The organism is Solwaraspora sp. WMMD791 (assembly GCF_029581195.1).
Lineage (GTDB): Bacteria > Actinomycetota > Actinomycetes > Mycobacteriales > Micromonosporaceae > Micromonospora_E.
Window position 1 is genome coordinate 3107436 of record NZ_CP120737.1, and the last position, 57671, is coordinate 3165106.

The 57671-nt window shown below is 72.5% G+C and carries 44 protein-coding genes and 1 pseudogene (2 of these 45 cut by a window edge); 20 read left to right on the forward strand and 25 right to left on the reverse strand.

Features of this window, described 5'->3' with window-relative positions; genetic code table 11:
* A protein-coding gene (locus tag O7623_RS13620) for a TrkA family potassium uptake protein (protein ID WP_282228989.1) crosses the window boundary here: on the reverse strand, positions 1-280 show its 5' end (the start). Its footprint begins 395 nt before the window's first position; only the first 280 of its 675 coding nucleotides appear in the window; the start codon lies at positions 278-280; its stop codon lies off the left edge, out of view.
* Positions 273-1724 carry a potassium transporter TrkG gene (locus O7623_RS13625; RefSeq protein ID WP_282228990.1) on the reverse strand — a complete coding sequence of 484 codons (1452 nt, stop codon included), beginning with the start codon at positions 1722-1724 and terminating at the stop codon, positions 273-275. The genes O7623_RS13620 and O7623_RS13625 overlap by 8 nt, the downstream gene beginning before the upstream one ends.
* Between O7623_RS13625 and O7623_RS13630 the strand changes: the two are divergent.
* A pseudogene (locus O7623_RS13630) lies at positions 1723-2588 on the forward strand (ion channel). The gene O7623_RS13625 and the pseudogene O7623_RS13630 overlap by 2 nt on opposite strands.
* Before the next feature lie 148 nt (positions 2589-2736).
* Positions 2737-4299, forward strand: coding sequence for a trypsin-like serine protease (locus tag O7623_RS13635; RefSeq protein WP_282228991.1), 1563 nt, complete (start codon positions 2737-2739; stop codon positions 4297-4299).
* Between the two features lie 34 nt (positions 4300-4333).
* Here the strand turns inward: O7623_RS13635 and O7623_RS13640 are convergent, their stop codons facing one another.
* From O7623_RS13640 to O7623_RS13660, 5 genes are all read right to left on the reverse strand, one after another.
* On the reverse strand, positions 4334-5182 hold the full coding sequence (locus O7623_RS13640; RefSeq protein WP_282229404.1) for an LLM class flavin-dependent oxidoreductase: 849 nt from the start codon (positions 5180-5182) through the stop codon (positions 4334-4336).
* 189 nt (positions 5183-5371) lie between these two features.
* A complete protein-coding gene (locus O7623_RS13645; RefSeq protein ID WP_282228992.1) occupies positions 5372-7444 on the reverse strand; it encodes a glycogen debranching N-terminal domain-containing protein in 2073 nt (690 codons plus the stop codon).
* Positions 7441-7869, reverse strand: a complete 429-nt coding sequence (locus tag O7623_RS13650; RefSeq protein ID WP_282228993.1) for an SCP2 sterol-binding domain-containing protein — start codon at positions 7867-7869, stop codon at positions 7441-7443. The genes O7623_RS13645 and O7623_RS13650 overlap by 4 nt, the downstream gene beginning before the upstream one ends.
* A 156-nt stretch (positions 7870-8025) precedes the next feature.
* Positions 8026-8688 (reverse strand): GNAT family N-acetyltransferase, encoded by a 663-nt coding sequence (locus O7623_RS13655; RefSeq protein WP_282228994.1) that lies wholly within the window; start codon positions 8686-8688, stop codon positions 8026-8028.
* Between the two features lie 93 nt (positions 8689-8781).
* Complete coding sequence (locus O7623_RS13660; protein ID WP_282228995.1) at positions 8782-13767, reverse strand: NAD-glutamate dehydrogenase; 4986 nt, start codon at positions 13765-13767, stop codon at positions 8782-8784.
* A gap of 249 nt (positions 13768-14016) precedes the next feature.
* On the opposite strand from O7623_RS13660, the gene O7623_RS13665 reads away from it, so the two are divergent.
* A complete protein-coding gene (locus O7623_RS13665) occupies positions 14017-15987 on the forward strand; it encodes a penicillin-binding transpeptidase domain-containing protein (RefSeq protein ID WP_282228996.1) in 1971 nt (656 codons plus the stop codon).
* 202 nt (positions 15988-16189) lie between these two features.
* Entirely contained in the window at positions 16190-16537 is a 348-nt protein-coding gene (locus O7623_RS13670) for an NUDIX domain-containing protein (RefSeq protein ID WP_282228997.1), read from the forward strand.
* Positions 16538-16919: 382 nt separating this feature from the next.
* Here the strand turns inward: O7623_RS13670 and O7623_RS13675 are convergent, their stop codons facing one another.
* The 7 genes from O7623_RS13675 to O7623_RS13705 all read right to left on the reverse strand — a co-directional run bounded on the left by O7623_RS13675 (position 16920) and on the right by O7623_RS13705 (position 29910).
* Entirely contained in the window at positions 16920-18179 is a 1260-nt protein-coding gene (locus O7623_RS13675; protein ID WP_348775145.1) for an arginase family protein, read from the reverse strand.
* Positions 18180-18187: 8 nt separating this feature from the next.
* Positions 18188-19129 carry a tetratricopeptide repeat protein gene (locus O7623_RS13680; protein ID WP_282228998.1) on the reverse strand — a complete coding sequence of 314 codons (942 nt, stop codon included), beginning with the start codon at positions 19127-19129 and terminating at the stop codon, positions 18188-18190.
* A gap of 6 nt (positions 19130-19135) precedes the next feature.
* Positions 19136-22207: an FtsX-like permease family protein gene (locus O7623_RS13685; RefSeq protein ID WP_282228999.1), complete on the reverse strand. Its 3072-nt coding sequence runs from the start codon at positions 22205-22207 to the stop codon at positions 19136-19138.
* Positions 22204-25326: an FtsX-like permease family protein gene (locus O7623_RS13690; protein WP_282229000.1), complete on the reverse strand. Its 3123-nt coding sequence runs from the start codon at positions 25324-25326 to the stop codon at positions 22204-22206. The genes O7623_RS13685 and O7623_RS13690 overlap by 4 nt, the downstream gene beginning before the upstream one ends.
* 5 nt (positions 25327-25331) lie before the next feature.
* Complete coding sequence (locus O7623_RS13695; RefSeq protein ID WP_282229001.1) at positions 25332-26243, reverse strand: ATP-binding cassette domain-containing protein; 912 nt, start codon at positions 26241-26243, stop codon at positions 25332-25334.
* 97 nt (positions 26244-26340) lie between these two features.
* A complete protein-coding gene (locus tag O7623_RS13700) occupies positions 26341-28029 on the reverse strand; it encodes a methylmalonyl-CoA mutase family protein (protein ID WP_282229002.1) in 1689 nt (562 codons plus the stop codon).
* A 54-nt stretch (positions 28030-28083) separates the two neighbouring features.
* Positions 28084-29910 carry a proline--tRNA ligase gene (locus tag O7623_RS13705; protein ID WP_282229003.1) on the reverse strand — a complete coding sequence of 609 codons (1827 nt, stop codon included), beginning with the start codon at positions 29908-29910 and terminating at the stop codon, positions 28084-28086.
* A 54-nt stretch (positions 29911-29964) separates the two neighbouring features.
* Here O7623_RS13705 and O7623_RS13710 point away from each other — a divergent pair, with 54 nt between their 5' ends.
* Entirely contained in the window at positions 29965-31509 is a 1545-nt protein-coding gene (locus tag O7623_RS13710) for an arylsulfotransferase family protein (protein WP_282229004.1), read from the forward strand.
* 20 nt (positions 31510-31529) lie between these two features.
* Entirely contained in the window at positions 31530-32459 is a 930-nt protein-coding gene (locus O7623_RS13715; RefSeq protein WP_282229005.1) for an LLM class F420-dependent oxidoreductase, read from the forward strand.
* 12 nt (positions 32460-32471) lie between these two features.
* On the opposite strand, the gene O7623_RS13720 is transcribed toward O7623_RS13715, so the two are convergent.
* The 3 genes from O7623_RS13720 to O7623_RS13730 form a co-directional block, all read right to left on the reverse strand.
* Positions 32472-32624, reverse strand: coding sequence for a hypothetical protein (locus O7623_RS13720; protein ID WP_282229006.1), 153 nt, complete (start codon positions 32622-32624; stop codon positions 32472-32474).
* Between the two features lie 351 nt (positions 32625-32975).
* Positions 32976-33293 carry a hypothetical protein gene (locus tag O7623_RS13725; RefSeq protein WP_282229007.1) on the reverse strand — a complete coding sequence of 106 codons (318 nt, stop codon included), beginning with the start codon at positions 33291-33293 and terminating at the stop codon, positions 32976-32978.
* A gap of 245 nt (positions 33294-33538) precedes the next feature.
* Positions 33539-33748, reverse strand: coding sequence for a hypothetical protein (locus O7623_RS13730; RefSeq protein WP_282229008.1), 210 nt, complete (start codon positions 33746-33748; stop codon positions 33539-33541).
* 218 nt (positions 33749-33966) lie between these two features.
* Here O7623_RS13730 and O7623_RS13735 point away from each other — a divergent pair, with 218 nt between their 5' ends.
* Together O7623_RS13735 and O7623_RS13740 are read left to right on the forward strand one after the other, a co-directional pair.
* Positions 33967-34620, forward strand: a complete 654-nt coding sequence (locus O7623_RS13735) for a GntR family transcriptional regulator (RefSeq protein WP_282229009.1) — start codon at positions 33967-33969, stop codon at positions 34618-34620.
* 30 nt (positions 34621-34650) lie between these two features.
* Complete coding sequence (locus tag O7623_RS13740; RefSeq protein WP_282229010.1) at positions 34651-35670, forward strand: 1-aminocyclopropane-1-carboxylate deaminase; 1020 nt, start codon at positions 34651-34653, stop codon at positions 35668-35670.
* Here O7623_RS13740 and O7623_RS13745 read toward each other — a convergent pair.
* Genes O7623_RS13745 through O7623_RS13755 form a run of 3 tightly spaced genes read right to left on the reverse strand, consistent with a single transcriptional unit; the run spans position 35649 to position 38618 of the window.
* Positions 35649-36416 carry an ATP-binding cassette domain-containing protein gene (locus O7623_RS13745; RefSeq protein ID WP_282229011.1) on the reverse strand — a complete coding sequence of 256 codons (768 nt, stop codon included), beginning with the start codon at positions 36414-36416 and terminating at the stop codon, positions 35649-35651. The genes O7623_RS13740 and O7623_RS13745 overlap by 22 nt on opposite strands.
* A 28-nt stretch (positions 36417-36444) precedes the next feature.
* Positions 36445-37434, reverse strand: coding sequence for a methylmalonyl Co-A mutase-associated GTPase MeaB (gene meaB, locus O7623_RS13750; protein ID WP_282229012.1), 990 nt, complete (start codon positions 37432-37434; stop codon positions 36445-36447).
* Positions 37431-38618 carry an acetyl-CoA C-acetyltransferase gene (locus O7623_RS13755; RefSeq protein WP_282229013.1) on the reverse strand — a complete coding sequence of 396 codons (1188 nt, stop codon included), beginning with the start codon at positions 38616-38618 and terminating at the stop codon, positions 37431-37433. The genes meaB and O7623_RS13755 overlap by 4 nt, the downstream gene beginning before the upstream one ends.
* Before the next feature lie 100 nt (positions 38619-38718).
* Here O7623_RS13755 and mce point away from each other — a divergent pair, with 100 nt between their 5' ends.
* The 4 genes from mce to O7623_RS13775 all read left to right on the forward strand — a co-directional run bounded on the left by mce (position 38719) and on the right by O7623_RS13775 (position 43718).
* A complete protein-coding gene (gene mce, locus O7623_RS13760) occupies positions 38719-39198 on the forward strand; it encodes a methylmalonyl-CoA epimerase (RefSeq protein ID WP_282229014.1) in 480 nt (159 codons plus the stop codon).
* Positions 39199-39555: 357 nt separating this feature from the next.
* The gene (locus O7623_RS13765; RefSeq protein WP_282229015.1) at positions 39556-40803 is read left to right on the forward strand and encodes a DivIVA domain-containing protein; all 1248 of its coding nucleotides are present in this window, start codon (positions 39556-39558) and stop codon (positions 40801-40803) included.
* Positions 40804-41083: 280 nt separating this feature from the next.
* The gene (locus tag O7623_RS13770) at positions 41084-42937 is read left to right on the forward strand and encodes a hypothetical protein (RefSeq protein WP_282229016.1); all 1854 of its coding nucleotides are present in this window, start codon (positions 41084-41086) and stop codon (positions 42935-42937) included.
* A 34-nt stretch (positions 42938-42971) separates the two neighbouring features.
* Entirely contained in the window at positions 42972-43718 is a 747-nt protein-coding gene (locus tag O7623_RS13775) for a hypothetical protein (RefSeq protein WP_282229017.1), read from the forward strand.
* Here O7623_RS13775 and O7623_RS13780 read toward each other — a convergent pair.
* Positions 43705-44349 (reverse strand): acyltransferase, encoded by a 645-nt coding sequence (locus tag O7623_RS13780; protein WP_282229018.1) that lies wholly within the window; start codon positions 44347-44349, stop codon positions 43705-43707. The genes O7623_RS13775 and O7623_RS13780 overlap by 14 nt on opposite strands.
* Before the next feature lie 379 nt (positions 44350-44728).
* Between O7623_RS13780 and O7623_RS13785 the strand changes: the two genes are divergently transcribed.
* The 8 genes from O7623_RS13785 to O7623_RS13820 are packed head-to-tail and all read left to right on the forward strand — an operon-like array spanning position 44729 to position 53046.
* The gene (locus tag O7623_RS13785) at positions 44729-45802 is read left to right on the forward strand and encodes a Gfo/Idh/MocA family oxidoreductase (protein WP_282229019.1); all 1074 of its coding nucleotides are present in this window, start codon (positions 44729-44731) and stop codon (positions 45800-45802) included.
* Positions 45799-46842 carry an NAD-dependent epimerase/dehydratase family protein gene (locus O7623_RS13790; protein ID WP_282229020.1) on the forward strand — a complete coding sequence of 348 codons (1044 nt, stop codon included), beginning with the start codon at positions 45799-45801 and terminating at the stop codon, positions 46840-46842. Before O7623_RS13785 ends, O7623_RS13790 begins: the two co-directional genes overlap by 4 nt.
* The gene (locus tag O7623_RS13795) at positions 46839-47987 is read left to right on the forward strand and encodes a DegT/DnrJ/EryC1/StrS family aminotransferase (protein WP_282229021.1); all 1149 of its coding nucleotides are present in this window, start codon (positions 46839-46841) and stop codon (positions 47985-47987) included. The genes O7623_RS13790 and O7623_RS13795 overlap by 4 nt, the downstream gene beginning before the upstream one ends.
* Positions 47984-48715, forward strand: a complete 732-nt coding sequence (locus tag O7623_RS13800; protein ID WP_282229022.1) for an acetyltransferase — start codon at positions 47984-47986, stop codon at positions 48713-48715. Before O7623_RS13795 ends, O7623_RS13800 begins: the two co-directional genes overlap by 4 nt.
* Positions 48712-49842, forward strand: coding sequence for an aminotransferase class I/II-fold pyridoxal phosphate-dependent enzyme (locus O7623_RS13805; RefSeq protein WP_282229023.1), 1131 nt, complete (start codon positions 48712-48714; stop codon positions 49840-49842). The genes O7623_RS13800 and O7623_RS13805 overlap by 4 nt, the downstream gene beginning before the upstream one ends.
* 14 nt (positions 49843-49856) lie before the next feature.
* The gene (locus O7623_RS13810) at positions 49857-51128 is read left to right on the forward strand and encodes an MFS transporter (RefSeq protein ID WP_282229024.1); all 1272 of its coding nucleotides are present in this window, start codon (positions 49857-49859) and stop codon (positions 51126-51128) included.
* Positions 51128-52147 (forward strand): hypothetical protein, encoded by a 1020-nt coding sequence (locus tag O7623_RS13815; RefSeq protein WP_282229025.1) that lies wholly within the window; start codon positions 51128-51130, stop codon positions 52145-52147. The genes O7623_RS13810 and O7623_RS13815 overlap by 1 nt, the downstream gene beginning before the upstream one ends.
* Positions 52144-53046, forward strand: a complete 903-nt coding sequence (locus tag O7623_RS13820; protein ID WP_282229026.1) for a DUF6492 family protein — start codon at positions 52144-52146, stop codon at positions 53044-53046. Before O7623_RS13815 ends, O7623_RS13820 begins: the two co-directional genes overlap by 4 nt.
* Positions 53047-53082: 36 nt before the next feature.
* Here O7623_RS13820 and O7623_RS13825 read toward each other — a convergent pair whose 3' ends face one another.
* The 4 genes from O7623_RS13825 to O7623_RS13840 all read right to left on the reverse strand — a co-directional run.
* Complete coding sequence (locus O7623_RS13825; RefSeq protein ID WP_282229027.1) at positions 53083-54504, reverse strand: hypothetical protein; 1422 nt, start codon at positions 54502-54504, stop codon at positions 53083-53085.
* A gap of 153 nt (positions 54505-54657) precedes the next feature.
* A complete protein-coding gene (locus O7623_RS13830; protein WP_282229028.1) occupies positions 54658-55800 on the reverse strand; it encodes a glycosyltransferase in 1143 nt (380 codons plus the stop codon).
* Entirely contained in the window at positions 55797-56918 is a 1122-nt protein-coding gene (locus O7623_RS13835) for a glycosyltransferase family 2 protein (RefSeq protein WP_282229029.1), read from the reverse strand. The genes O7623_RS13830 and O7623_RS13835 overlap by 4 nt, the downstream gene beginning before the upstream one ends.
* Before the next feature lie 103 nt (positions 56919-57021).
* Positions 57022-57671, reverse strand: the 3' end of a protein-coding gene (locus O7623_RS13840) for an oligosaccharide flippase family protein (protein ID WP_282229030.1). Its footprint extends 886 nt past the window's final position; the window shows 650 of its 1536 coding nt (coding positions 887-1536); its start codon lies beyond the right edge, outside the window — the gene reads right to left on this strand; its stop codon occupies positions 57022-57024.

The window sequence follows — 57671 nt, forward strand, 5'->3', positions numbered from 1 at the left end:
CGGACAGCAGCGAGGTGGCCAGGATGCTGGCCTGGATGTCGGTGCCGATGCCGACCACCGCCCGGTGGAACTCACCCACCCCCAGCTGCCGGAGCGCCTCCAGGTCGGTGGCGTCGGCGGTGGCCAGATGCGGCAGTTGCCCGCTGAAGCTCTGGGTGGTCTTCGGGTCGCCGTCGATGCCGAGCACCTCGGTGCCCCGGGAGGCCAGCTCCACCGCGAGCGCGCCGCCGAAGCGGCCCAGCCCGATCACCACGACCGGTTCGTTGCGTGTCTCAGCCAACGATGATCCTCTCCTCCGGCAGTTCGTAACGTCGGCTCCGCTCCCGCAACGCGAGCGCCGACGCAACGGTCAACGGGCCGATGCGGCCCATGAACATCAACCCGATCAGCAGCAGGTCCGCCGCCGGTGGCAGCCCGGCGGTGATGCCGGTGGAGAGCCCGACCGTGGCGAACGCCGACACCACCTCGAACAGCACCTGGTCCAGCGTGTAACGGGTCATCGCGAGCAGGGCGAACGTCGCCACCGCCACCGCGCCGAGCGCCAGCAGCAGCACCGCGAGGGCCTGCCGCTGGTTGCCCGCCGGCACCCGTCGCGCACCGACGTTGACCTGGGTCTCGCCGCGCATCTCGGCCCACAGCACGAACGCCAGCAGTCCCACGGTGGTCACCTTCACGCCGCCGGCGGTGCCGGCGCTGCCGCCGCCGATGAACATCAGGATGTCGCTGAGCAGCAGACTTTCCGGACGCATCCCGGCGATGTCGACGCTGTTGAACCCGGCCGTACGGGTCATCACCGAGGCGAAGAAGCCGGCCAGCAGCTTCTCCGGGGCCGACAACGGGCCGAACGTCGCCGGGTTGCGCAGCTCCACCAGGGTGAACACCACCGTACCGAGCACCAGCAGACTCACCGTCAGCACCACGGTGATCCGGGTCAGCACCGACCAGCAGCGCGGTTCGCGCCAGGACCGCAGCAGCTCGAACACCACCGGGAAGCCGAGGCCGCCGACGATCACCGCGACCGCGATCGTGATCATGATCCAGGGGTCGGCGACGAACCCGATCAGGCTGTCGGCGTACAGGGCGAAGCCGGCGTTGTTGAACGCGGAGACCGCGTGGAAGATCCCGTGGTACGCGGCCCGGCCCCACGCGTAGTCGTAGCCGAGCGCGAACCGGGCGGTCAGCACCACCGCCACCGCCGCCTCCACCACCAGGCTGAACAGCACGATGTTGCGCACCACCCGGCGGACGTCGCGCACGCTCAGCGCCTTGGTCTCGGCCTGGGCCAGGAAGCGTGCCCGCAGGCCGAGCCGCCGGGACAGCAGCACCGTCAACAGGGTGGCCAGGGTCATGATCCCCAGTCCGCCGACCTGGATCAGGCCCAGGATGACCAGCTGACCGAAGGTGGACCAGTAACCGGCGGTGTCCACCACGACCAGGCCGGTCACGCAGACCGCCGAGGTCGCGGTGAACGCCGCGTCGACCAACGGCGGCGACGTCCCGTCCCGGGTCGCCACCGGCAGCATCAGCAGGGCCGTGCCGATCAGTACGGCGGCGGCGAACCCGCCGGCGATCACCTGCGCCGGGTGGTGCAGCCGGTCGGCACCCCGGCGCCACATCGGCCGCCGCCACCGGTCGTGGCCGGCGGTCCGCCGCGCCCCGGCCGGCTGGCCGGGCCGACGGCCACTGGTCGGCCGGTTGCCGCCGTCAGGCAGCCTGTTCGGCATGTCTCTCCATGATCCGGGGACCGGCCTCCGTAGCGAGGACCGGGTCGCCAGCTGGGAACGTCGCAGCGCGGCCGGGTTGACCGTGCTCGCCGTGGCGTCCTCGTCGTCTACGCCGCGCCCATTCTCTACCCGCAACTGCCGGCGCGCTGGCGTGCCGTGTGTGTCGCTGCCAACATCGCGATCTGGCTGCTGTTCTGGGTCGACTACGCCGTCCGGCTGTGGCTGGCCGACGACCGGTGGCGGTTCGTCCGGGGCAACGTGTTCGACCTGGTCGTGCTGCTGCTGCCGGTGCTGCGACCGCTGCGGATGCTGCGGCTGGTCACCGCCGTGCTCACCCTGACGCGGCGTACCGAGATCTGGGCACGCGGCCGGTTGGCGCTCTATGTCGGCTCGACCACGGTCCTGCTGGTGATCGTCGCCGGGCTGGCGGTGCTCGACGCCGAGCGGGCCGATCCGGACGGGGCGATCAACACCTATCCGGATGCGTTGTGGTGGGCGGTGGTGACCATCACGACCGTCGGCTACGGCGACTACTTCCCGGTCACCACCACCGGCCGGTTCGTCGCCCTGGCCCTCATGATCGGCGGGATCGGCCTGATCGGTTTCGTCACCGGTTCCCTGGCCAGCTGGATCGTGGAGCGAATCTCCGCCGCCTCGACCGAGGCCGCCGGTGACGGCGCGGCTGCGGACGCAGCGACGGCGCCGGCCACCCGGGCGGACGTCGCCGCGCTGACCGCGCAACTGGTCGCGCTGCGGGACGAGGTCGCCGCGCTACGGGCCGACGTCGGCGGGCCCGTCCCGGTGCCGCAACAGCAGCGTCGCGCGGCGGACGCGACGCCGGCGAGGCCACCCACCTCAGATTGACCATCACACTGTCTACCTAATTCGTGCCACCCCACCGTCGGTGATCGTTCGGACGCGCCCGGAGACTCCACTCTGGTCGACAACAGCCCACGGGCCCACCCCTCCCGGGTGGCACCACCCGTCGGCCCGTCGATTCTGGAGAATCGCCATGCGACAGCACCACCGACCGACCCGGCGCCCGGCCCGACACCGGCTCGCCACCCCGCTGGCCGCCGTCCTGCTCGCCGGACTCACCCCCCTGCTCACCCCCAGCCCGGCCCAGGCCATCGTCGGCGGCCAACCGGTCGCCACCGGCGACTTCACCTACGTCGCCGAAGTCCGCAACACCGCCGTCGGCGCACTCTGCACCGGCACGCTCGTCCACCCCGGCTGGGTGCTCACCGCCGCCCACTGCGCGGTGCCGTCCTCCGTCGGCGACGTGACCGTACGGGTCGGCAACAACGTCGCCGGCACCGGCGGTGAACTGCGCCGGATCCACCGGATCGTGGCGCACCCGCAGTACATCGGCGGACACAACGACCTGGCGCTGCTGGAACTCAGCTCGCCGATCACCAGCGTCACGCCGGTACGGCTGACCACACCGGCCGAGGCGCACCTGTCCGACGGCGTACAGGGCGGCCCGTTCACCCCGTACGACCAGGGCATCGCCGTCGGCTGGGGACGCGACGGCGCCGGGAACCTGCCGTCGCGGTTGCCGTTCGTCGGCGTCTTCATCACCCCGTCGCAGCCGGACAGCCTGGGCATCAAACGGCTGATGGTCGACCGGGGGCCCTGCCAGGGCGACAGCGGCGGCCCGCTGCTGGTCTCCTCCGGCGGCACCTACGTGCAGGCCGGCGTGTTGAAGGCGGCCAGCTGCACCGGGGCCGCCTCCTACAGCGAGGTCGGTGCCGGCGGCAACCGGACCTGGCTGCTCGACCAGCTCACCGCCGTGCCGTACACGCCGTTCGGGACGGTCGACTGGGACCGCGACGGCCACGCCGACATCATCACCCGCCACGACGCCAGCGGCGACCTCTGGCTCTACCCCGGACAGAGCGTACGCGGGCTGTCCACCGCGCCCCGGGTCCGCATCGGCAACGGCTGGCGCGGCTACACCGCCTTCGGCGCGGTCGACTGGGACCGCGACGGCCACGCCGACATCCTCACCCGCAACGACACCACCGGCGACCTCTGGCTCTACCCCGGACAGAGCAAGCGCGGCTACTCCACCGCGACCCCGGTACGGCTGAGCACCGGCTGGGCCGGATTCACCCCGTACGGAGCCGGCGACTGGGACGGCGACGGCAACGCCGACGTCGTGGCCCGTCAGGACGGCACCGGGCAGCTGTGGCTGTACCCCGGAACGGGCACCCGTGGGCCGGCCGGCACCCCCCGGGTGCTGATCAGCTCCAGCACCAACGCCCACAGCCCGTTCGGGCTCGTCGACTGGGACGACGACGACCACGTCGACCTGATCAGCCGGGACAACGACACCGCCAACCTGTGGCTGCAGCCCGGCCAGAGCGTCCGCGCCGGATCCACCGTGCCCCGGGTCCGCATCGGCAACGGCTGGCGCGGCTACACCGCCTTCGGCGCGGTCGACTGGGACCGCGACGGCCACGCCGACATCCTCACCCGCAACGACACCACCGGCGACCTCTGGCTCTACCCCGGGCAGAGCGTCCGGGGCTACTCCACCGCGACCCCGGTCCGCATCGGCTGGGGCTGGTGACCAGCTGAGCGACGACTGAGCGCCCCGGGCCGGGTCAACCGGCCCGGGGTCGTGCGCGCAGCGTCGGCAACACGTCGGTGGCGACCTCGGCGAGGACCCGTTCGTCGCCGGCGTACCAGCTGCTGCGGCGCGGCCAGTGGGTGATCACGTCGGTGAAGCCGAGCCCGGCGGCCCGCTCGACGGCGTCGGCGAAGAACCCGGCACTGCTCAGCGAGAAGACCGGCGCGGAGTCCAGCGACAGGTAACGGCGCAGATCCGCCGGATCCCGACCGGTCCGGTCCAGGGTCGCCGTACACCGCTCGGCCAGTCGGGCCACCGACGCCCACCACGATTCCAGGTCGTCGAAGTCGGTGCCGGTGGTCACCCAGCCGGCACCGAACCGGGCCGCCAGGGCCAGCGACCGGGGGCCGTTGGCGGCCAGCACGAACGGCACCCGTGGCCGCTGCCGGCAGCCGGGGGCGCTCCGGGCATCCACCGCCTGGTAGTACCGGCCCTGCCAGGTGACCCGGTCGGTCCGCAGCAACAGGTCGAGCAGCTCGACGAACTCGGCGTACCGGTCGGCACGGGCACGCGGCGTCAACGGCGGCGTACCGAGCACTGCGGCGTCGAAGCCGAGCCCGCCGGCTCCCACCCCGAGCAGCACCCGACCGTCGGAGATGTCGTCCAGAGCGGTGATCTCGCGGGCGAAGTGCACCGGGTGCCGGAAGTTCGGCGACGAGACCAGGGTGCCCAGCGGAATCCGCTGGGTGACGGTCGCGGCGGCGGTCAGCAGCGGCACCGCGTCGAACCATGGCCCGTCGACCAGGTCCCGCCAGCCCAGATGGTCGTACGTCCAGGCATGGTCGAAACCCCACTGCTCGACCTGCCGCCACCGGTGCGCCATCACCGACCACGGCTCGTCCGGCAGAATGACGATCCCTACTCGCACAGCCACGACACCGACCCTAAGCCCGACCTGATCCGTCCGGCCAGACCGGACTTGAGGATCCGGCCGGGCAGACCGGACCTGAGGATCCGGCCGGGCCAGGCCCGGCCGGGCCGGGGGCTCAGGTCAGGCCGGGACACCGGGTGCTCAGGCGGTCTGCCGACGCGAGGTGCGGTTCAGGTCGATGCGGCCCCGACCGAACGCGTCGATGTGCCCCCACCGGCCGGGAATGTCGAGCAGTTCGATGCGGCCCAGGCTGATCGGCAACGCCGGGTCGACCACCAGATGCTCGCCCTGCGGCTCCAACCCGAGCAGGGTCCGCAGCAGCAGCAGCGTCGCGCCGGTCGACCAGGCCTGCGGACTGCAGGAGGTCGGGTACTCCACCGGATACTTGGTCAACGCCCGGTCGTAGCCACCGAACGCCTCCGGCAGCCGGCCGTTGAAGTACTGCGCGGCGTTGATGATCCCGTCCGCGATCCGGGCCGACTCCTCCAGGAACCCGTACCGGCGCAGCCCCCAGGCGATGAACGAGTTGTCGAACGGCCAGACCGTGCCGACGTGGTAACCGATCGGGTTGAACCGGCCCTCCCCCTCGGCCAGGGTCCGCACTCCCCAGCCGGAGAACATCCGGGGACTGACCAGGTGCTTGGCGAGCTTCTTCGCCTTGCCGACGTCGACGATGCCGCTCCACAGCAGATGGCCGACGTTCGACGACAACGCGTCGACCTGGCCGCCCTCCGGGTCCAGCGCGAGCGCGAAGTACTCGCCGTCGGCGACCCAGAAGTCCCGGTTGAACCGGCGCTTGAGGTCGGCGGCCTCCCGCTCCAACTGGTCGGCGTAGGCCGGGTCCTTCCAGATGTGCCGGGCCAGCCGGGCACCGCGCACCTTGGCGTCGTAGGCGTACCCCTGCAGTTCACAGGTGGCCCTGGGGAACCCGGGCAGTCGCCCGTCGCGGTAGCAGATGGAGTCCCAGGAGTCCTTCCAGCACTGGTTCTCCAGACCGGTGTCGGTGTTGCGCCGCTCGTACCAGATGTAGCCGTTTCCGAGCAGGTCGCCGTAGGTGTCGATCCAGTGCAGCGCCCGCCGGGCCTCGGACTCCAGCGCTCGGACCAGTTTGACGTCGCCGGTCCACCGTTCGTACTCGTCGAGCAGCACCACGAACAGCGGCGTCGAGTCGGCCGCACCGAAGTACGGGGTGTGCGGCTGCTCCTCGAACGCCGACGACTCGCCGTACCGGATCTCGTGCAGGATCTTGCCCGGCTCCTCGTCCCGGAAGTCGTCGAGTTTGCTGCCCTGCAACGCGGCGAGCAGCTTCAGGGTGGCCGAGGCCAGCTCCGGAGCGAACGGCAGGGTCTGCAGGCTGGTGAAGATGCTGTCCCGGCCGAACATGGTGGCGAACCACGGTACACCGGCCGCCGGCACCGACTGCCCGCCGAGCGACAGCGGGGTGTAGCGCAGCGCGGCCAGGTCGACCAGGCTGCGCTTGTACGTCGAGGCCAGCGGCTCGCAGTCGCAGGCCAGCCGGGGTGCCCGGGCGATCCACTCGTCCAGGTCGCGGCGCATCTCCGGCTTGGGCCGGTCGAAGTGCTGCCCGAGCAGTCCTTCGCGCAGGTCCCGCCCGTCCGGCCCGATCGCGGTCGTCTTCACCTTGATGTGGGTCACCCACTGGCCGTGCGGCTCGACGACGATCTGGAACGCCAGGCCGTGCTCGTCGATGCGGGCCGGCTCGCTGCTGGAGATGATCGTCTCCCGGTGGAAGCTCTCCCGCTGGTAACCCAGCCGCAGGCAGTCCCGGTCGACGTGCGCGTAGTGCTTGCCGACCTTGTTGCGGACGTCCTTGATCTCGAACAGGTCGGCGAAGTCGGCACCCGCCTCCAGCCGTACGGTGAGCTCCATCGGCTCCTGGGCGTGGTTGAGGATGGTGATCTCCTCGTCGAAGCTGCCGCCGACCCACCGTTGCCGGATCACCGACATCTCGGCGTCGACGTAGTGCGTCGGCTCGCCCGGCACCAGGAAGAACCGCGCCTCGAAGTACTGCAGGTCGTCGACCGACAGCGAGGAGAGCCGTTCGCCGTTGATGGTCAGCTGCCACTTCGACAGGAACCGGGTGTCGAAGGAGAACAGCCCGGTCGGCGCCGCCGGCGAGGCGTCGATGTCGCCCTGGCTGTCACTGACCACGAAGGTGTTGCCGTCCAGGATGCTGACCATTCCCTCGGTCATGACTCGGTCCTTTCCCGCCGGGCGTACGCGCGCGGATCATGGGCGCCGGGTGGGCCGGGCATCATCCGTTCGATCAGGATCAGCAGCCGGAGATCACCGAGGACCAGGATCTGCCCGCGCAGCATCGCCGCCATCGGGTTGATCTCGCCCCGTGCCATCGCCTCGAAGATCACCCCGTCGGTACGCAGCACGCATTCGGCGTCGCGCCGCTCCCGGGTCAGACTGGCCACCCCGTTGTCCAGGGTGACGAACCAGTAGTCCACCTGCTCGTCGCGCGCCAGGTCGAACCGGACGGTGCCGGTGACCTGACGCAGCAGTGCCGCGTTCTCCTTGCGGCTGACCCGGTCGAAGAACTCGGCCGTGGCCGGCATCGCGCTCGCCGACCCCGACCGGTTCGCCTGCGCCTGCTGCGTTGACTGCGGCATGATCCGCTCCCTCCACCCACGGGCAGAGTCGCCGACCACCGGGTGGCCCGGCATCGCCCGTACCGGATGATCCCGGCCCACGACGACCCTGGACCCCGGCGCAGGACGACCCCGGCGCAGGACGGCCGGGGTCAGCGGTGGGCTACGGCCGGGGCGTCAGTCGGCGGAGATGCCGTACGCCGACCAGCCCCGGTCGCGGAATCCGGCCGCCGAGGCGACCTTCGCCGACGCGGCGTTGGTCGCCTCGTGCAGATAGGTGGGGACCGCCCCGCTGTCGAGCACCCGCCGCGCCGCCTGGGCGACCAGCCGGCGGGCCAAACCCCGGCCACGCGCGGCCGGGGCGGTCCCGACGGCGATCTCCTGGCCGTGGGCGTCGTGGCGTTTGATCCCGACGCCGGCCAGGAAGGTCCCGTCGGCGTCGCGGGCCACCAGGACCGGCTCGGGGAACAGGCGCAGCCACGGCGGCAGCGAGTCGTCGGTGGGGTCGATCCAGTCTCCGGCGTCCGGCAGCGGCGCCGGTGCCAGGCAGTACCGGAACACCGCCCGGTGGGCCTGCCAGCCCGCGTAGCCGACGGCAGCCGGCAGCTTCGCCAGCAGGTCGTTGACCGGCAGGTCGGCCAACGCCCGGACCGTCTCGACCTTGTCCGGCGGTACGGACAGCACCGCGCCACCGGGGGCGCCGACGCCGACCACCGGGCGGGGTCGCCCGTCCCAGGCGGGTTCGACCCGGCGTTGCGAACCGACCACCTGCAACGCCCGCCCGGCCGGCCACTGCCCCAGCCAGCTGACCAGGTGGTGGTAGAGGCGCTTGTCCAGCATCCTGCCTCCTGACCCGCGCGGCGGGGCACCCGCACCGCCCGCAAGGCTTCTCCCTGCCCTGCGAAAAGTATGCAGTCTCTACGGCTGTCGTGGTCAGCTCGCCGAAGATGTCCGGACCAACGTGCGGATCTGGCGCAGCAGAACGGACAACGCGGCGAGATCGGCCGGTGAGTGGGCGAAATCCTCCATCGCCCGCCGGACCCGGGCCACCGCGCTGGTGTTGTCCTGCTCCCACTGCGCGACCCGGTCCTCCACCGACAGCTGCGCCGACGTCGCGGTGAGCACTTCGACGGTGAGCGCGGCCAGCGCGGCGTACAGGTCGTAGCGCAGCGCGGTGCGGGCCAGTGTCTGCCACCGGTCCTCGCGCGGCAACAGCGAGATCTTGCTCAGCAGCCAGTCCACCCGGAACCGCTCGGAGAGCATGAAGTACACCGACGCCACCTCGGTGACGTCGGCACCGGTGTCGGCGGCGGTCTCCACCACGTCGAGCAGGCCGAAGCTGTACATGATCCGAGTGGCCCGGTCAGCGAGGTCCGCCGGCAGCCCGCGGTCGATCATCGTGGCGACGTGCGCCCGCAGCGACTCCCGCTCGTCGCCGCGGAAGAAGCTACCCAGCTGCGGCAACAGCCGGGACACTCCGTCGCGCAGCCGGGCCGTCTCCTCCGGCACGTCCAGCGGCGACTTGCGGTTGGTGACCAGCCAGCGCACCGCGCGGTCGAGCAGTCGACGGCTCTCCAGGTAGACCGACACCTGGGACTCGGTGCTGACCACGGTGTCCAGCGCGTCGATGCCGGCCCACAGTTCGTCGAGGCCGAACACGTCACGTACCACGACGTAGGCGCGCAGCACGTCGGCGGCCGATGCTCCGGTCTCCTCCATCGTCCGGTAGACGAAGGACATGCCGCCCCGGTTGACGGCCTCGTTGACCAGACTGGTCACGACGATCTCGCGGCGCAGCCGGTGGTCGGCCATCCGGGCGGCGTACCGCTCGCGCAGCGGGGTCGGGAAGTAGTCGACGAGCACCCGGTCGGTCCACGCCTCGTCGGGCAGCCCGTCGGCGAGCACCTGCCCCTCGATGGAGATCTTCGTGTAGGCGAGCAGCACCGCGAACTCGGGCAGGGTCAGCCCGTCCGCGTCGGCGCGGATCCGTTCGGCCAGGTCGTCGTCGCTGGGCAGCGCCTCCAACTCCCGGTCCAGCTGGCCGGACTGCTCCAGGTCGGTGATCATCCGCCGGTGCACCGGCAGCAGCGACCGGGCCTGGGCGCAGGCGTTGGCCAGCGCCCGCGCCTGGTCGTAGTTGTCCCGCAGCACCAGCGCGGCGACCTCGTCGGTCATCTCGACCAGCAGTTCGTCGCGCTGCGCCACGGTCAGTTCGCCGTCGGCGACCGCACCGCCGAGCAGGATCTTGATGTTGACCTCGTGGTCGGAGCAGTCCACCCCGGCCGAGTTGTCGATGAAGTCGGTGTAGCTGCGCCCGCCGGCGCGGGCGTACTCGATCCGACCCCGCTGGGTCAGCCCCAGATTGCCGCCCTCGCCGACCACCCTGGCCCGCAGCGACCGGCCGTCCACCCGGATCGCGTCGTTGGCCTTGTCGCCGACCTCGGCGTGTGATTCGGTCGACGCCTTGACGTAGGTGCCGATGCCGCCGTTGAACAGCAGGTCCACCGGGGCGCGCAGGATCGCCCGGATCAGCTCCGGCGGGGAGAGCACGTCGACGGCGTCGTCGAGGCCGAGCGCCGCGCGGACCTGCCGGCTGACCGGCACCGACTTCGCGGTACGCGGATACACGCCCCCGCCGTCGGAGATCAGCGCCGGGTCGTAGTCCGCCCAGGACGAGCGCGGCAGTTCGAACAGCCGCCGCCGCTCGGCGTAGGAGGCGGCCGCGTCCGGGTCCGGGTCGAGGAAGACGTGCCGGTGATCGAAGGCGGCGACCAGCCGGATGTGCTCGGACAGCAGCATCCCGTTGCCGAACACGTCACCGGACATGTCGCCGATGCCGACGGCGGTGACGTCCTGCCGCTGGATGTCCACCCCGAGGTCCCGGAAGTGCCGTTTCACCGACTCCCACGCGCCCCGGGCGGTGATGCCCATCTTCTTGTGGTCGTAGCCGGCCGAGCCGCCGGAGGCGAACGCGTCGCCCATCCAGAACCCCCGGGCCTGGGAGATCGCGTTCGCCACGTCGGAGAAGGTGGCGGTGCCCTTGTCGGCGGCGACCACCAGGTACGGGTCGTCGCCGTCGTGGCGGACCACCGCCGGCGGCGGCTCGATGCGCCCACCGACGATGTTGTCGGTGACGTCCAGCAGCGCGGAAATGAACTGCTGGTAGCAGGCCACCCCTTCGGCCTGCACCGCCTCCCGGTCCGGTGGTTGCGCCGCCGCCCGGCCGCGCGCCGTACCGCCGGGCTGCTTCACCACGAAGCCGCCCTTGGCGCCGACCGGAACGATCACCGCGTTCTTCACCATCTGAGCCTTGACCAGGCCGAGCACCTCGGTACGGAAGTCCTCCCGCCGGTCCGACCAGCGCAGCCCACCCCGGGCGACCTCGCCGAAGCGCAGATGCACGCCCTCGAACCGGGGCGAGTAGACGAAGATCTCGTACGCCGGCCGGGGCGCCGGCAGCTCCGGCACCGCCTGCGGGTCCAGCTTGATCGCCACGTACGGCACCGGCCGGCCGTCGGCGCCGCGCTGGTAGAAGTTGGTCCGCAGGGTGGCCAGGATCAGCGTCAGGTAGCTGCGCAGGATCCGGTCCTGGTCGAGGCTGTCGACGTCGTCGAACTGCCGACCGATGGCGGCGACCAGCTCCTGCCCGCGCCGCTGGCGGGCCTCGTCGTCGACCTCCGGCGTCGGCGCGAACCGGCACTCGAACAGGTCGATCAGCAGCCGGGTCACCACCGGGTACGCGACGAAGGTGGCCTCCATGTACTCCTGGGAGAAGACGGTGCCCGCCTGGCGCAGATATTTGGCGTACGCGCGCAGCACCACCACCTGTCGCCAGGTCAGCCCGGCCCGCAGCACCAGTTCGTTGAACCCGTCGACCTCCGCCTCGCCGCGCCACGCCGCCGAGAACGCGTTCTCCACGTGCGGGCGTACCTCGGCCAGCGCCCAGGCGCCGACCGGCAGGCGCAGCCCGAAGTCGTACAGGTAGATCAGCTGGTCGACCCGGGCGATCTCGTACGGCCGCTCGTCGACGACCTGGACGCCGAGGGAGTGCAGCACCGGCAGCACGTCGGAGAGCACCATCGGTTCGCCGTACCGGTAGACCTTGAAGCGCACGTCGCGTTCGTCGCCGCCACCGCCCGGCGGGCGGAACAGGTGCATCTCCAGCTGGCCGGGCTCGTCGAGCAGCTCCAACTTGGCCAGGTCCTGCACCGCTTCGTACGCGGAGTGTTCCTCCTTGTAGCCCTCCGGGTAGGCCTCGGCGTAGCGCCGGTGCAGCGACTTGGCCGCCTCGTCGCCGAGTTTGCGCTCCAGCACCAGCCGGAAGTCGTCCTCCCACAGCCGGGTGGCGTCGGCGAGCAGCTCGGCCAGCCGGTCCGGGTCGAGCGCTGCCGGCGGCGCGGCCGGATCGGTCCGCACGATGAAGTGCACCCGGGCCAGCATCGACTCGGTGACCCGGGTGGTGTAGTCGACGCCGACCCCGTTGAGCTCGCGCAGCAGGATCTGCTGCATCCGCAGCCGGTTCTGCGTGGTGAACCGGTCCCGGGGCAGGTAGATCAGGCAGGACAGGAACCGCCCGTACCCGTCGGGACGCAGGAACAGCCGCAGCTGCCGGCGACCGGCCATCCGCAGTACGCCGAGCACGGCGTGGTAGAGGTCGTCGGTGCGGATCTGGAACAGTTCGTCGCGCGGGTAGGTCTCCAGGATCTGCAGCATGTCCTTGCCGGAGTGGCTGCGCGGGCTGAGCCCGGAGCGCTCCAGCACCTCGGCGACCTTGCGCCGGACCACCGGCAGCTCCTGCACGCTGGTGCGGTACGCGGCGGTGGAGAACAGGCCGAGGAACCGCCGCTCCCCGACGACCTGGCCGGCGGCGTCGAAGATCTTGAACCCGATGTAGTCGAGGTAGGCGGCCCGGTGCACGGTGGCCCGCGAGTTCGCCTTGGTGATCACCAGCAGCCGCTTCTCCAGGGCCTTCGCCGCCGCCTGCGGGGTCATCGACGCCAGCGGACGGGGCCGGGTCTGATCCTGGCGCAGGATGCCGAGCCCGCTGCCGAGCACCGCGACCAGGGCCTTGTCGCCGTCCCCGCTGTCGACCAGGCGGTACTCGCGGTAGCCGAGGAAGGTGAAGTGGTCGTCGGCCAGCCAGCGCAGCAGCTCGACCGAGTCGGTCACGTCCTTGTCCGGTACGGGCAGCGCCCGCTGGTCACGCCCGGTCGCCTCGACGAGTTCGTCGGCCAGGGCCAGGGCCCGCCGGCGCATCTTCGGCCAGTCCTCCACCGCCTCGCGGACGTCGGTGAGGACCCGCTTGAGGTCGCGGCGCAGCCGGTCCCGGTCGACCGCGTCGCGCACCGGGTCCAGCTCGATGCGGATCCAACTCTCCACCAGGTCGCCGTCGATCGCGTCGTCGGGCTCGACGTCGGCGGCCACCTCGGTCAGCTGGCCCAGCGGCTCCCGCCGGACCACCACCAGTGGGTGGACCAGCAGCTGCACGTCCAGGTGCCGCTCGGTGAGCAGTGCGGTCACCGAGTCGACCAGGAACGGCATGTCGTCGGTGACGATCTCGATGACGGTGTGTGGCTGGCCGTCGCCGGGTGGGGTCAGTCGCAGCTTCAACTCACCGGGCAGGCGGTTGCCGGCGAGTTCGCGGTGCGACCGGGTGGCGGTGAGCATCTCCTGCGGGGTGTAGCCGACCAGTTCCTCGTCGGCGGCGAACCGCCAGAAGCGGTCCACCAGGGAGGCGGTGTCGTGGTCGGTGTCGGCCAGCGACACGGCCTGCGCGATCAGCCGTTCCGCGCTCGGCATCGGGTCGTCGATGCCGGTGTCGTCGGTGTCGTCGGCGACCGCGGCGAGGGTCGTCTCCGGCGGCGGGAACGCCCGTGGGGTGATCGTGCGCTTCGTCTTCGTCGCCGGACGCCGGTTCATTGGTGCAGACTCCCCTCGCCCCACCACGCTGTGGGGTCAACCTTGGCCAAGCCTATTCCCCCGGGATCACCCATCTGACGGCAGATCGGCCCCACACCGTCGACTTGGTGACACCATTTCGGCACTTTGTGTGATAGGTCCTCGTCGCGGCGGGGCGTCGGTCACTACCGCACGATCAGGGGCAGCGGCGGGTGCGGCGGGATACTACGGTGCGTGGAGTCCGCCATGCGTCCGGAAGGGGACCGTCGCATGCGTCATCAGGCAGCGCACCAGCACCGTCGTCCGTACCGCTGGGGTCGCCGGCCGGTCGCGGTCGCGGCGGCGGTGCTCACCGTGGCCACCGTGTTGACCGCCTGCTCGTCCGACGACGGACCGGAAGCCACGGTCGACGCCTTCATCGAAGGCTGGCAGCGCGGCGACCTGTCGGCGATCGGCTTCATCACCCCGGCCGGTCAGCGGGTGCCGGCGGCCCAGGTCACCGAGGAGCTGGCCGCGCTGGCCGGCGGCCTGTCCGACAGCCCGCCGCAGCTGCGGCGCGACGGCGACGCCCCGGTCACCGAGGACATCGCCACCGGCACGGTGACGGTCGAGTGGACGCTGCCGGGCGAGGTGCGGTGGAGCTACCCCACGTCGGTCCGGCTGCGCCGGGGCGCCGACGACGCCTGGCAGGTCATCTGGAGCCCGGAGATCGTCCACCCGCAACTGGACAGCGGAGACCAGCTGGCGGTGAACCGCATCGCGCCGGTCCGCGGGTCGGTCCTCGACGGGGCCGGGCAGCCGATCGTGGCACCCCGCGCCGTCGTCGTGGTCGGCGTCCAGCCGAACGAGGTCGACGACCCGGCCGCCCTGGTCACCGCGCTCGACACCGCGTTCCGGGCGATCCGCCCGGCGCTGGACCCGCCGATCGACGTCGCGGGGCTGCCCGACCGGCTCACCGCCGCGCAACCGGACGCCTTCGTCGAGGTGGTCACCCTGCGCGAGGAGGCGTACCAGCAGATCCGGGACCGGATCTACGACCTGCCCGGCACCAAGTTCCGTCGGGAGGAACGCGACCTGGCACCGACCCGGGAGTTCGCCCGCGCGCTGCTCGGCACGGTCGACCCGGTGCAGCGTCAGGACATGGAGGCACACCCCGGCCGGTACGAGGTCGGCGACCTCGTCGGGCACGGCGGGCTGCAGGGCGCCTACGAGGAGCGGCTACGCGGCGTACCGGGTTACTCGGTGCAGATCGTCGGCACCGCCCCGGACGGCGCACAGACCGGCGGCGACGTGCTGTTCCGCGCGGACGCCCAGCCCGGCGAGGCGCTGCGGACCACGCTGGACGTCGCCACCCAGACCGCCGCCGACGCCGCGCTGACCGGGGTGTCCCGGCGCAGCGCCCTGGTCGCGGTGCGGATCAGCGACGGCGCGGTGCTCGCCGTCGCCAACGGCCCCGGCGGCGGTACGGAGAACCTGGCGTTCACCGCCCAGGTCCCGCCCGGATCGACGTTCAAGATGGTCAGCACGCTCGGCCTGCTCGAAGCCGGCGCGGTCGGCCCGAACGACCCGGTCGACTGCCCGAAGACCGCCACCGTCGACGGCCGGACGTTCACCAACGCCAACGGCTTCGAGCTGGGGCGGGTGCCGATGCGGACCGTCTTCGCCGAGTCGTGCAACACCACCTTCGCCAACCTGGCGCCGGAGTTGGGGGCCGACGGGCTCGCCGAGACCGGCCGGCTGCTCGGGCTCGAAGGCCAGTGGCGGCTGGGCGTGCCGGCCTTCACCGGTACGGTCTCCACCGGCGGCCCACCGGCCGAGCGGGCCGCCGCCGCGTTCGGGCAGGGCACGACGGTGGTCAGTCCACTGGCGATGGCCGGTGCGACGGCGGCGGTCGCCCGGGGGCAGTGGCGTCAGCCGAAACTGATCTCGGAGCCGGCCCCGCCGACGCCGGAGCCGGACGGCCCGCAACTGGACACCGCCGCCGTCGAGGCGCTGCGCTCGATGATGCGCGACGCGGTCACCGTCGGCACCGCCGAGGCGCTGCGGGACGTGCCGGGCGATCCGGTGCACGGCAAGACCGGCACCGCCGAGTACGACGACGATCCGGCCAACACGCACGCCTGGTTCGTCGGCTGGCAGGGTGACGTGGCCTTCGCCGTCTTCGTGGAGCAGGGCGGATCCGGCTCGGGCCAGGCGGTGCCGATCGCCGAGACCTTCCTGCGCGGCCTCGCCGCCAACTGATCGGCTGCGGAGGCAGACTTGAGCGCGGAGGGCCGGTTTCCTCACACTACGGCCGTTGATCTTGTTAGGTAATGACGAATTGTGGAACAGTCGTCAGGCTGCGAGGGCTTCCCGTAATTCGGCCGTGCCGGCGAGGGTGGGCCAGCGACGTGTCAGCGTGCCGCCGAGATTGCTCAATCCCTTGATGATCCGGGCGGAGCCGGTGGATCGCGAGGACCCGGCCCAGGCGGCGGTGCGTGAGGTGGCCGAGGAAACCGGGATCCAGGCCACCGTGCTCGGCGAACCAGCGTTCACCCACCCGGTGGTCGCAAGCCACGCAGCCCCGTGGGCGGTCATCGAGATGGGCGTCACCGACTCCAAGATCGGCGCACATCGGCACATCGACTTCGTGTACGTGTGCCGCGCCTGCGGTGGCGACCTGACCGCGCAGCTGGAGGAAGTCGCCAACGCCCGCTGGGTACCGGTCGCCGACCTCGCCGGGCTCCCCACCCCGGCCGAGCTGCCCGAACTGGTCGCTGCGGCCGCCCGGTGGGCCAAGACACACCGGTAGACGGCAGCGCCGGATTCCACCGAATCGCACGGCGGGTTGCCCTCCGCAGCTCAAACCGCGGCAGGCACCTGGCCAGCAGGCGAAGCAGGGTCCACTTAGGTAGTAGCGAGTCAGGTGTCGGTGGCGGGCGGAGCCGATGGGGCTCTCGTCGTCACTCCGTCCCCGCGCGGCTGGCTGCTGACCGCGACCCGGCTACCGCCCGGCTGCCGGGCGGTGGCCGGGTCAGGCCTCTGGCACCCGAAGTCTTCCGCATCAGCGACGAGGTTCTCGGCTACCGAACTACCGCCGCATACCTTCACCGACATCCGGTTCGAAACGCCGGGACCGACAGTCTGCTCAGACCATCGCAGCACTATCCAAGGTCCTGATGGGAAGTCTCGGGTCAAGGCTCAGTGGCAGGCGGAGCGGGCACTTCGTCGGGCGTCGGGTCGGCGGAATCTGCGGTAGCGGGCCGTGGGGACGGCGCCGGTCGCCGTAGCCGTCCGGGCTTGGTCGCCCCACGCGGCGCGATCCGGTCGGCGATCGTCAACGTCACCGGCGGGACCGGTGGCACCGCAGGTCGCAGCGCCGCCGCCGCCGGAGCGTCCGGCTCGGCCGATCCGGCGGCGGTCGATTCGGCGACCGGAGCTGTCGCCACCGCCGGGACCGCAGCGGGGGCCGCCGGCTGCGTGGCCGGCGGCGTCGACGTCTGCGGGGCCGGCGACGCCGGGGCCGCGTCGCTGGCGGGCCGGTCACCGTGCACCGGGCGCAGCCCGGCGACCAGGGTGGCGACGATGTCCGCCGCGTAGCTGCCGTCCGGGTCGTAGTCCGGGTCGAAGACGGTCAGCTCGACACCGAGACAGTGCGGCGTGTCGACCAGCTCCGCCAGCAGCAGCTCCAACTCGGCGAAGGCGATGCCACCCGGGTCGGGGGCGTCGACGGCCGGCATCACCGCCGGGTCCAGCACGTCGACGTCGACGTGCACCCAGTAGCCGGCGCAGTCGACCAGCTGGTCCCGGGCCCACTGGGCGCTACGGGCCGCGCCCTCGGCCCGTAGCGCCGGCACCGGCCGGGTGACGATCCCGGCCGCCTGCAGATCGAGCCGGTACTCGTCCTGGGCCCGGATACCGAGCACCACCACGTCGACGTCGCGGAAGTACGGCCGCCGGCCCTCGATGGCGGCCAGATCCGGCTGGCCCCGGCCGGTGACCAGAGCCAGGTCCTCACCGGCCGCCGCGCCCACGTAGGAGGCGTTGCCGGGGTGGCGGAAGTCGGAGTGCCCGTCGACGAAGACCAGCCCGATCCGGCCGCCGACGGACTCACCGAGCCGGTGCATGGCCAGGGCCGCGCCGAGCAGGATCGAGCAGTCACCGCCGAGCACCACCGGAAACTCGCCGGCGTCGATGATCGCCCCGATCCGGCCGGCGAGCGCCGTCGAGTACGCCGAGATCGACCCGGCGTGGCACACCCCGTCACCGGGGCGCCAGTCCGCCGGGTCGTACCTCGGTGGGGTGAGGCAGCCGGCGTCACGGGCGCCGAGCCGGGCCACCAGGGCGTGATCACGCAGTGCGCCGGGCGCTTTCGCGCAGCCGGGCACCGACGTCTCGGTCGGCGGGCGCAGACCGAGATTCGACGGTGCGTCAAGGACGGCTATCCGGCGCATCGCGCGGCTCAGAACAGCGCGCTGGCCAGCGCGCGGCGAGCCTTGATCACTGCCGGATCGTCCGGGCCGGCCACGGTGAACAGCGAGACCAGGTGCTTGCGGATGGTCTCCCGGTCGTCGCCGGCGCTGCGCCGGATCAGGTCGATCAGCCGTTGGTAGGCCTGATCGGCCTGGCCGTTGAGCACCTCGACGTCGGCGGCGAGCAGCTGCGCCGCGACGTCGTCCGGCGCGGTCCGCGCCGCGTCGAGCGCCGCCGCCGGCTGCACCCCCTGCACCCGGCGGGCCAGGGCCACCTGCGCCAGCCCGGCCTCGGCGGCCGCGTCGGCCGGCGACTCGTTGAGGATCTTCCGGTACGCCTGCTCGGCGGCGTCCAGGTCGCCCATCATCAGTGCCTCGTCAGCCGCGCCGAGCATCGGATCCTCGGGTGCCTCGACGGCGACGCCACCGGCTTTCAGCACCGCGCCGATCCACTGACGCAGCTGGGCCTCCGGAACCACACCGGCGAAGGCGTCGACCGGCTGGCCGCCGACCACCGCGTACACCATCGGGATCGACTGCACCCGGAACATCTGGGCCAGCCGCTGGTTGCTGTCCACGTCGACCTTGGCCAGCACCCAGGCGCCGCCGCCTTCGGCGGCGAGTTTCTCCAGCACCGGGGAGAGCTGCTTGCACGGTTGGCACCACTCGGCCCAGAAGTCGATGACGACCGGCGTGGTCATCGAGCGTTCCAGGACCTCCGACTGGAACGTCGCCTCGGTGACGTCGATGACGGCGACACCGCCGCCGGCCGGCGCACCACTGGGACCGCTCGGACCGGCGGCCGGACCGCCACCGGCGCTGGTCGGGGCCCCTGTGCCGGGGCGCGGGGCGGCCGGCGCGGCGCTGCGCAGGGAGCTCAGGTCTACCGCGCCGCGGGTGAAGATCGACGGGGTGGTACGTGGGTCGCTCATGGTTACCTAGTCTCGCACGCGAACCGTGCGTCCCAACGCCAGCGCCACCGCCCCGAACAGCACCATGACGCCGATCACGGGAACCAGTACGGCGACCGGCCGGGGCCACTCGACCGGGGCGAGCGCGATGTCGCCGTCGGTGGCGACCGGCAGGTAGCCACCGGTGGCCCACCAGGCGAGCAGCGCGGCGCCGAGCCCGGTCACGGTGGCCAGCACCACCGCCGGCAGCGCGCTCCAGCGCAGCGACCGGGCCGCGGTCCGCGCCGACAGCCCCTGGACGGTCAGCGCCGTCAGGTCCTCGCCCCGGCGGCGCCGTTCGACCATGGCCAGCAGCACCATCCCGGCGCAGGCCAGCACCACGGCGAGCGCGGCGGCGAGCAGGTGGAACCAGATCGCCAGGGCCGGTGCCGTCCGGTCGAGCCGCTGGCGTACCCGCTCGGGGGTGACCTCGCCGGTCACGGTGAGCCCGGCCACGTCGAGCCGCTCGGCGACGTCGGCCGGGGCGTCCCGGCTGAGCCACACCTGAGCCGTGTCGAGCACCGTGTTCTCCGGCACCGACCGTACGGCGTACTCCAGGTCGACCAGAAGGCCGCGGGTGCCCAGGGCCGGCAGCACCTCGACCGGTGCCTCGGTCACCGACTCGACCGGTGCGCCGGTCTCCAACCGGATGGTGGTGCGCTTGAGCCCCTGCGGCCGGTCGTCGACCCGGGTGACCAGGGCCGGCAGCGGGACCGGGACGTCGGCCGGCAGGATCCACGGGTCGGCGGCGTCGCCGGGGCGTACCCGCAGCCCGGCCGGGTCGACATCGACGGCGCCGCCGGAGGGCAGACGCCAACGGCTCTCGTCACTCAACGCAGCCGGGTCGAGCAGCCGGGTCCCGTCCACGGCCAGCCCGGTCACCGTCACGTCCGGGACCACCCGGAAGGTGGTCTCCTCCGGGGACGTCGCCGCGCCGCCGGCCGGCTCGGACCGGACGGAGAACCCGGCCAGCTGGCAGCCGTCGGTACAGTCGACGGACACCGGGTAGCTGCGCTGCCCGGCGCTGGCGGTCACCGACGCGGTGACCAGGCGCCCCGACGGGGACCGCAGGTGCACGGTGAACCGCACGTCGCCGACCGGTGGCGCGTCGTCGTCCGGCGCCCCGGCCGCGGTACGCCCCGGGGCGGCGAGGGTCAACTCGACGGCCAGCTCGGTCCCGTCGACGGCGATCGGCGCGCCGGCCGGTGTCCGCAGCCGGTCGGCGACCTCGGCCGCGCCGGCGGGGCCGAAGTCCGGCCGCCACCGGGCAGTGGCCGCCAGGGCGGCGGTGTCGGCCAGCAGCACCGGGATGTCGGCACCGGTCCCGGCGTCGGCACCGGCCCGCCCGACGGCCATGGCGTACCGGCCGTCGGGGTCGACGCTGCGCACGGCGGTCAGCAGCGTCCCGGCGGGAACCGGCAGCACGGTCAACGCCCGGTCTGTGCCGGCCTGCACCTCGGCCCGCGCCGACCGGGACTGCTCTGCCACGTCGAACGCGACGGCCGCGTAGCCGGTCACCGCGACGGTGACCGTGAGCAGGGTGAACAGGCGTTGACCGGCCGGCTGGCGGGCCAGGTGCAGCAGCCCCAGGGCGGCGGCGAGCCGGCCCCGACGCAGGGCGGCGGCGCCGAGTCGCCCGGTCAGTGGTGCCACCAGCCGGGCGGCGACCAGCGCCACGGTCACCCCGATCAGGGCCGGCACCAGCAACGACAGGCCGACCAGTTCGCTGTCGAAGAGCCGCAGCTGGGCTACGGCGACCACGGTCAGGGCGAGCATGACCGCTTCGACCAGCAGCGACGCCCAGAGCCGGGTCCGGGGCGGCACCCGGCGCAGCAGATCGACCACCGGGCTGGCCAGTTCCCGGCGCTGGGCGAGGACCGCGACGGCCAGCGCGCCGACGAGCGTGGCGCAGCCGGCCAGCACGGCCGTACCGGAGGTGACCGGCGCGAACCGGCCCTCCTCCAACCGCAGGCCGGCAAGGACGCCGACGAACACCGACCCGAGCAGGTAGCCGACCGGTGCGCCGAGGGCGATCGCGACCGCCGGTTCGCCGGCGGCCAGCAGCCAGCGGGCCCGCCGGGGCGTACCGCGCAGCGCGAGCAGGCCCAGTTCGGTACGGCGGGCGACGGTTCCGGCGGCGACCGCCATGAAGACGACGAACAGGCAGAGGATCACCAGCGGTACGGCGGCGACCGGCACCACCTGACGGGTCAGCGCCTGGGCCTGAGCGATCCGGTCCAGCAAGGAGCTCACGTCGTCGGTCAGGTGGACGAATCCGCCGCCCTCGACACTGAGCCGCTCGCCGATGTCGTCGAGTTGCCGGTCGAGGGCCGGCAGCCGCTCCGGTCGCAACGCGTCGTCGCTGGCCAACGCCTCGACGCTCCGGAAATCGCCCGGCCGGTCGATGTCGTCGACGGTGAACCGGCCGGTGAAGACCGGCTCACGATAGGCGTCCAGCGTGCCCGGGACGAAGTACGGTGTACGGCCCCAGTAGAGCGCGTCCGGATCGAGCGGCGCGTAGAGGCCGACCACGGTGACCTGGGCAGGTGCGCCGGCGGGGCGGTAGATCCGTTGCCCCGGATCGTACTGGGCCACGGTGATGGTCATGCCCTGGCCGGGGACCACTCCCAGCCGGCTGGCCGTGTCGACGCCGAGGACCACCTCGTACGGCGACATCAGGCACCGGCCCTCGACCATCCGCAGGTGGGCACAGACGTCCTCGCGGAAGGCCAGGTACGACACCTCGGTGGCGACGGATTCGACGCCGAGGATCGGCGACTGCACCGAGTAGACCGTACGGAACCCGGGCAGCTCACCGACCGCGTTCGTGACGGCCTGGAACGCGCCCTCCTGGCCCGGGGGCAGGTCGGGAACGGACAAGCTGACCGTGCGCTGTGACCGGCCGGTCGCCGACGTCTCCGCCACCACCACGGCCCGGTCGGCGGCGGCCAGGTACGCCGGGCCGGTCACCGCCGCCGCCGTGGCGAAGACGCTGAGTACGAAGACCACGAGCGCCTGACCGCGCCGGGCAGCCACCATCGACAACAGCAGTGAGATCATCGGTGGCTCCGGTCGGCGGGTCGGGTGTCGACGGCAGGCTCCTCGGCGGGGGATTCGACCGCACGGACCAGGCGGTGGCCCGCGAACACGGCGGCGCAGCCGAGCACCACCGTCGCGGTGACCAGGGTGATCAGCAGTGGCACCGGTCGCGGGCCGATCCGCAGCGGCAGCACCGCCCAGTTGTCGACGAAGACCGGCATCGTCTGCAGGACGGGCAACCGGCCGACGACGGTCACCAGCAGCCCGACCACCACCGCGAGCGCGGCGGTGACGACGTACCCGCCGTAGGCGATCCGGGCGACGGCCCTGGCCGGCAGACCCTGCGTCCGCAGCGCTGTCAGCTCCGCAGACCGGTCGCCCCGCTCCACCGCCGCGACCACCATGAGCGCGCCGGCCGCCAGCAGCAGCCCGATGAGGCCGGCGGCGAGTTGGAAGCGCAACGCCGACGGTGCCCCCTGCCGGCCCAACTGCTCCACCACGTCGGCCTGGGATTCGACGCCGATGACCGTCAGGCCCTGCGCGGTGAGCCGGTCCGCCAGGTCAGCGGGGGCGTCGGGGGCCAACCACACCTGAGGGACGTCGCCACTGCCGGCGCTGCCGGCCAGCCGGTCGGCCAGCTCCAGGTCGACCAGGTAGCCCCGGACCCGGGCCTGCGGCAGAGCGTCGGCCACCGCCACGTACCGCACCGGCAGGTCGTCGGCGCCGAAGACCGCCAGCCGGGGGTCGCCGGGCAGCTCCGGTGCGAGTTCCGGGCCGGAGCGCACCACCGGCAGCGGCACCGGCGTCTCGATCACGTGGACCCGGGTCGACCGGTCCCGGCCCGGCCCGGGCGCGGTGACGGTCAGGCCCCCGTCGGCGACGGTCAACGCGGGCCCGATCGCACCGGCCGCGACCGGGCCGCGCCAGTTGCGCAGGTCGGCGAAGAAGGCGCGGTCCAGCACGGGGGTGGTGGTGCCGGCCAGTTCCCGCAGGGTGACCGTCAGCCCCGGCTCGGCCGGTACCGGTCGACCGTTCCAGCCTGGTTGCCGCAGCTCCAGTGCGGTGAGCCGGCAGCCGTCCGGTCCGCACCCGTCGACCGTCGCGCGATGTTCGCCGGAGGTCGGCCCGAGCGGACCGAAGACCGCCGTCACCGGACTGCCCACCTGGTCGACCATGTAGGCGACGACGCTGACCGGTACGTCGGCCGGCCCGACCGCCGTCAGCCGCAGCTCACCGTCGGCCACCGTGACCCCGGTGATCGGCGCGGTCAACGCGGCGGCCACCTCGGCGGCCGCCGACCCGTACCAGGGGTGCCAGGCGGCGACGGCGGCGAATCTCGCGGTGTCCACCGCCAGGATCTGCTGTGCGGAGCCGGTGGCGTTGCTCACCACCGCCATCGCCTGTCGGCCGGACGGGTCGGCGGCCCGGACCGCGGCGAGCAGGTGGGCCCGGCTGCGGGCCTGCACGGTGAGGACCTGGTCGGTGCCGACGGCGTGGGTGGCCCGGGTGGCGCGGGCGTCGAGCGACTCGGTCCAGCCGGAGATCGCCGTACCGAACAACGCCACCGCGACGGTGAGTAGCGCGACGAGCCGGGCGGTGCCCGGGCGGCGGGCCAGGTGCAGCGCGGCCAGCGCGGCGGGCAGCCGGCCCTGGCGCAGCAGGGCGGCACCGGCGCGGGCCGCCCCCGGGGTGGCGAACCGGCCGGCGATCAACGCGACGGCGAGCGCGAGCAGCGCCGGGGCGAGCAGCACGACGCCGCTGACCTCGCCCGGCGCGGTGGTGGCGGTGTACGCCTGGTAGAGCCCGGCGGCGGCGACCGCGACGGCGATCAGGTCGACGACGTCGGCCCGCCAGCCGCGATGGCGCGCCGGGACGTGCCGGAGCAGGTCCACCACCCCGGCACGGGCGTTACTCAGGTCGGCGGCGATCGCGGCGGCCAGCGCGCCGGCGACCGCCGTACCGGCCGCGGCGGCGGCGAGTCGGGCGGCGGTGGCCAGCCGGTCCGGGTCCGGTCCGGCACCGGCGAGCAGCCGGGCACAGAGCACTCCGGCGGCGAGGCCGATCAGCGCGCCGACGAGCATCGGCAGCCCGCTCTGCCCGAGGGTGAGCAGCCAGACCCGCCATCGGGCACCGCCCCGGAGTTTGACCAGCCCCAGGTCACGGCGGCGGTGCTCGGCGGTGTGCCGCACGGCGAAGAACAGGGCGAACCAGGACAGCAGCAGCAACTGCCCGGCGGCCACCCCGACGCCCAGGTTGACCAGTTGACGGTGCCGGTTGATCTGGTTGACCAGGATGCCGGCGTCGGTACGGGTCAGCCAGCGTCCGCTGCCGCCGCCGGCGGATCGGCGCAGTGCGCTCGCCACGTCGACCCCGTCGATGAAGGCGGCGCCGGGCAGGATCAGATGGTGGTCGACGGAGAGCGCCGAGGCCGGGGTGGCTGCCAGGGTGCCGGCGGTGGCGTACGCCGGGTCACCGCTGTCGGTGCTCGCGTCGTCGGTGCCGGCGCCGGTGCCGAGCAGGCCGAAGGCCCAGTACGGCGAGTGCGGGTCGGCGACCTGGTAGGTGCCGGTGACGGTGAGGGCGATCGCCGCCTGGCGGCTCGCCTGGTGGGTCAGCCGGTCCCCGACGTCGACGCCGAGCCGCTCGGCCGTCCGGGCGCTGATCAGGACGTCGCCCGGGTCGGCGGGGCAGGCACCGGTGATGGTGAGGTGGTCGCAGACCTGCTCCCGGTGCACCAGGTCGGCCAGGAGCCCGACCTGTCCGGAGGCGAGGGTGCCGACGCTCCACACCGAACTGCTGACCTGCGCGTCCGGTAATCCGATGACCGCCGAGCCGCCGTCGCGGGCCTGGGCGAGCAGTTCCGCGCCGGCCGTGTCGCGGGCGGCCCGGTCGCCGGTGGTGGGGTCGACCACCTGGTCACGCGGCAGGTCCGGGCCGTCGAGCTCGATCCGGCCGGTCGCCCGGGCGGCCAGCTGGCCCGGCCCGGCGTCGGCGACGGCCGCCTCGGCGACCGTGCGGGTGGCCGCCGCGGCGTACCAGGGGGCGGCGGTGGTCGCGGTGACCGCGAGTGCGGTCAGTACCAGCAGGGCGACGGTCTGGCCGGCGCGGGCCCGCAGTGCCCCGAGAATCAGTGCGAACATCGCGATCAGTCCACAGTGGCACTGTTGGCGCCACCGGGCAGCGGGTCGGTCGGGGTCGGGTCACCGGGTAGCAGGTGCGGCGGGGCGGCGTCACCGCCGACGACCAGGGTCACCGCGCCGTCGACCTGGGCCACCCGCAGCAGCGTGCCGGGTGGGAAGTCGCCGAGCACCTCGGGCGGCAGCTGCACCGTACCGTCCCCGGCGACGACGGCGAAGTCCTCACCGTCGCGGCCCTCGGCACCGACCCGACCGTCTCTGATGGTCACCGCCCGGCCGAGCCGGGCACCGACGGCGGCGTCGTGGGTGACCACCACGATCGTGGTGCCCCGCTCGGCGTTGACGGTCTCCAACGCGTCGAGCACCTCGTCGCGGCCCCGGGTGTCGAGCTGACTGGTCGGTTCGTCGACCAGCAACAGGCCGGGCGAGGCGGCGACGCCGACGGCGAGGGCGGCCCGCTGCCGGGCGCCGGGGGTGAGGTCGGCGATCCGGGCACCACCCTGACCGGGCAGCCCGACCAGGTCGAGGATGCGGTCGGGATCGTCCAGGTCGATGCCGGCGGTGGCGGCGGCCCGCCGCTGCGCCAACCACACGTTGCGCCGCAACGTCGCGTACGGCAGCAGGTTGCGCACCGCGCCCTGCAGCACCACGCCGATCTGCGTACCCCGCATCCGGGAGATCTCCCGGTCGGAGAGTTTGCCCAGGTCGTACGTGCCGACGCTGACCCGCCCGGCCGACGGGCGCATCAGTCCGGCGAGCAGCGCCACCAGGGTCGACTTGCCGGAGCCGGAGGGGCCCACCAGGGCCAGCATCTCGCCCGGATTGATCGTCAGATCGACACCGGAGAGCGCGACAACGTCGCCGGCCTCGCCCCGGTAGATCTGCACGACCCGTCGACAGCTCACCGCAAGTCCCGTCACGGCGTACTGCCTACCACGATCACGCCGGGGCCGCTGACCCGGAAAAGCTCCGCCCTAGGCCGACGGCACGGCCGGGCAGCTGAAACCCGCGTCGGGATCAGAAGCGCGCCGGCTCCTGGTAGACGCCCCATTCGCCGCGCAGCGCGTCGCAGATCTCCCCGAGGGTCGCCTCGGCGCGCACCGCGTCGAGCATCACCGGCACCATGTTGTCCCCGCTGCGCGCGACCGCGACCAGCTCGTCGAGGCGGCGGCGAACTGCCGCGTCGTCGCGGTCGGCCCGACGGGCGGCCAGCAGCCGGCGCTGCTCGGTCTCCACCTCGTGGGAGATGCGCAGGATCTCCAGCTCCTTCGCGACGGTGCCGGTGTGACAGTTCACCCCGACGATCCTCTTACGCCCCGCCTCCACCGCCTGCTGGTAGGCGAACGCCGCTTCGGCGATCTGCCCGGTGAACCAGCCGTCCTCGATACCGCGCAGGATGCCGGAGGTCATCGGACCGATCGGGTGCGGGCCGTCGCCGCCGAGCTGGCGGATCCGGGCGAAGATCTCCTCCGCCTCGGCCTCGATCCGGTCGGTGAGCGCCTCGACGTACCAGGAGCCGCCGAGCGGGTCAGCCACGTTGGCCACCCCGGTCTCGTCCATCAGCACCTGCTGGGTCCGCAGCGCGATCTCCGCCGACTCGTCGGTCGGCAGCGCGAGGGTCTCGTCGAGCGCGTTGGTGTGCAGCGAGTTGGTGCCGCCGAGCACGGCGGCGAGCGCTTCGACCGCCGTACGCACGACGTTGTTGACCGGTTGCTGCGCGGTCAGCGACACCCCGGCGGTCTGGGTGTGGAACCGCAGCCACAGGGCACGTTCGTCGGTGGCGCCGTACTCCTCGCGCAGCCAGCGGGCCCAGATCCGCCGGGCGGCCCGGAACTTGGCGATCTCCTCGAAGAAGTCGACGTGCGCGTCGAAGAAGAAACTCAGCCCGGGGGCGAACCGGTTGACGTCCAGGCCGCGGGAGAGCCCGAGCTCGACGTAGCCGAAGCCGTCGGCGAGGGTGTACGCGAGCTCCTGGGCGGCGGTGGAGCCAGCTTCCCGGATGTGGTAGCCGGAGACCGACAGCGGCTTGTAGCGCGGGATCCGCTCGGCGCAGAACTCCATCAGGTCGCCGATCAGCCGCAGGTGCGGCTCGGGGGCGAACAGCCATTCCTTCTGCGCGATGTACTCCTTGAAGATGTCGGTCTGCAACGTACCGTCCAGAGTGGCAAGATCAGCGCCCTGGCGTTCGGCGGCGACCAGGTACATGCAGAACACCGGCACCGCCGGACCGGAGATGGTCATCGACGTGGTGACCGCCGCCAGGTCGATGCCGTCGAAGAGCACGTCCATGTCGGCTGCGGAGTCGATCGCCACGCCGCAGTGGCCGACCTCGCCGAGCGACTGAGGGTCGTCGGAGTCGCGGCCCATCAGCGTCGGCATGTCGAACGCCACCGACAGTCCACCGCCGCCGGCGCCGAGGATCATCTTGTACCGCTCGTTGGTCTGCCGGGCGTTGCCGAACCCGGCGAACTGCCGGATCGTCCAGGTCCGCCCCCGGTAGCCGGTCGGATACAACCCCCGGGTGTACGGGTACTCGCCGGGCCAGCCGATCCGCTCGAAGCCGGGGACGGCGGCCCCGGCCGGTGGCCCGTACAGCGGCTCCACCGGCGTACCGGACAGGGTGGTGAAGTCGGCGTCGCGCGTGCTCGCCGCGTCGTAGCGGGCCTGCCAGCGGGCGCGGCCGGCGGCGATCTCTTCGGCGTCCATCGGGGCCTCCTCGTCGTACGGCGACTCCGAGTCTAGAGGCTCACTGAACGATCGCTAAGCCCACTGGGTGGGAACCGGCACCGGATCCGACCGGTCGGCCGACCGGAGTCGGTCCCGTACCTGTCCGACGACCTCGTCCACCGGCACCCGGACCGTCTCCCCGGTCGCCCGCTCGGTCACCTCGACCACCCCCTCGGCCAGGGAGCGCCGGCCCACGGTGACCCGCCACGGGATCCCGACCAGCTCGACGTCGCGGAACTTCACCCCGGCCCGTTCCGCCCGGTCGTCGACCACCACGTCGATCCGCTCCGCCCGCAGCTGCTGGTAGATCCGCTCACCGGCGTCGGCCACCGGGCCGTCGTCGACCTGGGCCACGACCACCGCCACCTCGAACGGGGCCACCGCCACCGGCCACACGATGCCCTTGTCGTCGTGGTGGCACTCCACGATCGCGGCCATCGCCCGCTCGACGCCGATGCCGTAACAGCCCATCAGCACGGGGCTGCGGTGTCCCGCCGGGTCGAGCACACAGGCGTCGAACACCTCGCTGTAACGGCGACCGAGCTTGAAGATGTGCCCCACCTCGATGGCCGACCGTACCCGCAGCGGGGCACCGCACCCGGCGCACGGCTGCCCGGCGGCGACCTCCCGCAGGTCCGCCCACCGTCCCACCCGGATGTCCCGGTCGACGTCGACCCCACGCAGGTGGACCCCGTCGATGTTGGCACCGGTGAACATGTCCCGGCGGCCGCGCAACGCCTCGTCGGCGATCACCGGCACCTCGGCCGTCACCCCGACCGCGCCCAGACTGCCCGGCGACGCGCCCAGCGCCGCCCGGATCTCGTCGACGTGTGCCGCCCGCAGCCGCGCCGCTCCGGTGACGTCGGTCAGCTTCTGCTCGTTCAACGGGTGGTCACCGCGCAACAGCACCAGGGTCAGCTGCCCGTCCACCACGTACACCAGGGTCTTGATCTGCCGGTCTGCCGGCGCCCCGAAGCCCACCGCGAGGTCGTCGATCGTCCGTACCCCCGGGGTGTCGAACGGCTGCGGGGCATCGGACCCGGCAGCGTCCGCTGCCCGCCGCGCCCAGGCGGCGTCGCCAGATTCGGTGGCGTCGGCCGACGGACCGACCCGCGACGTCGCCTTCTCCAGATTGGCCGCATAGCCGCAGCCGGGACAGTCGACCACCCGGTCCTCACCGGTCGGCGCGGGACACATGAACTCCACCGACGCCGACCCGCCCATCGCGCCACTGGACGCCTGCACCGCGACCGCCGGGATGCCCAACCGGGCGAAGATCCGCTGGTACGCGGCGTGGTGCAGGTCGAAGGAGCGGTCCAGGCCGTCGGCGGTCAGATCGAAGCTGTACGAGTCCTTCATGGTGAACTCGCGGGTCCGCATCAGTCCCGCCTTCGGCCGGGGCTCGTCGCGGAACTTCGTCTGGAACTGGTACCACCGCTGCGGCAGTTGCCGGTACGAGTTGAGCTCCTGGGCGAGGGTCGTGAAGACCTCCTCGTGGGTCATGCCCAGGGCGAGGTCGGCGCCCTTGCGGTCGCGCAACCGGAACATCTCCTCACCCATCGAGTCCCACCGCCCGGACGTGCGCCAGATCTCCGCCGGATGAAGCGCCGGCAGGGCGAACTCCTGCGCACCGATCGCCGTCATCTCGTCGCGGATCACCGCGACGACCTTCGCCCGCACCCGTACCGCCAGCGGCAGCAGCGAGTAGTGCCCCGCCATCAGCGGTCGGAGGTAACCGGCCCGCAGCAGCAACCGGTGGCTCGGCGCGTCGGCCTCCGCCGGGTCCTCACGCAGTGTGGGAACGTGCAACTGGGACCAGCGCATGATCACCTTCCGATTGTCCGGCCACGCGTTCAGCAACCGCACAGCGTAGGCGCGGTGTGAGTCCAGGTAGCGGTGGCAACGTAACGCGGCATGGTTGCCGACCCCGACGACACCCCCTTGACCCGACGATTCAGCCGGCGTCGTCTGCTCGGTGTCGGCGGCGGATTGGTCGCCGCCGGAGCCAGCGGCGCCGCCGGCTTCGGCTTCGGACGCGGCGCGGCGGCGCCCATGGTCGAACCGGTGCCCGGCGGCGGACCCGACCGCCTACGCAGCTACGCCACCCGACCGGACCTGCGAATCCCGGTCGTCGAGACGACCGTCGACGGCCCGGTGTCCGACGGGCTGATCTTCCTGACCCCGGCCGCCGGTGCCGGCGGCCGAGGGCCGCTGATCGTCGACGGCACCGGTGAGCCGGTCTGGTTCCGGCAGGTTGCCGGGCCGGCCGACGTCGCCGTCGACCTGCGGGTGCAGCGGCTCGCCGGCGAACCGGTGCTGACCTGGTGGGAAGGCTCGATCGTCAGCGGCGTCGGTGGCGGCGAGTTCGTCATCGCCGACAGCGCGTACCGGGAGATCACCCGAGTCCGCGCCGACGGCGACCTACCGACCGACCAGCACGACTTCATCCTGACCGACGACGGCACGGCGCTGTTCTTCGTCTACGAACTGGTCGCCGCCGACCTGTCCACGGTCGGCGGCATCACCGACGGCGCGCTGTACGACGGGGTGATCCACGAGGTGGAGGTCGGCACCGGCCGGACCGTGCGCCGCTGGCAGGCCCGCGACCACGTGCCGCTCACCGAGTCGTACGCCGATCCGCCCGCCGACGGCCAGGCCCGCACGCCGTACGACTTCTTCCACCCGAACTCGGTCGACGTCGACCACGACGGCCATCTGCTGGTCTCGGCCCGGCACACCTGGACCGTCTACAAGATCGACCGCGACAGTGGGGCCGTGCTGTGGCGTCTCGGCGGCAAACGCAGTGACTTCGCCCTCGACGAGGGCGCCGACTTCTCCTGGCAGCACGACGCCCGACGGCGCTCCGACGGCACCATCGGGATCTTCGACAACCGAGCGGGCATCAGCGATGAGGCGGAGCACTCCCGTGGCCTGGTCCTCGCCGTCGACGAGACCGACCGCACCGCGTCGGTGGTCCGCGAGCTGCCGCCGCCGGGCAACCTGCTCGCCCGTACCCAGGGCGGGGTGCAGGAGCTGCCCGGCAACCGTTCGTTCGTCGGCTGGGGTGCCGAGCCGCACTTCTCCGAATACGCCGAGGACGGCACCATGGTGTTCGCCGGTTACCTGCCCGAAGACAACGGCTCCTACCGGGCGTACCGGTTCAACTGGACCGGGCGACCGACCGACCGGCCCGCCGTCGTCGCCGAGGCCAGCAGCGGAGACGCGGTCACCGTGCGGGTCAGCTGGAACGGCGCCACCGAAGTGGCCAGCTGGCAGGTACGCGGCGGTGCCCAGCCGAGCGGGTTGACGGTGCTCGGCGAGGCCGATCCGACCGGTTTCGAGACTGCCGTCACCGTGCACGGTCCGGTCGCGTACGTGGTGGTCGACGCGCTCGCCGCCGATCGGCGGACCCTGGCGTCGTCGGTCATTGTCCCGGTGCGCCCGGCCGAGGGCACCTGACCGGGCATATGCTCGACGGCGTGGACTTGCGGATCTTCACCGAACCCCAGCAGGGCGCCAGCTACCAGCAGCTACTGGCGGTGGCCCGATGCGCCGAGGACGCCGGCTACGACGCGTTCTTCCGCTCCGACCACTACCTGGTGATGGGCGACGCCGACGGCCTGCCCGGCCCGACCGACGCCTGGACCACCCTGGCCGGGCTGGCCCGCGAGACCAGCCGGATCCGGCTCGGCACCCTGATGACCGCCGCCACCTTCCGGTATCCGGGCCCGCTGGCTATCACCGTGGCCCAGGTCGACGAGATGAGCGGCGGTCGGGTCGAGTTCGGCCTCGGCGCCGGCTGGTTCGAAGCCGAACACACCGCGTACGCCGTCCCGTTCCCGCCGCTGGCTGAACGGTTCGACCGGCTGGAGGAGCAGCTGGCGATCATCACCGGGCTGTGGGAGACGCCGGTCGGCGACACGTTCGACTACTCGGGCCGGTACTACCAGGTCACCGACTCGCCCGCGCTGCCCAAACCGGTCCAGCGGCCCCGACCGCCGGTGCTGATCGGCGGCAAGGGACGCAAGCGGACCCCGCAGCTGACGGCCCGCTACGCCGACGAGTTCAACGTCCCGTTCGAGAGTGTCGCCGAGTCGGCCCGCCTGTTCGCGCAGGTCCGCGCCGCGTGCGCGGAAGGCGGCCGCAACCCGGACAGCCTCCGGCTGTCCAACGCACTGATCCTGTGCTGTGGACGCGACGACGCCGAGGTCGCGCGGCGGGCGGCGGCGATCGGCCGGGAGCCGGACGAGCTGCGCGAGAACGGTCTGGCCGGCACGCCGGCCGAGGTCGTGGAGAAGATCGGCCGGTACGCCGAGATCGGCGCCCAGCGCATCTACCTGCAGGTGCTGGACCTGGCCGACCTCGACCACCTCGAACTCGTCGCCGCCGAGGTCGCCCCGCAACTGTGACAGCGAACGGCGTCACCGCGAGTGAACGGCAAGGTAGACGGTGCCACTCGCCAGATCGAGGAACACTCGACCGCCGAACCGGTTCGTCCGGACCTCCGGCTCGTACTGATCGCTGTGCCGCCCGTCACCGGCGGCCGGCGCGTACGGCCGCAGATCCGCGCTCATGGCGGTGTCCCAGTCCGTACCGGCAGGCCGCCACTGGTATCTGTCGCGCAGTTCCGAGTCCTGAAATGTAGTGTGCGTATGTTGCAGTCGCATCGTCGAGATCAGGCAGGCCTAGTTGAGCGGCCCTGAGCATTCCGCGCCACTTGTTCCAGCTCGCGTAGTCCGCTGGCGTTAGCCGCTACGGTCGGATCGTAGGGAAAGTCGTTGTCGAATTGCAGGGCCAACGGGCCAGGCGGGCCACGACGGTGTCGCGTTCCCGGCGGTGGAACCTCCTTCCCGACGGCAGCGTCGACAATCTGGGCACTCACCTTCGAGTTCGCCAGGAAGTCGGGGAGCATCCGGTACGCGTGGTCAAGCTGATCGACCGCGTACCGGCGTCACCGACTCGATCCGAGCCGCGTCGTCGTACGCGACAGTGGCCAGGTCCCACAACCTGTCGGCGTCGGGGCGAATCCGATCGATCACGTCGCGGTGCCCGACCTCGGCAAGGAGATCCATCGCGCCGGTCACCCGACACAGGTCGTTCCACTGGCGCAACGGATCCGACCGACGCACCACGATGGACTGTGTTGCCACCACGTCAGCTATCAGCGCACCGAGGGCGGCCTCGGCCGCCACACCGGCATGCAGCCGCGCCAGGGCACGGGTCTGCGCGTCGGCGTACGCCACGAGTGCATGGCCGGCCTTGTCGAAGCCGCATACAACCCTTCGGCTATCTGCACGGCCTCGGTCAGCCGTCGCTCATAGAGCGCTCCGGCGTCGGATCGCCATTCGATCCGACCCGACATCGACATCAGCTCGGGCAGGACTGATCGCAGCGCTCCGGTCATCCGGTTGCATTCCGCACCGACCGCACCGACATACCCCGGCAGCATCTTCTCGATGTGTGCGAGGGCATCCCGGTAGGCCATCTTTCATGCTGGCCGCTGGTCCGCTGACAACCTGGCGAACTCACAGAACATGCGCATTTTCGCAGCGACCTGCGGGTGGCTTGCTGGAGCCGCGGCCCAGTCGAGAAGGAAGAGATCAAACTGACTGCCCTGCAGATTCTGGGCCAGATCGTGGAGCAGCAGGGCGTGGCCAAGTAACGCCTCCGGATCCAGCTCGACATCTGGCGGCGGCATCACACCTCCTTGACGACTCGTGCCACCATACGATTTCGACACCTTCCCACGGCAATGTCGCTCATCTCTATCGACAGATACACGACGCCTCCAACCATTGATCTTGATTTGATGTCGGTCGATCGTGGTCCCGGCGCTCGAATCCGGCGGGCACCGTGGGCCACCCCACCGGGTGCGGGCGACAGCCGCCGCCGCTGACTGACATGTAAAATGTCAGCGTGCCGTTGAAGCCCGTACCCCGAACGCTGCTGCGCGACAGCGCGTACGCGGCGATCCGTGACGCCGTCGTACGCGGTGACCTCGCGCCCGGCACCGCCGTGCGCGACTCAGACCTCGCCGAACAGCTCGGCCTGTCCCGGGCACCGGTGCGCGACGCTCTCGCCCGGCTTGCCGACGAAGGTCTCGTCGAACGCAAGCCGCAGAGCCACACCCGGGTCACCCCGCTGGTGCCGCACGAGGTCCGGGACGCCGCCGCCGTGGTGCGCGCGATGCACGAACTCGCCGCCCGCACCGGCGTACCGGCCCTCACCGACGCACAGGTGGCCACGATGCGGGCCACCAACCGCCGGTTCGCGGCGGCCTGCGCGGCCGGCGACCTCGACGCGGCGTTGGCCGCCGACGACGACCTGCATCAGGTCCTGGCCGACGCGGCCGGCAACCGGGCCGCCGCCGCGACCATCGCCCGCTACACGCCGCTGATCCGCCGGTTGGAGCGGCACCAGTTCAGCCCGGCCGGAGCCACCCGGTCGGTCGCCCTGCACGAGCAGCTGATCGACGCGTGCGCCGACCGCGACGCCGTACGCGCCACCGAGATCACCGCGCTGATCTGGCAGTCACTGGTGACCCTCGCCGCCGACCCGACGCTCACCTGATCCCACCTACTGACGCACCGGGAGACCGACATGTCCATCACCGCGTTCGCGCGCCACCCACTGCTGTTCGGCCCCTCGCCGGTGCACCGGCTGGACCGGCTCACCCGCCACCTCGGCGGGGCGGCGGTCTGGGCCAAACGCGAGGACTGCAACTCCGGCATCGCCTACGGCGGCAACAAGACCCGCAAGCTGGAGTATCTGGTCGCCGACGCGCTCGCCACCGGCTGCGACACGCTGGTGTCGATCGGCGGGGTGCAGTCCAACCACACCCGGCAGGTCGCCGCCGTCGCGGCGCACGTCGGGCTGAAGTGCGTGCTGGTGCAGGAGAGCTGGGTCGACTGGCCGGACGCGGTCTACGACAAGGTCGGCAACATCCTGATCAGCCGGCTCGCCGGGGCGGACGTACGGCTGGTGCGGGCCGGGTTCGACATCGGCTTCCGCGAGAGCTGGGAGCAGGCGCTGCGGGAGATCACCGAGGCCGGTGGGCGGCCGTACCCGATCCCGGCCGGGGCCTCCGACCACCGTCTCGGTGGTCTCGGCTTCGCCAACTGGGCGTACGAGGTGGCGCAGCAGGAACAGCAGCTCGGTGTCTTCTTCGACACCATCGTCGTCTGCTCGGTCACCGGCAGCACCCAGGCAGGTATGGTCGCCGGTTTCGCCGCGCTGGCCGAGGCAGGCGGGCGGCCCCGGCGGGTGCTCGGCGTCGACGCCTCGGCGGCCCCGGCGCGGACCCGTGAGCAGGTGACCCGGATCGCCCGGCAGACCGCCGAGCTGATCGGCGTCGCCCGGCCGATCGCTGCCGACGACGTCGAGCTGGACGAGCGCTACCACGCCGGGGTGTACGGCATCCCCGACGACACCACCCTGGACGCGATGCGGCTCGCTGCCCGTACCGAGGGGATGGTCACCGACCCGGTGTACGAGGGCAAGTCGATGGCGGCGCTGATCGACCTGGTCGGCCGGGGCGAGATCGACCGCGACGCGACCGTGCTCTACGCCCACCTCGGCGGCCAGCCGGCGCTCAACGGTTACAGCGCCTTGTTCTCCTGACCGGTCTCCGCTGACTCCTGACCGGTCTCCGCTGGCTCCTGACCGGGGTCGGTGGGCTCCTGGTCCGGGTCGGGCCAGGGCCGGACCAGCTCCGCCTGGCCGTCGAGCAGGTGCAGCTCGGCGTCGCAGGCGGCGGCCGCCTCCGGATCGTGGGTGGCGAAGACGACGGTGGCACCCCGGTCGGCCTCGGCCCGCAGCAGTTCGAGAACCAGTTGACGGTTGGCCGCGTCCAGTTCGCTGGTCACCTCGTCGGCGAGCAGGACGTCGCCGCGCAGCGCCAACGCCCGGGCCAGGGCGGTGCGCTGCTGCTGCCCGCCGGAGAGCTCCTCGACCAGTTGCTCGGCCTGGCCGGCCAGGCCGAGCCGGTCCAGCGCGATTCCGCCGGCGCGGCGGGCGTCGACCGGGCTCAGCCCGACCGCGATCAACGCGACCTGCAGATTCTCACTGGCGGTCAGGACGGCGGCCAGCCCGTTGTCCTGCGGAACGAGCACCACCTTGCGGGCGACGGCGTGGTCCCGGTCGCGCAGCGGCTCCCCGCCGACCGACACGGTCCCGGCGGTTGGCCGCAGGGCTCCGGCCAGCGCGGCCAGCAGCGTGGTCTTGCCGGCGCCGGACGGGCCGGTCACAGCCAGCAGCCGACCCGGTCGCACGGTCAAGGAGACGTCACGCAGCACCGGCTCGGCACCGCCGTAGCCGAGGGTCACCGCGTCGAGTCGGACGCTCGCGTGATCGACAGTGGTCTGCACCCGGTGACCCTAACGCTTCCGGCTGTCGTCAGCTGCCCCGCGTCAGGTCGTCGAGGAGACGGTCCGCGGCGGCGTACGGATCCAGCCGACCGGCCAGCACGTCGGCGGCGACGCCGGTCAGCAGCGTACCGCCGCGCAGCGCACCGATGCGTTCCCGCAGCCGGCCCAGCGCGATCGCCTCGACCTCGGCGGCGGCCCGCCGGGCCCGACGCGCGGTGAGCTCGCCGCGGCCGGTCAGCCAGTCCCGGTGCCGACCGATCGCCTCGGCCAGCTCGGCGACACCCTCGCCACGGGCGGCGGCGGCGCGCACCACCGGCGGACGCCAGCCGCCGGGGCCGGTCGCGGTCAACGCCAACATCCCCTTGAGGTCCCGCACGGTGGCCTCCGCGCCGTCGCGGTCGGCCTTGTTGACCACGAAGATGTCGGCGATCTCCAGGATGCCGGCCTTGACCGCCTGGACGGCGTCGCCCATGCCGGGGGCGAGCAGGACCACCGTGGTGTCGGCCAGCCCGGCGATCTCGACCTCCGCCTGACCGACGCCGACGGTCTCGATCAGTACGACGTCGCAGCCGACGCCGTCGAGAACCCGCACCGCCGCAGGGGTGGCCGACGCCAGCCCGCCGAGATGGCCACGGCTGGACATCGATCGGATGTAGACCCCCGGGTCGGTGGCGTGTTCCTGCATCCGGACCCGGTCGCCGAGGATCGCCCCGCCGGTGAACGGGCTGGACGGGTCGACGGCGAGGACGCCGACCCGTTGGCCGCTGGTACGCAGCTGCCGGACCAGTTCGCTGGTGGTGGTGGACTTGCCCACCCCTGGCGCCCCGGTCAGGCCGACCACCACGGCGTTGCCGGTGAACGGCGCGAGCGCGGCGGCGACCTGCGGCAGTTGCGGCGCACCCGACTCGACCAGGGTGATCAGCCGGGCGACCGACCGGGGGTCGCCGTCGCGGGCCCGGCGGACGAGTCCGGGTACGTCGTGGGAGCCGGCCCTGGTCGTCCGGTCGATGCTGGTCACGTGCCGGCGGGCACCCGCAGGATCAGGGCGTCGCCCTGCCCACCGCCGCCGCAGAGCGCCGCCGCGCCGGTGCCGCCGCCCCGGCGGCGCAGCTCCAGCGCGAGGGTCAACGCGAGCCGGGCACCGGACATGCCGATCGGGTGGCCGAGGGCGATCGCGCCGCCGTTGACGTTGACGATGTCGGCGCTGACGCCGAGGTCGCGCATCGACTGGATGCCGACGGCGGCGAACGCCTCGTTGATCTCGATCAGGTCGAGGTCGGCGACGGTCAGCCCGGCCTTGTCGAGGGCCTGGCGGATCGCGTTGGAGGGCTGGGAGTGCAGCGAGTTGTCCGGGCCGGCGACGTTGCCGTGCGCCCCGATCTCGGCGATCCAGTCGAGCCCGAGCGCCTCGGCGCGGGCCCGGCTCATCACCACCACCGCGCAGGCACCGTCGGAGATCGGCGACGAGCTGCCGGCGGTGATGGTCCCGTCCGGGGTGAACGCCGGACGCAGCCGTCCCAGCGTCTCGACCGTGGTGTCCGGGCGGATGCCCTCGTCGTTGACCAGCCGCACCGGGTCACCCTTGCGCTGCGGCACCTCGACCGGGGTGATCTCCTCGGCGAAGACGCCGTTCTTCTGGGCGAGCGCGGCGCGCTGGTGGCTGGCGGCGGCGAAGGCGTCCTGCTCGGCCCGGCTGATGCCGTGCCGGACACCGTGCCGTTCGGTCGACTCGCCCATCGCGCAGCAGTCGAAGGCGTCGGTGAGCCCGTCCAGGGCCATGTGGTCGGCGACCACGACGTCGCCGTACTTGTAGCCGGCCCGCTGGCCACGCAGCAGATGCGGGGCGTTGGTCATCGATTCCATGCCACCGGCGACCACGACGTCGAACTCGCCAGCGCGGATCAACTGGTCGGCGAGGGCGATCGCGTCGAGGCCGGACAGGCACACCTTGTTGATGCTCAGCGCCGGTACGCTCATCGGGATGCCGGCACCGATCGCCGCCTGGCGGGCGGGCATCTGCCCGGCGCCCGCCTGCAGCACCTGGCCCATGATCACGTACTGCACCTGGTCGGGGTCGACGCCGCCGCGGCCGAGCGCGGCGGAGATGGCGACCGCGCCGAGCGTGGTCGCCGGGAAGTCCTTGAGGTTGCCGAGCAACCGGCCCATCGGGGTACGTGCGCCGCTGACGATCACCGAGGTCATGGGAACATCACCGAGGTCATGGGAACTTCGCCTCCGCGCGGTGTGGGGAAAGGCCGGAGTGCCGGCGACAACTTAACGATAGTTCGGTCAGACTAGCGCCATGACCGAAGATGCTCCCGCCGAGGCCGCTGCCGACTACGTCACAGACATCGGCCTGCTGCGGATCGACCATGTCGGCATCGCCGTGGCCGATCTGGACACCGCGATCGATTTCTACACCCGTACGTTCGGCATGCGCTGCGTGCACACCGAGGTCAACCACGCCCAGGGGGTACGCGAGGCGATGCTCGCCGTGGGACCGGTGCCCGACGGCGGCCAGGTGCAGTTGCTCGCCCCGTTGTCGGCCGACTCGACGATCGCCCGGTTCCTGGACCGCTGGGGCCCCGGGGTGCAGCAGGTCGCCTACACCGTGGTGGACATCGACGCGGCCTGCGCGGCGCTGCGTGAGCGCGGGCTGCGACTGCTCTACGATGCGCCCCGGCCGGGGACCGCCGGATCCCGGATCAACTTCGTGCACCCCAAGGACGCCGGCGGGGTGCTGGTGGAACTGGTGCAGCCGGCCGGGCCGCCGATTCCGTAGTCGTGGTCGGGGCGACGGACCGCCGGCCTGCGGTGTCGAATCACGTCCGGGTGAATACCGAAAGAAAACCGTCGGCGCGGCCGCGTCAATTCTGGCCGGCGGTGCCACCGCCGACGGCACACCGCGGGCACCCGGCCCGCCCGGAGCCGTCGACAGCCGCCGTGAGCTGCGTAAACACTCGCCGATGGCGACCGCATCGGACGGCCTTCGACACCAACAAACTCCGCTGCGTATGCAACCGCCTACAATTTGTGCACCGATCGCCGGACGGCCAGGGAAAGATGACCATGTCGGCTATCGTGGTGACGGGCAGTCCGCTCTTGCGAAGCCCCCTGGTGTGTCTGCCACTATGTCTCAATGCCCCAGCAGCAGTCCTCCCTTGCGTTCTTCGATAACGCCAGCGCTCCGCACGACTTCACCGTCGTGCTTCGTGGCTATGACCGCAGCCAGGTGGATGACCACCTGCAACGGCTGGTAGCCGCCCTCACCCAGTCGGAGCAGGCTCGAGCTGAGGCCGAGCAGCGGATGAACGACGCGCAGCGCCGGCTCCGCCAGGCCGAGCAGCGCCTCAGCTCCCTCGAGCAGAAGCTCACCGACACCAACAAGCAGCTCGAGGAGAACAACCGACCCACCCTCTCCGGACTGGGCACCCGGGTCGAGCAGATCCTGCGACTCGCCGAGGAGCAGGCCAACGATCACCGTGGTGAGGCGAAGCGGGAGTCGGAGGGCATCCTGTCCGCCGCGCGGCTGGAGGCGCGGGAGATCACCGACAAGGCGCGGGCGGAGGCGGCGGCCATGAAGGCCGGCGCCGAGCGCGAAGCGGGCAGCGTACGGACCGCAGCCGAGCGGGAGGCGGCCGAGGTCCGGGTGCAGGCCCGCCGGGAGGCGGACACGCTACGGGCCGACGCGGAGCGGGAGACCAAGCAGCTGCGGGCGGTCACCGCCCACGAGGTGGCCGAGCTGAAGTCGACCGTGGAGCGCGAGGTCGCCACGCTGCGGGCCACCGCCGAGCGCGAGATCACCCAGCTGCGGGCGAAGGCCGCACGGGAGGCCGAGGAGAAGCGCGCCGAGGCCACCAAGCTGCTGACCGATGCCCGGGACAAGCGGGACAAGGACCTGCAGGCCCTGGAGCTGCAGCTGGCCGAGCGGCGAGAGAAGGCCGAGCGGGAGGAGTCCGAGCGGCACGCCGCCCAGGTGGCGCAGACCCAGCGGCTGGTCGCCGAGGCCGAGGGCCGGGCCCGGGCCGCCGAGGACCGGGCCAAGGAGATCGAGCAGCGGGCCGAGGCCCGCCGCATCGAGTCCGAACGGTCCGCTCAGGAGACCGTGGACAAGGCCAAGGCGCTGGCGGACAAGACCCTCAGCGAGGCACGGGCCGAGGCGAACCGCCAGCTGACCGAGGCCCGTACCGAGGCCGAGCTGACCACTCAGGCGGCCCGCCGCGAGGTGGAGGACCTGACCCGGCAGAAGGACGCGGTCACCTCGCAGCTCGGGCAGATGCTCTCCGGCCTGGCTGGCATCGTTCCCGGCGTGCCGGGCGGTGGCGACGCCAAGAAGGGCGACGCCAGCGAGAGCACCGACCGGGTCGACGCCAAGTCGGCAGGCTGAGCACCGCACCGCACCAGGCACACCGCACCACGCGACACGATGGTCGGACGGGCCGCGCCGGGACACCGGCGCGGCCCGTCCGACCGTTGCGCCGCACCTGCGACCCGATACGCCCAGCCGGCGCGCCCCGTCGACGTCGCGGCCCGCGCTGTTCGCCCGACGTTCCGGCGTACCCGCCGGACGAACCGTTCACACCTGGCAATTCCTCCGAAGTGACGCGCGTCCTTCCAGGAGCGTGGGTATCGCCGCGCAACGGGGCGCTGCGTGTGAGGATGGAGCCATGGCGCAAGGCGAAGAAATCTTCACGCTCGACGGCGACACCCGGTCCGGGCCGGACTTCGAGCTGGCCCTGCGTGGGTATGAAAGAAGCCAGGTCAACAGGTACGTCGCCCGGACCGAGAACGAACTGGCCACCCTGGCTGCCGAGCGCGAACAGGCATACGTGCAGCTGCACACCCTGGCCGCGCAGATCGAGCAACTCCAGGCCGAGCTGACCGAGTCACGCCGCGAGGCGAGCTTCATCGACCAGGTGTCGTTCCGTCACCTCGGTCCCCGGGTCGAACACATTCTCACCCTCGCCGAGGAGCAGGCCGACGAGATCCGGTTCCACGCCGCCGAGGAGATCAGCTCCCGCCGCGCCGAAGCCGAGCAGGTGCTGGCCGACGCCCGGCAGCAGGCCGACACCGCCATCCGCGACTTCGAGTTGGCCCTCGCCGCCCGCCGGACCGAGGAGGAGAAGGCCAACGCCGCCCGCCGTGCCGAGGCCGAGGCGACCGTGGCCGCCGCCCGCGAGGAGGCCGAGAACCTGCGGATCGCGGCCGAGGCCGGCCTGACCGCCGCCCGCGAGGAGGCCGACCGCGTCGTCGCCACCGCCGGGCAACAGGCCGCCGACACGGTCCACGCGGCGCAACGGGAGGCCGACGAGACCATCAAGGCCGCGCAACGACAGGCCCGGGACACCGTCACCGCCGCGCAGGAACAGGCCGACACCACGGTCGCCACCGCACAGGAGAGCGCCGACCGTACGATGGCCGACGCCAGCGCCGAGGCGGAACGCCTGGTCACCCAGGCGCGGATGGAAGCCAGCCGGATGGTCACCGCCGCCCAGGAAGAGGCCACCAACCTGCGGGACGCCGCCGAAGCGGCGGTCGCGGCGGCCCGGCAGGAGGCCGAACGCATCCGTACGGAGGCCGAGGCGGCCGCCGACGCGGCCCGGCGCGAGGCCGCCGAGGCGGTCGAATCGGCGACCGAGTACGTCACCCGTACCCACGCCGAGACCGATGCCTTCGTCGCGCAGACCCGCTCCGAGCTCGACCAGGAGGTGACGGCCCGCCGCGACACCGTCGAAGCGGAGGTGACCGCGCTGCGTGCCGAGGTGCAGCAGGAGGTCGACCAGCGGCGCGCCACGATGGAGCAGGAGATCGGTGAGCTGCGCAGCACCGCCGAGCAGGAGGTGGAGCAGTGGCGCACCGCCGCGCAGGAGATCATCGCCAACCAGCGCGGCGAAGCCGAGGAGTACGCCACGCACCTGCGCTCGCGCGCCGAGGAGCAGGCGGTGACCATCCGCCAGCAGGCCGAGGAGTATGCGTTGAGCACCCGGGGCAGCGCCGACGAACACGCCGCCAGCGTCCGACGGCTCTCCGAGGAACACGCGGCGATCGCCCAGCGGCAGCTGGCCAGCAGCCAGCAGCAGGTGGCGTCCGCGCAGCGTGAGGTGGTCGCCGCCGGCCAGCAGCTGACCGAGGTGCTGCAGGAGGTCGCCGAGGCCCAGCAGGCATTGGCCGACCTGCGGCACCAGATGGTGGTGACCCGGCAGGAGTCCGACGAGGCCCGCCGGACGCTCACCGCGGTCCAGGCCGAGCTGGCCGCCGAACAGCAACGGCTCGCCGGGATGCGTCAGGACGAGCCGGCGGCCGACGCTGCGTCGCCGAGCAAGCCGGCACCGGCACCGCAGGTCGCGACGCCGGCGGTGCCGGTGGGCGCGGCAGCGGCGCAGGAGGCGGACGAGGAAGACACCGTGCCGGAGGATGCGCTGCCGGTCGACGCGGTACCCGCCGAGGCGGTGTCGGTCGAGCAGACCGCCGAGAAGGTCGCGGCGGGTGCCAGCGAGCCGGAGCGCCGGACCCACGCCTGACCCGGCCGGCCGCCGGACTGCATATGATCCTGCGGTGCCGACCGTCGACGACCCGGAGCCGGCCGGGCTGTGCTGGCTCACGCTGGTGGCGACCGACCGGGTCGCCGCGCTGCGCGACTTCGTCGCCGGCTGGTACGCCGACGTGCCGGCTCACCCGACTGCAACTGACGAGGCCGATCGGAGCGACGTCGCCGTACCGCCGCCGTTGCGCCAGTTCTACCGGGCCGCCGCCGGACGGGCGGTCGTGCACGGGGTGCAGAACGTCATCCGGCCGGTCGACCGGCTGGTCCCGGACGCCGACGGCTGGGTGAGCTTCGCCGACGAGAACCAGGGCGCGTTCACCCTGCGGTACCGGCCAGGAGCCGTCGACCCGCCGGTGCGGTGCGACGACGGACGTACGGCAGGCGACGAGGCCGAGCCGCTGAGCGGCGTACTGCTGCAGTTCGTGCTCTCGGAGGCGGCGGTCGGCGCACCGGTCGGCGGATTCGGCTGGCTCGGACCGACCGCGCTGGGCCGGCTGACCTCTGCGCTGCGTACGGTGCCGCTCGCCCCGGCCGGTTGGCTCGGCGGACCGGTCAGCCTCCACGTCGGACCCGGCCTGGTGGTCGCCGTGGCGGCCGCCGACTCCGACGGCGACCACCACGTGTTCGTCGGTGCCCGCCACCGGCCGGCGTTGGACCGACTTCGCCCGCTCGACCTGCCGTGGGAGGAGCTCGACGCCCCGACACCCACGGAACAGAACGACGCGGCCCGAGGTACGGCCGGGGTCACTCCTCGGTGAGCAGCCCGTCGTGTTCGACGTAGCGCTGCCCGGTCCGGGGGCAGACGAACCGGCCGGCACCGTCGGCGACCAGCGGTACGCCGGCCCGCCCGACCCAGCCGACCCGGCGCGCCGGCACCCCCACGACCAGCGCGAAGTCCGGTACGTCGCGGGTGACCACGGCACCGGCGGCGACGGTCGCCCAGCGGCCGATGTGCACCGGGGCGACGCAGACCGCCCGGGCACCGATCGCCGCACCGGTGCCGACGGTGACGCCGACCGCAGTCCAGTCGTCGCCGGTCTTCAGCCGCCCGTCCGGGGTGACGGCGCGGGGGTACTCGTCGTTGGTGAGTACCGCCGCCGGGCCGACGAACACCCCGTCGTCGAGCTGCGCCGGCTCGTACACCAGGGCGTAGTTCTGCAGTTTCACGTTGTCGCCCAGGCGGACCCCCGGCCCGACGTACGCCCCCCGGCCGATGATGCAGTCGCGGCCCACCCTCGCGTCCTCGCGGATCTGGGCCAGGTGCCAGACACGGGTGCCGGCACCGATGCGTGCCGCGTCGGCCACGTCGGCGGAACCGGCGACGGTGACGCCCGGGTGTGGCCCGGAGCCGGCGTCGGCGGCGTCCCGGTCTGGTGTGGTGGCGGCCATCAGCAGCGATCCTCCCTGGTCACCGGCAGTCTGTCAGAGCTGCCGGAGGTGCGGCGCACACGGTAGGCGCTCGCCGCCGCCACCGATGTCGGGAACCTGACCCTGCAGCCGGGCACAGCCCGAGGATCCGAGCGCGAGGGGACCGACTCTCCGGGCCGGCACTGGCCGACAGGCGGGCCCGGGTCGCCGAAGGTACCTCGTGACCTCCCGGTTGTGCCGGGTTTACGTCACAGCGCTAGCGTCGGGCCGGCAACGCTCGGTAGCTTCGCCGACGGACCCTCTCCGCCGGGCCGGCCGGTGGGCTGCGCACACGCCCTTCGGTGGCCCGGGTCTCCCGGCCGTGTCCGGGTCAGCATGCCCCCCGACGAAATGGACATCCGTGACTCATCCGCCTGCCACGCCGGACGAGCCCATCGGCGTAGCCGTCATCGGCGCCGGCTACTGGGGCCCCAACCTGGTCCGCAACTTCATGTCCAGCCCGGCGTTCCGGCTGCGCTGGCTCTGTGACCTCGATCTCGGCCGGGCCCGTACGGTGCTCGGCGACTACTCCACGATCGGCGCGACCGACGACCTGGCGCAGGTGCTCGCCGACGACGCGGTACGGGCCGTGGCGATCGCCACGCCCGCCGGCACCCACCTCGACGTCGCGTCCGCCGCGCTGCGCGCCGGCAAGCACGTGCTGGTCGAGAAGCCGCTCGCCGCCAACCACGCCGACGGCGCCGCCCTGGTCGCCGAGGCCGAGCAGCGCGGTCTGACGTTGATGTGCGACCACACCTACTGCTACACCCCGGCGGTGCTGCGGATCCGCGAGATGCTGCACGCCGGTGACCTGGGTGAGCTGCACTACCTCGACTCGGTACGGATCAACCTGGGCCTGGTGCAGCGCGACATCGACGTGATCTGGGACCTCGCCCCGCACGACCTGTCGATCCTCGATTTCATCCTGCCGCCGGGGGTACGCCCGGTGGCGGTCGCGGCGCACGGCGCCGACGGCATCGGCGCCGGCCGGGCCTGCGTGGCGTACCTCACGCTACGGCTGAGCACCGGTGCCATCGCCCACGTGCACGTCAACTGGCTCTCCCCGGTCAAGATCCGCACCACGATCGTCGGCGGGTCCAAGCGCACCCTGGTCTGGGACGACCTGAACCCGGGCCAGCGGCTGGCCCTGTTCGACCGGGGCGTCGACGTCGCCACCTCCGACGAGCTCGGCTCCGAGGCGCGCCGCGACATGCTGGTGTCGTACCGCTCCGGCGATATGGTCGCTCCGGCGCTGACCGAACGGGAAGCGCTGCGCACCATGGTCGAGGAGTACGCCCGCGCCATCCGTACCGGCACCCCCGCCCTCACCGACGGCCGCTCCGGCCTGCGGGTGCTGGCCATCCTGGAAGCCGCCACCCGCAGCCTCGCCGCCGGCGGCACGATGATCCCGCTGGACGAGGAGTCCGCCGCATGACCGCCGCATCCTCCGCCGCCACCGCCCCGGCGGTCGACCTGGCCAACGCCACCGTCCTGGTGACCGGCGGTGCCGGCTTCATCGGCTCGCACCTGGCCGAGCATCTCGTCTGTCTCGGGGCACGGGTCGTGGTGCTGGACAACTTCCGCAACGGCACCCGGGAGAATCTGGCGTTCCCCGGTGCGGAGTCGATGCGGGTGATCGAGGGCGACATCTGCGACCCGCAGACCTGTGTCGACGCGATGACCGGTGTCGACGTCGTCTTCCACCTGGCCTGTCTCGGGGTACGCCACTCGCTGCACAGCCCGGTGGAGAACCACCAGGTCAACGCCCTCGGCACGCTCAACGTGCTGGAGGCGGCGCGGGCCGCCCAGGTGTCCCGGCTGCTGTACGTGTCGACCTCGGAGATCTACGGCCGGGCACTGGAGTTCCCGATCACCGAGGAGACCACCCCCTGGCCGTTGACCGTCTACGGCAGCAGCAAACTCGCCGGCGAGCACTACGCCCGCTCGTACCTGGAGTGCTGGGGGCTGCCGGTGGTCTGCGTCCGGCCGTTCAACAACTACGGGCCGCGCTCGCACTTCGAGGGCGACTCCGGCGAGGTGATCCCCCGGTTCATCCTGCGGGCGCTGGCCGGGCAGCCGCCGGTGGTCTTCGGCGACGGCGGCGTCACCCGGGACTTCCTCTACGTGAAGGACTGCGTCGAGACGCTGGCCCGGGTCGCCGAGTCGACCGAACTGGTCGGCGAGGTGGTCAACCTCGGGTACGGCGAGGAGCTGACCATCGGCCTGCTGGCCGAGACCGTGCTGGCCGCCGTCGGCCGTACCGACCTGCGGCCGGTCTTCGAGGCACCGCGCCCGGCCGACGTGCCCCGGCTGTGGGTGGACACCTCCAAGCTGCGCAAGACCATCGACTTCGCGCCCCGGGTGTCGCTGGCCGAGGGGATCGGCCACACCCTCGAGTACTTCCAGCGGTTGCTGCGCGAGCAGCCCGGTGCGCTGGAGCGGATGCAGACGAAGAACTGGAGCCAGCCGGCATGAGCGAAACCGGTCCCCGCCGCATCCAGGTGATGCTGCCGATGCTCGGCGAGGAGGAGGAGCAGGCCGCCGCCGCGGCGATCCGCTCCGGCTGGGTGGCCCAGGGCCCCCGGGTGGCGCAGTTCGAACGCGAGTTCGCCGCCGCCGTCGGCGCCGACCACGGGGTCGCGGTCAGCTCCTGCACCACCGCACTGCACCTGGCGCTGGTGCTGCACGGCGTCGGCCCCGGCGACGAGGTCGTCGTGCCGTCGCTGTCGTTCATCGCCACCGCCAACGCGGTCCGCCACGCCGGTGCCGAGCCGGTCTTCGCCGACGTCGACCTGGCCACCGGGAACCTGACCGTCGAGACGGTCGAGGCGGTCCGCACGCCGCGTACCCGGGCGGTGATCGCGGTCCACCAGGGCGGCGTGCCGTTCGACACGGTCGCGCTGCGTACGGCGGCCGCCGGCTGGGGCGTACCGCTGATCGAGGACGCCGCCTGCGCGGCCGGTTCCCGCGCGTACGGGCAGCCGGTGGGTGCCGGCGCGGCGATCTCGGCCTGGTCGTTCCACCCCCGCAAGGTGATCACCACCGGGGAGGGCGGCATGCTGACGCTGGACGACGCCGACGGTGCCGTCCGGCTGCGCCGGCTGCGCGAACACGGGATGAACGTCTCCGCCGCCGACCGGCACGCCAGCACCCAGCCGGTGCTGGAGGCGTACCTGGAGCCGGCGTTCAACTACCGAATGACCGACATCCAGGCCGCGGTCGGCCTGGTCCAGGTGGGCCGGCTACCCGGTCTCATCGCCGGCCGCCGGGCGCTGGCCGCCCGCTACCACGCGCTGCTGGCCGACATCGACGGGCTGGTGCCGGTGGTCGACCCGGCGTACGGCGAGACCAGCTACCAGTCGTTCTGGGTGCGCATCGACCCGGCGTACGGGGTGGCCCGCGACGACGTACTGGCCGGGTTGGCCGACGCCGGGGTCTCCGCGCGGCGCGGCATCATGGCCGCCCACCTGGAGCCGGCGTACGCCCACCTCACCCCGGCCCCGCTGCCGGTGACCGAGCGGCTGACCCGCGACTCGCTGATCCTGCCGCTGCATCACGCACTCACCGAGGCCGACCAGGACCACATCGTCGCGGTGCTGCGCAAACTGGCCGGGCGATGAGGGACCTGCTGATCGTCGGTGCCGGCGGTTTCGCCCGGGAGACCGCCGCCGCCGTCGCGGCGGTCAACGCGGTGACGCCGACCTGGCGGCTGCGGGGCTTCCTCGACGACGACCCGGCGCTGCACGGCACCCGGCGGGTCGACGTACCGGTGATCGGCGGCACCGACCTGGTCGCCGAGCTGGCTGACGCGGCCGTGGTGGTCTGCGTCGGCAACCCCCGGAACTACCGGTCCCGGCAGCGGCTGGTCGACCGGTTCGGCCTGCCTGAGCAGCGGTACGCCACCATCGTGCACCCGAGCGCCCGGGTCGGGGTCGGCTGCACCGTCGGCGCGGGCAGCGTGCTGCTGGCCGGGGTGGACCTGACCGCCGACGTCGCCGTCGGCGCGCACGTCGCGGTGATGCCGCAGGTGGTGCTGACCCACGACACGGTGATCGGGCCGTACGCCACGATCGCCTCCGGGGTGCGCCTCGGCGGCGGGGCGCGCCTCGGCGACGGCGTCTACGTCGGTGCCGGCGCGCTGCTGCGCGACGGTGTCTCCGTCGGTGCCTGGTCGCAGCTGGGCATGGGCGCGGTGGTGCTGCGCGACGTGCCCGCCGGTGAGGTGTGGGTCGGCGCGCCGGCCCGTTTCCTGCGCCCGGCCCACGGTCCGGCCGATCGCCCGGCCCACGGTCGCGTCGACCGCCCGGCCGACCGAACGAACGAGTCCCAGTTGAGGAGTCCCGCGTGAGCAGCATCCCCCTCGTCGACCTGGCCGCCGCCCACGCCGAAGTGGCCGAGGAGGTCGACGCCGGCTTCAAACGGGTCATCGCCGGCACCGCGTTCATCGGCGGTGCCGAGGTCGCCGCCTTCGAGGCCGAGTACGCCGCATTCAGCGGCGTAGCGCACTGCGTCGGCGTGGCCAACGGCACCGACGCGCTGGAGCTGGCCCTGCGGGCGGTCGGGGTCGGGCCGGGCAGTGAGGTGATCCTGCCGGCCAACACGTTCATCGCCACCGCCGAGGCCGTCGCCCGGGCCGGTGCCCGGGTGGTGCTGGTCGACTGCGATCCGGCGACGTACCTGATCGACGTCGACGCCGCGCTGGCCGCGGTCACCCCGGCGACCCGGGCGATCGCCCCGGTGCACCTGTACGGCCAGCTCGCCGACGTGCCCCGGCTGCGGGCCGGGCTCGCCAGCGTCTCCGCCACCGGGCAGGAGATCGCGATCGTCGAGGACGCCGCGCAGTGCCAGGGCGCCACCCGCCACGGCGTCGGCGCTGGTGCCGACGGGATCGCCGCCACCAGCTTCTACCCGGGCAAGAACCTCGGCGCGTACGGCGACGCCGGGGCGGTGGTCACCGCCGACGCCGGACTCGCCGCCGACGTCCGGCGGATGTCGGCGCACGGCAGTGTCCGCAAGTACGTCCACGAGGTGGTCGGCTTCAACAGCCGCCTCGACGGGCTGCAGGCCGTGGTGCTGCGGGCCAAGCTTGCCCGGCTGGCCAGCGGCAACGACCGGCGCCGGGCGATCGCGGCCCGCTACGACACGCTGCTGGCCGACCTCGACGTGGTCCGCCCGGTGACGCTGGCCGGCAACGTGCACGTCTGGCACATCTACTGCGTCCGGGTGCCCGGTGGGGCGCAGCGTCGCGACGCGGTCCTGGCCGCGATGAACGCGGCCGGAATCGGTGCCGCCATCCACTACCCGGTGCCGGTGCACCTGACGCCGGCCTTCGCCGACCTCGGCTACCCGGCCGGGTCGTTCCCGCACGCCGAGTCGACCGCCCCGCAGCTGCTGTCGCTGCCGATCTACCCGCAGCTGACCGCGGCGCAGCAGGACCGGGTCGTCGAGGTGCTGGCCGCCGCGCTGGCAGCCTGAACGGTTCACCGACCGTGTACGTCACCCTGCGCGACCGTCCCGGAGCGGACGAGCACACCCCTGGTCGCCAGGTCAGGCGGCGGGTGTCCGGCACCGTGCTGCTGCTCGGCACGGTCAGCCTGCTCACCGACGTCTCCTCGGAGATGGTCGCTTCGGTGCTGCCGCTGTACCTGACGGTGGTGGTCGGGCTCAGCCCGGTGGCGTACGGCTTCCTCGACGGCGTCTACCAGGGGGTCAGCGCCCTGGTCCGGATCGCCGGCGGATACGCCGGGGACCGGGGCGGGCGGCCCAAGTGGGTGGCGGTGGCCGGGTACGCGGCGTCGGCGGTGAGCCGGATCGCGATGCTGCCGGCGCAGGGCTTCGCCGCGATCACCGCGGTGATCACCATGGACCGGCTCGGCAAAGGGCTGCGGACCGCGCCCCGGGACGCGCTGATCGCCGCGTCGTCGGACCCGGCGGCGCTGGGCCGGGCGTTCGGCGTACACCGGGCGTTGGACACCTTCGGTGCCGCGCTCGGCCCGCTGGTCGCATTCGCCCTGCTCGCCGCCGTGCCGGGCAGCTACGACTCGGTGTTCGGGGTGTCGTTCGCGTTCGCGCTGGTGGGTGTGGCGGTCCTGGTGCTGTTCGTGCCGAACCTGGCGACGGCCGCCGGGACGGCACGCCTCGGCGTACGGCGGATGGTGGCCGAGGTGACCGGGGCCCGGCTGCGTCGGCCGCTGCTCGCCGCCGGTGTACTCGGGTTGGTGACCGTCGGCGACGGGTTCCTCTACCTGACGTTGCAGGACCGCGACGAGTTCGCCGCGTTGTACTTCCCGCTGCTGTTCGTCGGCACCAACGTGGCGTACCTGCTTCTCGCGGTGCCGATGGGACGGCTGGCCGACCGGGTGGGCCGGGCGAAGGTGCTGGTCGCCGGGCACGGCGCGCTGCTCGCCTGCTATCTGCTGGCCGCCGCGCCGGCCGGCGGCGTCGGGCTGACCGTCGCCGTCCTGCTGCTGCTCGGCGTCTTCTACGCGGCCACCGACGGGGTGCTGGCGGCGCTGGTCGCCAAGCTGACGCCGGCCCAGGCGCGGGGCAGCGGGATCGCCGCCGCGCAGACGGTGGTGGTGCTGACCCGGTTCGCCTCCTCGGTCGCCTTCGGGTTGCTGTGGTCGGCCGCCGGGCCGGGTACGGCGGTGCTGCTCTTCGCAGCGGCGTTGACCGTCGCCATCCCGGCCGCCGGTTGGCTGCTGCGCGGCGTGGACCGGGCACCGGCGGCCGGCGACGCCGTACCGGTGGGTGGGTCCTGATGGGGCTGCGGACCCGGCTGGCGATCCTCCTCGCCGTCGTGCTGCTGGCGGCGGCCGGCGCCGGCGGCTACGTCTGGCAGGTCCGGCAGGCGCAGGCCCGGGTGCAGGCGCAGGCCAGCCCGGTGCCGGTACGGACGGACCTGGCGGCGGTCCGGGCCCAGCCGCACCTGGTGTTCCGCTCCACGGCGCTGGGCGACGGCTACGGGGAGGTCGCGGTGACCCCGTTGAGCGACCCGGACGGGCCGCGGGCGTTGACCGGCCGCTCCTGCGAGCGGGTGTACGCGACCCGCACGCAGACCATCTGTCTGTCCGCCGAACGCGGGCTGCTCACCGTCTACCGGGCACAGTTGCTCGACGCCGAGTTCGCCCCGGCGCAGGATCTGCCGTTGACCGGCATCCCGTCGCGGGCCCGGCTGTCGCGGGCCGGCACCCTCGCCGCCACCACGTCGTTCGTCGCTGGTGACTCCTACGCCAACCCGGGCGAGTTCTCCACCCGTACGGTGATCAGCCGCACCGGCGGGGCGGTGATCGGCGACATCGAGCAGTTCCCGCTCTACGTCGACGGCGAACTGGTCACCGCGATCGACAAGAACCTGTGGGGCGTCACCTTCGCCGACGACGACCGGTTCTACGCCACCGCCGCCTCCGGCGGCACGACCTGGCTGGTCGAAGGCAGCATCAGCGGCCGCCGTGTGGAGGCGCTGCGCGCCGACGCCGAGTGCCCGTCGTTGTCACCCGACGGCACCCGGGTGGCGTTCAAGAAGCGCGGCGACCTGCCGCCGGGCCAGTGGCGGCTGGCCGTCTACGACCTGGCGACCGGCGCGGAGACGCTGCTGGCCGAGACCCGCAGCGTCGACGACCAGGTGGAGTGGCTCGACGACGACCAGGTCGTCTACGGCCTGCCGCGCAGCGGTAGCGGTGGCGCGGCGACCAGTGACGTGTGGCGGGTCCCCGCCGACGGCTCGGGCTCGCCGCAGGTGCTGGTACACGACGCATGGTCCCCGGCGGTGGTCCGGTGACCTACCGGCCCCTGGAGAGGAATCCGAATCCGATGAAGCGGTTGGACATCATCACGCCGAGTTTCGCGCCTGACTTCGAGCTCTGCGCCGACCTGCACCGGTCGGTGCTGGCGTGCACTCCCGATTCGGTACGGCAGCAGATCATCGTGCCGCAGCGCGATCTGGCACTGTTCGCGCAGTTGGCCGGGCCTCGGGTGCAGGTGCATCCGGTGGCCGAGTTCCTGCCCCGGTCGCTGGTGGCGGTACCGGGCGTGAACGGCTGGGTGAACCTGCGCCGGCCGTTTCCGCCGCTGCGGGGATGGATCACCCAGCAGATCGTGAAGTTGGCGGCCGCCGCCCGTTCCGACGCGGACGTGGTGCTGCTGGTCGATTCGGACATCGAGTTCGTCAGGCCGTTCGACGCTGACGTGTTCTGCGCCGACGACGTGGTCCGGTTCTACCGCAAGCCGCACGAGATCGACCAGCGCCTACCGCGCCACGTTCGGTGGCACGAGGTGTCCCGTCAGCTGCTCGGTCTGCCGCCGCTGACGCAGCTGCCGCTGCCGGACTACATCTGCTGGCCGGCGCCGTGGGATCCCCGGTTGGTACGGGAACTGCTGAACCGGGTCGAGGAGGTCACCGGCCGGCCCTGGCCGACGGCGATCGGGTCGCAGCTGCACTTCTCCGAGGAGATCCTGTACGGGGTGTACCTGGACGAGGTGGTGGGTGGCGCGGCGGTCAGCTATGCCACGGACGACATGCTTTGCCACGACTACTCGGCGGAGGAGCCGCTGGACGCGACGGGAATCCGCGCCTTCCTGGACGGGATCGGCCCGGCCGACATCGCGGTGATGATCTCGGCCAAGTCACGTACACCGATGGATGTCCGCCGCGCCGCGATGGCGGAGCTGGCCGGCTGAGCTGCCCGGTCGACTGAGCCGGTCGGCTGGCCGGCGTCAGTACGCACCGCAGCTGGAGCCGCCGTCGATGCGGTAGATGTGCACGGCGTTGCCGTCGATGAACGAGTCGGTGAAGGTGCCGTCGTCGGCCGACAACGTACGCCCCTCGTCGAGCACCTCGACCCGGGCGTCCCCGACACAGGGCAGCTGGAACGTCGCCTCGGCCACGCTGCTGCCGGCCGAACCGGCGATCAGGTAGAAGTGACCGTCGTGCCACTTGGTGGCGAGGTCGACGCCGGCGGAGACGGTGGCCACCCCGTCGGCGTACGGCGCGTTGAGTACCGGCGCGAGGCGGGTGACGCGCTCGTTGACGGCGGTGACGGCGGCGCGCTCCGCCGCGTAGCAGGCTTCGCGCAGCGCGTGCTGTGTCTGGCAGGGACCGCTGAAGCTGTGGTTGAAGTAGACGATCCCCCGGGCCCCGTGGATGAGGCTGCTCCACACCGCGGCGGTCACGTCCTCCGGGGTGATCGACGGATAGTGTTCCTCGGCGAAGGGGCGCCCGACCTCGATGAAGTTCCAGACCGGCACGCTGCCCCGGGGCTCGATCAGCTCCCGTACCCGGTCGACGGTCCGGCCGTAGTTGGCGGCGCGGTGGCACAGCTCGGCCGGTAGCCGCTGGACGCCGTCGACAGTCACCATCTGGTCCGGGTCGAAGAACTTGCCTCCCTCGCTGTGCCCGCAGATCGCGCCGTCGGTAAACCAGTAGGTGTCGATCGAGACGATGTCGGCGTAGTCGTTGACGAACCGGGCCGCCGCCGCGTCGTCCTGCCAGAAGGCGACGCCCTTGCCGTAGTTGGCGAGCCGGAGCCGGTCGTCGGTGGGCAGCCGGTCGACGGTCTGCTGCTGGACGGTGTAGCCGCAACTGCCGGTGGGCGGCTGACAGATGTCGCCCTGACCGGGGTAGTTGCCGGTCCATGCGTCGTAACCGGGACCGGCCCACATGTCCACCTCGTCGGAGATGAACCAGCCTGCGGTCTCGGTGTCGTGCGGACCGGAGGTAGGGCTGGTGATAGCGTGCATCCCGGCGGCCCGGACCAGGTCGATGTTGCTGGTCTCGGTCAGCTCGACATAGGTGTTGATGCCCGCCGCGGCGTCGGTCGCAGTGTCCACCGGGTCGGTCACGCTCTCCAGCCACACCCCGATCGGGAAGAACTCCGGATCGGCCGGCAGGGAGGGTGAGAACCCGGCGTAGTAGTCGGCACCGCCGTCGACCGGCCGCAGGCGGGCCCCGGCCCCGCCGGGGCTGGCCGTGGTGCCGGGACCGATCTGGCTCGCGGCCGGCCGGCCGAAGCCGGCGTCGGCGAGCAACCGGACCACGACGACCCCGAGGAGTACGGCGGCGACGGTGACCAGGGCGAGGACGAGGGTGACCCGCGTGGGGCGAGCGGCCCGCTCGGTGCTCCCGGTCATCGACGCCATCCCATCAACGTACGGCGATCATCGCGACACTCCATGCACACCAGATGCTAACAGCAAAAACCATGACAAATTGTCCGTTTTGGACATTAGCCGGCAGTGATGACCGGCCTGTTGTCCAGTAACCGACAACCTCATCCGCACAGCGAGCCGGCGTCAGGCCAGCCCGAGCGCACCTGCCACCAGTTCGGCACGCGCCGGCCAGCTGTGCCGCTCGGCGAACACGCGCCGGTGCGCGGCGGCCTGCGGATCGACCGGGTGCACCGCCAGGTCCCGGGCCGCCCGGCCGAACTCGGCGCGATCGCTGGTGATCCGGATCAGGTCGGTGTCGAGCCACCGGGTCGCCGGCAGGTCGGTGCTCACCGCCGGCAGTCCGGCGCCGAGGTACTCCAGCGTCTTGAGCGGGAACGCCGCCCGGTTGAAGGCGCTGTCCTGGTACGGCGTCAGACCCACGTTCAGGTGGCGCAGATAGCGCGGCATCTGCTCATACGGACGCGGACCGACCCATTGCACCTCCGGCCGGGCGCAGAGCCGGTGGAACCGGTCCGGGGCCCACCGGGAGTCGTACGGGCCCACGAGCAGCAGCGCGCAGCCCGCGTCGACGACCGCCTCCAGCATCTCGATGTCGATGCGGGCGGACAGGTGGCCGACCACCCCGGCGATCGGCGGCGACAGGCGGACGTCGTCCGCCGGCTCGACCGCGGCGAGATCCCGGTAGGCCGCTGTCTGCACCCCGTTCGGCACCAGCAGGACCGTGGCCCCCATTGCGGTCCACCGCTGCTGCAAGGTGGTGGAGACCGCCAGCACCAGGTCGGACTGGGCGAGCGCCACGCGCTCCTCCTCCTTGACCTGGGCCACCCGTCGGCCCATCAGCTGCGCCCCGGCGACGAAGTCGTCGGTGCCGTACAACACGTTGCGCACCGCCGGGCCCCAACCGCCGAGCAGCCGGCCGAGCCGGCAGTCGACCACGGCGTACGGCTGCGCCCGCAGCCGGCGCAACGCGGCGACGATCTGCCGCCGTACCAGGTGCGGCGTGACGCGCCGGACGCCGGCCCGGCTGTGCAACGGAGCGACCCACGGCGTCATCCGGACGATCCGCGGATGCACCGGCACCAGCTCCGGAGCCGGCCGGAGCCGGCGCACCGCCGCCGGGTTCGCCAGAGACACCGGAGGGTCGACCCAGAGCACCCGGGCGTACCGGGTCAACGCGGTGGTCAGCAGCCGGTCCGAACCAGCCGGCCCGTCCCACGGCGTACCCGCGCAGACGACCAGCAGCGGACCGTCGTCCACCGCACTCATACGCCGGCCCGTACCCAGCGGCGGTACCGGACCTCCCGCTGCACCCGGCGCCACACCACGCTCGCGGCGAACGGCGGCAGCATCGGCGCCAGCCGGGCACCCACCCGGCTGCGCCGCTGCAGCGCCCGCCACTGCGGCAGGCGCTGGTAGTCGGCGCAGGTCTCGCGGGCGAAATCCACGAAACTCGGCACGTCCACGTCGGCGGTACGGCCGCGGTCGTAGGCGTGCGACGCGATTTGCAACGCCTCGCCCGCCAACGCCCGCTGGGCTGTACGGTGCAACTCCGTCGCCTGTGCCAGTTGCCCGCCAGGACCGTCGAACAGGGTGTCGAACACCGTCCGGCGCTCCTGCAGGTCGAGCAACTGGCCGGAGCCGGTGGTGACGCTCATGCTCGCCGCGTGGTCACGGTGCCAGGCCTGATCGGGCCCGTCGATGCGACCGACGTCGGACACCGCCGCCACCCGCAACCAATACTCCATGTCCTGGGCGAACTTCAGTCGCAGACTCAACGGTCCGATCTCGCTCACGACGCTCGCCCGGACCACAGCTTCCGGGGTGGTGATGCAGTTGACCCCCCGACGGCACCGTTCACCGATCCAGTCTGCCCCGGACCAGACCGTCCAGGACCGTACGGTGGACTGCGCCGGCGGTGGCGGCGAGGTGACGAAGTGTCGGGGATGGCCGTAGACCAGCCCGACGGAGGGAAACTCCTCGAACAACGCCACGGCCCGCGCCAATGCCCCGGGGGTGAGCAGATCGTCGGCGTCCAACCGATGGATGTAGGCGCCGGACGCCTCGGCCAGCCCATCGTTGAACGCCACGACGTGACCGGTGTTGTCTCGGTGGCGGATCAGACGGACCCGCGGGTCGGCCCGGACGAACTCCTCGGCGACCCTGGCGCTGTCGTCGGTGGAGGCATCGTCGACGATGATCACCTCGACGTCGACCCCCTCCTGCGACAACGCGCTCGGCACGCTCTCCGGCAGGAAGTGACCGTAGTTATAGCAAGGGATGATCACCGAAACGGTACGCCGCTCGGCAGGGGGCTGCGGCACCGGTGCCATGACGACTGACTTGCTGGTCAGCCGCCGGGACCGCGCGCTCCGGTCGCTGTTCACTTTCGTCGCCTTTCACGGTGGACGCCGACGACGGACCGCGTCGGACGCCGGGTGGATACGCTTGTTCAGGACACGGTGGACGATTATCTGGTCGCGATGCCGGTCACGAGGTCCGGTGCCCGGCACCAGCCGGACCGGCGACCAGCACCGGTTCGCCGTTGTCGGGGTCGGCTGATTCGGGCGGCGGCCCAGCAGTACTGCCTCGCAGCTCCCGGAACCGGCGCGGCAGCCACCTGGCCAGCGGTGCGACGAACAGCACAGTGGTGAGCATCCCGCCGACGAGCAACGCCAGGAGACGGTTGTCGAACAGACCGGAGACGCCGATGCCGACGACCGCTGCAGGGAGCACCGCGAGCACCGGGACCAGCAGGTGGCCCAGCACCACGCCGGTCCGTACCGCGTACGGCCGGACCAGCGCCAGATGCAACGGCAGCACCACGACCAGCGCGACGACCAGATGCGCCCAGCCCGCGCCGGCGATCCCCCAGTACCGCACGCCGACGACCATCGCGGGAACGAGCGCCACCAGCCACGACAACTGCGCCCAGAGCACCGTACGGGGGGCACCGACCGCGATCAGGAACGAACTCAGCAGGTCGGTCACCACCCGTACCGCCCCGAACAGGCCGAGTCCCACCAACGCGGCGGCGGCCGGCAACCAACGGGCACCGTACACCAGCGGAATCAGCACCGTCGCCAGCCCGGAGAGCAGCACCCCAGCCAGCAACGCCCCACTCCAACTCAGCGCTACCG

Coding starts and splice junctions, on each gene's coding strand:
- O7623_RS13640 (WP_282229404.1), bottom strand. CDS start 5,182: ATGGCGCACCGGTGGCGGCAGGTCGAGCAGTGGGGTTTCGACCATGCC.
- O7623_RS13650 (WP_282228993.1), bottom strand. CDS start 7,869: ATGCCGCAGTCAACGCAGCAGGCGCAGGCGAACCGGTCGGGGTCGGCG.
- O7623_RS13700 (WP_282229002.1), bottom strand. CDS start 28,029: ATGGACGCCGAAGAGATCGCCGCCGGCCGCGCCCGCTGGCAGGCCCGC.
- O7623_RS13815 (WP_282229025.1), top strand. CDS start 51,128: ATGGGGCTGCGGACCCGGCTGGCGATCCTCCTCGCCGTCGTGCTGCTG.
- O7623_RS13740 (WP_282229010.1), top strand. CDS start 34,651: ATGTCCATCACCGCGTTCGCGCGCCACCCACTGCTGTTCGGCCCCTCG.
- O7623_RS13790 (WP_282229020.1), top strand. CDS start 45,799: ATGACCGCCGCATCCTCCGCCGCCACCGCCCCGGCGGTCGACCTGGCC.
- O7623_RS13635 (WP_282228991.1), top strand. CDS start 2,737: ATGCGACAGCACCACCGACCGACCCGGCGCCCGGCCCGACACCGGCTC.
- O7623_RS13755 (WP_282229013.1), bottom strand. CDS start 38,618: ATGACCTCGGTGATCGTCAGCGGCGCACGTACCCCGATGGGCCGGTTG.
- O7623_RS13655 (WP_282228994.1), bottom strand. CDS start 8,688: ATGCTGGACAAGCGCCTCTACCACCACCTGGTCAGCTGGCTGGGGCAG.
- O7623_RS13765 (WP_282229015.1), top strand. CDS start 39,556: ATGCCCCAGCAGCAGTCCTCCCTTGCGTTCTTCGATAACGCCAGCGCT.
- O7623_RS13800 (WP_282229022.1), top strand. CDS start 47,984: ATGAGGGACCTGCTGATCGTCGGTGCCGGCGGTTTCGCCCGGGAGACC.
- O7623_RS13730 (WP_282229008.1), bottom strand. CDS start 33,748: ATGCCGCCGCCAGATGTCGAGCTGGATCCGGAGGCGTTACTTGGCCAC.
- O7623_RS13625 (WP_282228990.1), bottom strand. CDS start 1,724: ATGCCGAACAGGCTGCCTGACGGCGGCAACCGGCCGACCAGTGGCCGT.
- O7623_RS13770 (WP_282229016.1), top strand. CDS start 41,084: ATGGCGCAAGGCGAAGAAATCTTCACGCTCGACGGCGACACCCGGTCC.
- O7623_RS13660 (WP_282228995.1), bottom strand. CDS start 13,767: ATGAACCGGCGTCCGGCGACGAAGACGAAGCGCACGATCACCCCACGG.
- O7623_RS13685 (WP_282228999.1), bottom strand. CDS start 22,207: ATGATCTCACTGCTGTTGTCGATGGTGGCTGCCCGGCGCGGTCAGGCG.
- O7623_RS13680 (WP_282228998.1), bottom strand. CDS start 19,129: ATGAGCGACCCACGTACCACCCCGTCGATCTTCACCCGCGGCGCGGTA.
- O7623_RS13665 (WP_282228996.1), top strand. CDS start 14,017: ATGCGTCATCAGGCAGCGCACCAGCACCGTCGTCCGTACCGCTGGGGT.
- O7623_RS13795 (WP_282229021.1), top strand. CDS start 46,839: ATGAGCGAAACCGGTCCCCGCCGCATCCAGGTGATGCTGCCGATGCTC.
- O7623_RS13675 (WP_348775145.1), bottom strand. CDS start 18,179: ATGCGCCGGATAGCCGTCCTTGACGCACCGTCGAATCTCGGTCTGCGC.
- O7623_RS13720 (WP_282229006.1), bottom strand. CDS start 32,624: ATGAGCGCGGATCTGCGGCCGTACGCGCCGGCCGCCGGTGACGGGCGG.
- mce (WP_282229014.1), top strand. CDS start 38,719: ATGACCGAAGATGCTCCCGCCGAGGCCGCTGCCGACTACGTCACAGAC.
- O7623_RS13780 (WP_282229018.1), bottom strand. CDS start 44,349: ATGGCCGCCACCACACCAGACCGGGACGCCGCCGACGCCGGCTCCGGG.
- O7623_RS13690 (WP_282229000.1), bottom strand. CDS start 25,326: ATGTTCGCACTGATTCTCGGGGCACTGCGGGCCCGCGCCGGCCAGACC.
- O7623_RS13710 (WP_282229004.1), top strand. CDS start 29,965: ATGGTTGCCGACCCCGACGACACCCCCTTGACCCGACGATTCAGCCGG.
- O7623_RS13830 (WP_282229028.1), bottom strand. CDS start 55,800: ATGAGTGCGGTGGACGACGGTCCGCTGCTGGTCGTCTGCGCGGGTACG.
- O7623_RS13645 (WP_282228992.1), bottom strand. CDS start 7,444: ATGACCGAGGGAATGGTCAGCATCCTGGACGGCAACACCTTCGTGGTC.
- O7623_RS13825 (WP_282229027.1), bottom strand. CDS start 54,504: ATGGCGTCGATGACCGGGAGCACCGAGCGGGCCGCTCGCCCCACGCGG.